A 54,950-nucleotide genomic window follows, 5' to 3' on the forward strand; every position below is an offset into this window, starting at 1 on the left:
TCCTACCCGGAAGCAACCGCGACCCGCTCGTCTCCCGGCACTAGACGACCGGTCTAATTGAGGCTATCGTGTCGCCCATGAACGCTAGCTCCGCCGCCATCGACGTCCGCCGGCACATCCTCGAGGTGGCCCACCCGCTGTTCCTGCGCAAGGGCTTCACCGCGGTCGGGCTGTCGGAGGTGTTGGCCGCGGCGCAGGTGCCGAAGGGCTCGTTCTATCACTACTTCGGCTCCAAGGAAGCCTTCGGCGAAGCGGTGCTCGAGGTCTATTTCGCCGAGTACCTGGGGCGGATGGACGCGTTGTTGTCGCAGCCCGGCACCGGGGCGCAGCGGACGATGGCCTTCTTCGAGGACTGGCTCGATTCGCAGACCGGCGAGGAAAACCAAAGCCGCTGCCCGGTGGTCAAGCTCGGCGCCGAGGTCTGCGATTTGTCGGAAAGCATGCGCGCGGCGCTGGCGCGCGGCACGCGCGGGGTCGTCGATCGTCTGGCCCAGTGCATCGAAGCAGGGCGCGTGGACGGCTCGCTCGCCGGTCTCGCCGATGCATCGGATTCGCAGGCGACCGCGGTCGCGCTCTACCAGAGCTGGCTCGGCGCCAGTCTGCTGGCCAAGATCGCCCGCGACCGCAGCGGCCTGGACATGGTCATGGCCGGCACGCGCGAGCGGCTGGGCCTGGCCCAAGACGCCTGAGCCGAGGCGGGAGCGTGCCTGCGTTCCCGCCTTTGTTTTGCCTGTTCTATAGACGACCGGTCTATTTGTTGAGCGGCCTGTCGTCAGCACCTCGCTTACGAACGATCCAACCCCCACCCCAGCGCTAAAGGAATGCACTCATGTCGCAACGCGATACCGTCAACCGCCGCATCGTCCTGGCCAACCGCCCGCGCGGCTTGCCGACGGCCCAGGATGTCCGCTTCGAAGAAACCGCCGTACCGACGCCCGACGAAGGCCAGGTGCTGCTGCGCACCCTGTACCTGTCGCTCGATCCCTACATGCGCAATCTGATGGACGAAGCCGGGACCAGTTACGCGCCGCCGGTGGCGCTGGGCGCGCCGATGGTCGGCGGCACGGTCAGCCGCGTCGCCGCCTCGCGGCACCCGCAGTTCCGCGTCGGCGAGGTGGTGCTCGGCAATGCCGGCTGGCAGGACTACGCCCTGTCCGATGGCAAGGATCTGCAGGCGCTCGGCGACATGCCGCAGCCCTCGTTCGCCCTCGGCGGCCTCGGCATGCCGGCGTTCACCGCTTACGTCGGCCTGCTCGACATCGGCCAGCCGCAAGCCGGCGAAACCGTGGTCGTGGCCGCGGCGACCGGTGCGGTCGGCTCGGTGGTCGGGCAGATCGCCAAGCTCAAGGGCGCGCGCGTGGTCGGCATCGCCGGCGGCGCCGACAAATGCCGCCATGCGGTCGAGGAACTCGGCTTCGACGTGTGCCTGGACCGCCACGACCCCCGACTGGCCGAACACCTTGCCGCGGCCTGCCCGGACGGCATCGACGTCTATTTCGAGAACGTCGGCGGCGCCGTGTTCGACGCGGTGTTGCCGCTGCTCAACATCGGCGCACGCGTGCCGGTCTGCGGCGTGATCGCGCATTACAACGGCGCTGAGCACACCTCGGGCCCGGACCGTTTGGCGCAGACGATGACTGCGCTGCTGCAGAAGCGCATCCGCATGCAGGGCTTCATCATCCTCGACCATTACGGCGATCGCTTCGAAACGTTCAGCCGCGACATGAGCCAGTGGGTCGCCGAAGGCCGGGTCAAGTTGCTCGAGGATGTCGTCGACGGCCTGGAGAATGCGCCGACGGCTTTCATCGGCCTGCTCGAAGGGCAGAACCTCGGCAAGCGCGTGGTGCGAGTCGCCGCGGCCTGAGGCAAGGCTCGGCCCGGCCTGCACGAGTAGGTTCGGCCCGAACGCCCGGCGCGCATGCGAGCGGCGTCCTCGCGGCTTGCATGCGTGCGACGGATTCAATCCGCGTCGGCGCCGGGCCGTTGCGCGATCGCATACACCGCCTGCACCACCTTGGCCATGCGTGCGTAGTCGAGCTTGTCGTAGGTGTCGCTGGCTTGATGGTAGGTCGTGCTGCGAAGGAAGGCGGTGTCGCTGACCATGAAGGCCGGATAGCCTTCATGCCAGTAGCTCAGGTGGTCGGAGAAATCGATGCCCTGCAATAGCGGCGGGGCATTGATCGAGTGCACCGGCAGGTCGGTCGCCCCGGCCATGATCGCCTTGAGCCGGCGCAGGCGGCCGAAGTCGCCCAGCCTGCCGACCAGGATCACGAAGTCGCCGCGGTCCGGGTACAAACGGTCCATGCCGCGCAGCGGATAACGCTGGCTACCGGGGCGGTCGCTGAAGCGGCCGATCATCTCCAGCGACAGCATGAACTCTACTTCGCGCCCGCTCGCCTTGAGCGAACGCGCATGCCAGGCGCTGCCCATGTGCTCGCTGCGGAAATGCGGCGGCTCTTCCAAGGTGTAGGCGACCAGTTCGACCGCATGCGCGGGCGGGTTGCGGCCGAGCAGACGCGCCAGCTCCAGCAAGCCGGCGACGCCGCTGGCGTTGTCGTCGGCGCCCGGCGTATGCGTGCGCGGCGAATAGCCGCGCGGATCGTCGGTGTCGAAGCCGACATCGGCGAAGGAATCGTAGTGCGCGCCGATCACCCGCACAGGCCCGCTGTCGGGGCCGAAGCGCACGATGAGGTTGCGGTAGGTGCGTTCTTCGACTTTCACGTCCTGGTGGGACACGCGGCCGCCGCTGTTGGCGAATTCGTCGCGGATGAAGTTCGCGGAGCGCTCCAGGCTGTCGGGCTGGTCGTAGCTGCGCGGATACAGATCGGCCGACAGGTGCCTGACGTCGGCCTTCAAGCGCGCGCTATCGACGGCCACAGGTTGCGAGGGCAAGGGGCTGACGAACGGTTGCACCACGGCGACCACGACGGCGGCGGCGATCGCTGCGAGGGCCGCAAGCAGCAGGAGAAAACGGCGAAACAGCATGGGAGCGACGGCCTTGTCTGCGGATCGGCCAGGACGAGGCCGGATGGGCAGATATACCAGCGAACGCGGTCGCCTTGCGACTGCGTCCGATGTGCCGCGGACTCCGTGGGCCGGTTCCCGGTGCCGGTCGACGTTTCCAACGGCAGGCATGGTCGCGATTCTCGGCCTTGCAGGTGGCGGCAACCGCGAATGCCGCGGTCGCGAGCCTTACAGTTTCTTCAGGCCTTGGTTGTCGAACCCGTCCGGGCTCTCTTTCATCGTCGACTCGGTGATGCTGGAAGCGCCGCGTCCGGCCAGCGTGTTCGCCACACCCAGGGCCAGATCGATCGCGACGGCGGTCTGGCCCAGCAACTTACGCGCGCCCGTGGTGGGTTCGAGGAAGTCGTAGCCGGCCATGACCGCTCTGATCGCCACTTCCTGGTTGGCCATGAAGGCCGCGATCGGAACCGCATTCGTCGCCGGCGCTGCGCCCGTGGTATTGGCGAGGGTGCGGTTGTACGCGCGGGCAAGCTCTTCTGCGGCCGCTGCCCTCTCGCTCTCGGGCAGTGTCCAATAGTTGATCACGACACGTGGAGTCGGGGCCGAGGTCGAGCCGGCACTGGAACCGGTACTGGAGATGGAAGCGGTAGTCGGCACGAAGTTGGTGAGGCTGACCGGCGCCGGAGGCGTGTAGTTGGTGGACTGATCGATGAAGTCCCGGTCGGCTTTCACCGCGGCCATCAACGAGCCGGTGTCGAAGCGGATCAGCCGCTCCCTGGTCCAGCCGGCGAGCACAAGATAACTGTGGGTGTTGCCGAGCGATTCGTCGAGCTGCCGCAGCAAGAGCGCCGGATGGGCCGGAACATCGCTGCCGCCGATACTGCCGCTGGTGCTGTCGCTGTCGCTGTCGCTGCCGCTATCGCTGCTGTCGTCATTTCTCAGCGATGCCCGGTCTGTGCTCATGTCTTCGTTGTAGTTCAAGACTCTGCGAAACTGCTCCAGGATCTGCGATTGGCGCTCCGTACCCATGCCGATCTGCTTCACCAAATCCCGCACCATCTCGTACCAATGCACGCGATGCAGCATGTCCATCGCCGCCCAATCGTCGGATCGCATCGGGGCTTTGAGGAGATGGCGGATGATGCCGTCCAGGGTCACCGCATCGATGCCGTCCTGGGGATCGACTTTCGAAAGCGCGAACAGATCGCTGATGGTTTTGGCTTTGGCTTTGGCTTTGGCGTCGGCCTGTTCGGCCTCTTTGGGCGGCTTGTTTCCCATGAGGGGCTCCCGTGGGCGCAATGGCGGAATGCACAAAGAAACGCCGTCGGCAGGCAGCCGTGAAACCCGAACGGCGAAGGGCGCTCGCGCCGCCGTGCGCGTTGACATGAGCCCCTGCGGGTGGAGGGCGGCCCCGGCCTGGCATTCGGGGCCGCCGCGCCGGCTCAGCCCGGGAACTCCGCGAGCGGCTGCCACACATCCGGCTTCACCCCGATGCGCAGATCGATCAGGTTCACGCCGACCGGCGACATCACCAGCAACTCCTTGGGCCGCGCGAACCAGATCACCGCGATCTTGGTCGCCATGTCGAGGTCGTTGCTGTTGAGGTACAGCTTCATCTTCGGCACGTTGTCCTTGCCGAGCACCGTCCACGGCTGCTGGACCAGGCCATCGGTATTGATGCGATAGAAGAACTGGTAGGTGTCGTAGGCGGTTTCTTCGTCCAGCCCCGTGCTGAAGAACCAACCGTTCTCGCGGTTCTTGTCGATGCACCAGCGCTCGGCTTCGATGGCCAGGGTGCCGGTGTTCACCAACTGCCTGAGGTTGGCGCGGCTGGTCTGGATGTTGTCCGATCTCCATGGCCTGAAGCCGCCGGATCGTTTGACATCGCCCGGGGTGCGCCCGGGTTTGCCCCCGATGGGGCCGTCTTCGCCGCGATAGGCATAAGTCATTGCATGTCTCCGTTTCGATGGGGTGAGGGCGAACGCGCGCTGTGTACGCAGCCGCTGTCGACCGCGGGCGCGGCGCCGGCCGTACCCGCATCGGAAACGAACGTTGTCGGAGGAGCCAGTGTGAAAGGCCGCTAGGCAGGCGCATATGCCGCGGCCGCGGGCGCGTGTCCGCTCATGCGCCGTGACAGAAGCCGCCGTACGCACTCGCATACGCCCGCCTGTCGCACCTCGATGGCCCCGGCCTTGCGCCGGGGCCATCGCGCAGACTCAATTTCCGTTGTAGTCCTCGAGGGGCAGCCACGCGTCCGGATTCCTGCCGATGCGCAGATCGATCCGGTTCACGCCGACCGGCGACATGACCAGCAACTGCATGGGGCTGGCCATCCAGATCACTGCGATCTTGGTCGCCGTGTCGAGGTCGTCGCTGTCGAGGTACAGGTGCATCTCCGGTGCGCCGATATCGCCCAGCACCGTCCATGCCTTCTGGGTCAGGCCGCTGATGTCGAAGCGGTAGAAATAGGGAGAGGCACGGTAGTCGGTCGGTTCATCCAGCTGCGAGCTGAAGAACCAGCCGTCCTTGCGGTCTTTTTCGCCGCACCAGCGCGCTGCTTCCAGAGCCAGGGTGCCGTTGTTCACCAACCTGCGCAGGTTGGCGCGGCTGATGGCGAGGCTATCCGAGTTCCACGGCTTGAAACCGCTGGCCAGCTTGATCTCGGATGGGATCACGCCGGTGGCGCTCTCACTGGGGTTTTCCGGGCAGAAATAGGCGTGGGTCATTGCGGTCTCCGTTTCGGTGGGGGGCGATCGAGCGGTTCCTTGCGCAGCGGCGACCGTGCCCGCATCGGAACCAAGGTTCTGCACAGGAGCTCGCGCTAAGTCGTCGCCGGCAGCGCTACCCGCGTGTTCGACTTGGCGCCGAGCCGGCTTGCGATGCGCTTGCCGAGGCGAATGCCGGGCTCTTCGACGTAGCGATAGGTGAGCAGGGCGCTCGCACACAGCAGCAGGGCACAGCCGAGGTAGACGATGCAGAACGCCGGACCGCCGCTGGCGGCATAAGTGCCGACGCCCGGGATCGCGAACACCGCGACCAGGATCAGCCCCTGCGAGAGGTAGATGCCGTAGCTGAGGTTGCTCAGCCGGCGCGAGGCCGGCCACGCCAACAGGCCGAACAAACGGTTGCCCGAGCAGACGATGAAGAAGAACGTGCCGGCGAGCGGGCACAGCAGGAACAACTGCGCCAACCCGATGCGCGGCGCGCCCGCGATCATGATGGCGAACAGCGCCGCCAGGCAAAGCAACGCGACCACGCCCCACAGCGGCCGCCGCCATTGCACGCGCGTGCCGATGCCGGCATGCAGCAGCGAGGCGACGAACATGCCGGCGCCGAGCATCAACACCAGCTCGGCCAACACCGCCAGAAAAAGTATCGGCCGCGGCTTGATGCCGGGCTCGAAGCCGCCGTGCCAGCTCGACGCGGCGATGGTCAGCAGGCACAAGGCGACCAGGCCGGCGCTGAAGGCCAGATGCCGGCCGCGGCGCACGAACCAGGCCGAGACCGGCAGGGAGAAATAGAACAGCCACTCGAAGAACAAGGTCCAGGTGACGCCGGCCAGGATGGTGCCGGTGTCGGCATACCCGTTGAGGGTCGGCGGTGGCGGCACGATGCCGAGCGCCAGCCAGCCCAGGGCCGAGGCGATCGCCTGCGACGGCGGCACCCTTAGCTCAAAGCCGGTGCGGTAGGCGACGATGGCGATCATCGTCAGCACCGCGACGAGATACATCGGCCCCAGACGGAACACACGGCCGATATACAGGGCTTTCCAGCCGGGGCGGCCGCCGGCCGTGAGCAGTTTGTTCCAGAACAGGAAGCCGGTGATCATGAAGAACAGGCAGATCCCGAGCAGGCCGGCGCTGTTGTAGAACGCCGACGGCGACGGTTTCCACACGCCGGTGCGCAGGTATTCGTGGTGCACGATGATGTGGCTGGCGAACACGCTGAGGGCGAGGAATCCGCGCAGGCCGTCGAGGGTGTCGCTGCGTTGGTCCGCTTGCGGCGGGGCGCGGTCGGCGGCGCGGAACCAGGGCAGGGCGGCGAAGGCCAAGGCCAGCGCCAGCATCGCGAAGTACGGCCATACCTGATGGATATCGACCATGCGGCTTCCGATGCGGGGCGGGGTGGATTGGCCGAGACTAGCGGCGCCGCCGGCGCGCTTCCGTTGGTTGGATCACGCTTCCTCATGCGCTGCGCGGCGGATGTCGAGACTCGGAACGGGGTTGCCGTTCGAGCGGACCTAGGTCGCATGCGCCGTGCTCGTGCGCAGGCATCGGCCCAGCGCGTACTCTCTCGTCGGCACCCTGGCATTCAAGCCGGGCCGCGATGCGCCGGCGCTGCCGTCGCCGGCGGCCCGCTGCAGACCCTTTTCGCATGACGGACGATTCGATGACCGCTTTGGACACACGTGGGGCGCCTTGGCTGCGCTGGCTGTTGCTGGCGCCGGCGATCGCCTTGTCCGCCGCGTGGGGCGGGCTGGCCTTGTGGTATCGATTGCCGCTGGCGGTGGCGTTCAAGAGCGCGATGGTGGCGGCCTTCGTGGTCAGCGCGCTCGCGGCGTTGTTCGCCTTGCGCCGCCTGCGCAAACCGGCGTTATGGGTCTATTTGTTGGCCTTCGCCGGCGTGCTGCTGTGGTGGAGCACGCTGCGCCCGTCGCAGAACCGGGCGTGGGCCGACGACGTGGCCCGCCACCTGCACGCGCAGGTCGACGGCGACCGGGTCCGGTTCGACAACGTGCGCAATTTCGATTGGCGCAGCGACGACGACTACACGCCGCGCTGGGAACGCCGCGAATACGACCTTGGTCGTCTGCAGTCGGCGGATCTGGTGTTGTCGTACTGGATGGGGCCGGCGATCGCCCACACCCTGGTGTCGTTCGGGTTCGACGACGGCCGCAAGTTGGTGTTCTCGGTCGAGATCCGCAAGGAGCGCGGCGAGCAGTTCTCGACCCTCGGCGGTTTCTTCCGCGAGTTCGAGACCACCCTGGTCGCGGCCGACGAGCGCGACATCCTGCGGGTGCGCAGCAACGTGCGCAACGAAGACGTCTATCTGTACCGGCTGCGCCTGCCGAAGGAGGCGCTGCGTTCGTTGTTTCTCAGCTATGTCGCCGAAGCCGGCGAGCTCGAACGGCAGCCGAGTTTCTACAACACCCTCACCAGCAACTGCACCACCATCGTGTTCGACCTGATGCGCCAGATTGCGCCGGGCCTGCCGCTCGATTACCGATTGCTGCTGTCGGGCTATCTGGCCGAGTACGCTTACGACCAAGACGGGTTGGTGCCGGGTTACGACTACCGCACCCTGCACGATCGCGGGCGCGTGACCGACCGCGCGCGCGCAGCGGGCGACTCGTCGGCGTTCTCGGAACTCATTCGCGAAGGCGTGCCCGGCGTGGCGGCCGATCAGGTCCGCGCTCGCTGAGGCCTCCGCGCGCGGATCGAGGCGTTGCGGCCAAGGCTTACTCGACGCGCGACAAGCCGAAACCCTGCAGGTACTCGTCGGTGACCTTGGGCATGCCGGGGCCGCTCCACACGAACGAGAAGATCGCATCCTCGTGGATGGTGTCGGTGATCTTCGGTGCGGTGACGCCGGGCACGCCGTCCAAGGCGGCCACGCCCAGGTCGGACATGGGCACAGGCGACAGCTTCGGATTGCCGTTACGCCTCAATCGGATCGACAGGCGCATGGCCTTCCCCTTGGTGGTGGACGTTGCGTGCGATACAGCTTAGGCGGTGGGCCGTGACTGCCCCGTCAGGTCCCGGGGGCTGCGGGCATAGCTCGCATGCAGCGGGATGCGGCAATGCAGGTCGACCCATGAGCGCATGAGTCCGAAGTCGGCCAGATAACGGTCGTTGAGATCCGGCTCGGCGCGCAGGCGCCATGCGAAAGACACGCACACGCAGGTCGAGGTTTGCCAACCGATTTCGGGTGCCGCCGAGCCGGGCAATGCATTGACGGCTTGCAGGGCGAGTTCGTGCAGCGGCGTGGCGAGGAATCGCGGATCCAGCGTCCGCCTCAGTGCCGCGACCCAGCGCGATCCCATTGGCCGATCGGTCGCCGCGCGATAGGCGCCGAAGCCATGCGCATGCTTGTCGTCGGGCTGGATGCGGCCGTCGGGCTCGTTCGTGCTGCTCATGGCGCGCATGACCGGCGGATACTGCGTGAGATTGCCGTTGCCTGGCCGTCCGATCGGTAGCTGCATGGTCGTCCCCTGGGCGGAAGTGTGCTTTCCAAGGCCAGCATGGGCGCGCCGGGTGACTGCCACCTAACCCCTGCGACGGCGGTTCAGTTTGAGCGCTCGCACCTGCGCCGCATCGCGGTCGGTTCGGGCCGATCACCGCCGTTCGAGCCATGCCGCGCGCCGCTCATTCGGCGGTGGACTCCAGCATCGTCAACAGTTCCGACAAGGCATCGTCGAGTGAGCGCAGGCTGGCCGGCGCTAGGCTCGCCATGATGCGGCGCTCGTTCTCGATGTGCGCCTCGACGGCCCGGTCGATCAGCGCCAGGCCAGCCGGCGTCAGTTGCACCAACAGGCTGCGCGCATCGCTCGGGTTGGCCCGGCGTTCGATCCAACCGGCCGCTTCCAGCCTTTGCAGGCGGTGGGTCATGGTGCCGGAGGTGATCATCAGCGCCGAGAACAGCGCGGTGGGCGCCAGGCAGTGGGGCGCGCCGGAACGCCGCAGCGTGGCCAGCACGTCGAACTCCCAACTGGTCATGTCGAAGGTCGAGAAGGTCTTGTCCAGCCGGCGCTGCAACAGGGCCGCGCAGCGCTTGACCCGGCCGATGGCGCCCATCGGGCTGGCGTCGAGATCGGGACGCTCGCGGCGCCATTGGTCGAGGATCGCGTCGACCGAGTCGGGCTGTCGTTTGCTCGTGACCACGAGGGCTCCCTGATTTGTCTTGACTTCAAGATAAACTGCCTTCAGGCTAGGATCTTATCTTGAATTGAAGATAATTTCATGAGCGCAGCCTCGCACCGCCCGGTCTGGATCGACATGCTCCTGACCGCCCTGGCCCCCGCCATCTGGGGTTCGACTTACATCGTCGCGTCCGAGCTGTTGCCGCCGGACCGGCCTTTCACCGCCGCCCTCATCCGCACCTTGCCGGCCGGCCTGTTGCTGGTCGCCTTCATGCGGCATTGGCCGGCGCGCGGCGAATGGCTCCGTCTGCTGGTCTTGTCGGGCTTGAACATCGCCGTCTTCCAGGCGCTGCTGTTCGTCGCCGCCTACCGCCTGCCCGGCGGTCTCGCCGCGGTGGTCGGCGCGATCCAGCCCTTGCTGGTGATCGCGCTGACCTGGGCGGTCGACCAGCGCCGGCCGCTGCAGTTCACCGTCTGGGCCTGCGTGCTCGGCGTGGTCGGCATGGGCGTGCTGCTGCTGTCGCCGGACACGGTCTGGGAGCCGGTCGGCATCGCCGCGGCCCTGGCCGGTGCCGCCTGCATGGCGACCGGCAACTACCTGACCCGGCGCTGGCGCAGCGACCTGCCGGTGTTCGCCCTGACCGGTTGGCAGTTGCTGCTCGGCGGCCTGATGTTGGCGCCGGTCGCCCTCGCCATCGATGCGCCGCTGCCGCGCCTGAGTCTGTTGCAGGTATCGGCCTATGCCTATTTGTCGATCGCCGGTGCGTTGCTGTCGTACGCCCTGTGGTTCCGCGGCCTGGCGCGTTTGCCGCAGGTAGCGGTGTCCTCGCTCGGCCTGTTGAGCCCACTGACCGCGGTGATCCTCGGCTGGGCCCTGCTGGGGCAAGCCCTTACCGGCGTCTCTCTGCTCGGCCTGCTGGTCGTGCTCGGCAGCGTCCTGGCCGTGCAATGGCGCAGCAGCCGGCCGGCCTGAACCAGCGGCCTGCGTTCTCGCTGCGCCCCTCCAAGCCTCTCATCAAGAAGTGCCATGAACCATCCGATCAGACAACTCATCGAATCGCGCGTGTCGGCCAACCGTTACGACCCCGACCGACGGATTTCCGACGAAGACATCGCCGCCCTGGTCGATCAGGCCACGCGCGCGCCGTCGGCGTACCACTTCCAGAATTGGAAATTCATCGCCGTGCGCACGCCCGAGGCGAAAGCGCGCCTGAAAGCGCTGTCCTACGGCCAGCAGAAGATCGCCGACGCCTCGGTCGCCTTCATCGTCTGCGGCACGCTCGCGGCGCACGAACACCTGCAGCGGGCGCTACAGCCCTCGGTCGAGGCCGGGATCATGGCGCAGTCGATGGCCGACGGTTGGGTGGCCCAGGCGGCGCGTGCGCACGCCGACGATCCGTCCTTGCAACGCGACGAAGCGATTCGTTCGGCGTCGCTGGCGGCGATGACCTTGATCCTCGCCGCCGAAGGCATGGGCTGGGCCACCGGCGCGATGGGCGGGATCGATTTCGCGGGCGTCGCGCGCGAGTTCGCGCTCGACGCCGACGAAGTGCCGGTGCTGGTCGTCACCGTCGGCCATCCGCTGCCGGGCAACTGGCCGCAAAAACCGCGCAAGCCGGTGCACGAAGTCATCGCCTACGTTTGAACGTGCCGGTGCCGGCTCGGGCCGGCGCCGGCATCAGCCCGGGCGGACCCGGGTCGAGAGGAATTCGGTGAGCGCGCGGCCGATCGCGTGCGGTGCGTCTTCCTGCAGGTAGTGAATGCCCGGCACGGTCACTTCGGTCTGGTTCTTCCAACTGCGGCAGAACTCGCGCGCGCGTCCGGTCAACAAGGCCCCGGGCTCGGCGTTGACGAACAACTTCGGCAGCGTGCTCGACGCCAGCCAATCGGCGTACGCGTCCACCGCCTGGGCGACGTCGGCCGGCTCGCCGTCGATCGGCAGCTCGCGTGCGAACGCCAAAGTCGGCAGGCGCGATTCGCGGGTCGCGAACGGCGCGCGATAGGCCTGCAATTCCTCTTCGCTGAGTTGGCGCAGGATGCTCTTGGGCAGTACGGTCTCGACGAAGAAGTTCTCGTCGAGCACGAGTCGTTCGCCCTGTTGCGAACGCATCGCCCGGAACAAGGTGTCGCGGCCGGGCGGGAAATCCGCCCAGGTCCGCGACTGCACCAGCGATTCCATATAGGCGATCGCGGCGACGCGCTGCGGGAACCGGCGCGCGTAATGGAAGCCGAGCGCCGAGCCCCAGTCGTGCAGGACCAGGGTGATGCCGTCGGGCAGGTCCTTGGCTTCGAACCAGGCGTCGAGATAGCGCACGTGGTCGGCGAAACGATAACCGCCGCCGGGTATCGGGCCGGACTGGCCCATGCCGGCCAAGTCCGGTGCGAGACAGCGGCCGAGGTGGCGTACCTGCGGAATGATGTTGCGCCACAGATAGGACGAGGTCGGATTGCCGTGCAGGAACACGATCGGCGCGCCCTCGCCGACATCGACATAGCTGATCTCGGTATCGAGCACGTGGATGCGCCGGCGCGGCAGGGTGTCGATGGGCAGGACGGGGTATTCGCTGGCGTTCATCGCAGACCTTTCGATTGGACTGGGCAGATTTTTTCCGCGCCGCCCGCGTGCCGGTAGGGCCAGATCCAGGCAAAACCGAGGGGCCAGCGGGGCGGCGGCGAGGGCTTGCGCACGCAGGCTGCCCTGATTCGCGCGCAGAAGCGTGGACTGTCGCCGATCGGGCACCGCCGACGCATTCCCGGTACGCGCCGGGCGGGTACTATCCGAGGCGCAGGGGGCGATATCTGAGGATGACCGCGATGACATCATCGGGGCAGAGCTTGCCGCGCGTGGCCTTGGTGGAAGACGACGCGCTGCTGCGCGAGCGGGTGTTGGTGCCGGGCCTGGCGAACTTCGGTTTCGCGGTGACCGGCATGGACACGGCAGCCGCGCTGCACCTGCATCTGGCCGCGGCGACGTTCGACATCGTCGTGCTGGATGTGGGCCTGCCCGATGCAGACGGCTTTGCAGTCGCGCGCGAGGTGCGCGAGGCTTTTCCCGGCATCGGCATCGTCATGCTGACCGGACGCGGCGACACCTTGGATCGTGTGCGCGGATTGAGCCAGGGCGCCGACGCTTATCTGACCAAGCCGGCCGAGGTCGAAGTGCTGGCGGCGACTTTGCACAGTCTGGCGCGTCGCTTGCGCGGTGCAGCACCGGTGCGCCGCCGCTGGCAGCTCGACGCCGATGGCTGGTGCCTGCTGTCGCCGTCCGGTGGCGCGGTGGCACTGACCCGTACCGAGCGCCGCGTCGTCGAGCGACTCACCGCTGCATCCGGACAGTTGGTGACGCGCGAGCAACTGGTCGCGGCGCTGAGCGACAATGTCTACGACTTCGACATGCACCGCCTCGATTCGCTGGTCTATCGCTTGCGCCGCAAGGTCGCCGACGCCTGCGGCGAACCTTTGCCGCTCAACGCCGTGCACGGCGAAGGCTACGTACTCGGCGGCGCGCACTGAACGATCGGTCCGACCTAGTCGTCAGGCCATGGCCTCGGCGTTATCGACCGCCTCGTGGGCCAACGGCAGGCGAATGGTGAACGCGGTGCCTGCGCCGGGCGCGCTGTCGACGCGGATATCGCCCCCCAGGGCCTTGACCAGGTCGTGCACCACCGACAGGCCCAGGCCGGTGCCATGGGCAGCCAGCTTGGTGCTGAAGAACGGTTCGAACACGCGTTCGCGCACGTGCTCGTCCATGCCCAGGCCGTTGTCGGCCAGGCGGATTTCGATCTCGCCGCCTTGCGCCGTTGCGGCGATCGCGAAGCGGCCGCCGTCGGGCATCGCATCGCGCGCGTTCGCGGCGATATTGAGCACCATCAGCTCGAACTCGCTGCGATCCAGACGCACCGGCAATGCGGCGGCGACGGCCGGCAGTTCCAGGCGGACCGCGGCAGGCAGCAGCTGCCGCAGCATCGGCTGCAGGTCGCGCAGCGCGCGCGCCGCATCGAAGGTCTCGATCCGCAGCACGTCGTTGCGGCTGAAGATGAGCAGCTTGCGGGTCACCGCGCAGCCGCGCTCGGCCGCTTCCTCGACGCCCTCGAGGGCGGCGGCCAAGGCCGCGCTGCGTTCGCGCGGGTCCGACAGGTCGAGCGCGGCATCGCGCTGCGCGGCGAAGCCCTGGATCAGCCCGAGGATGTTGTTGAAATCATGGGCGATGCCGCTGGCCAGGCGTCCGCTGGCCTCCATCTTCTGGGCATGGATGAGCTGGGTCTGGGCGCGTTCGCGCCGGGCCATCTCCAATTGCAGTTCGCGGCCGCGCGCGTTCGATTCGTCCAGGCTTTCGCGCAATGCAGTGACGGCGCGGTCGAGGATCGCGGTGATGATCAGGTAGCTCGCCACCAGCGAGGGCGCGTTGCGCAGGGCATTGCCGATCCATTGCGGGCCCTTGGCGGTGTTGTGGGCATCGGTGGCGAAACCGATGGCGAAGATCGCCAGCAACAACGCGAACACCGTCCACAGCGCGCGCCGGCCCAGCACTACGCCGGCGATGACCAGGGTCAGGATCATCGCGGTCTGGTCGATCAATTGCGCCTGCGTGCCGAGCTTGTGGAAGGCCAGCGCCAGCGAGGTCAACAGCGCGCCGAGGAACAGCATCATCGCCGTGCGGTAACGATCGCGGCGGATCAGCCGCACGCACAACAACGCCAGCGCGGCGGTGGTCAGGTCGAGCAGCAGGACGATGGCCCAGCCCGCGGGAATCGGCCGCGACGACAGATGCCAGGCCCAGTTGGCCGGCAGGGCGATGCCGTAGAACAACAGCAGCAACTGCATCGCCGGCGCGTTGCGGCGATCGACGGCATCGGCGATGGGGGCGCTGCGCAACCAGTGCGCGAAGGGTTTCCACATGGGCAGGCGGCTCGTCGTGTCGGACGCAGAGGGATGACGCAGCGGCACGGTCGCACGTCGTCCATGGCGCTGGCGATCCGAACGGCCGCGGCCGTCGGTGAGAACTCGGTGATTATTCGGTGAGATCGCGAGCGTGACAACGCGGAAGCCGGCGTCTTAGGTTCGCACTCAGCCGATGTCGTCATCCACGTACGCGGCGAATCATCCAGGCGACCGGCCAGGGCGGGGCCGGCCATTCATCCAACGGCATTCGATGCGACGGCATCGACCGGTCTTCCGGTCGTTCTGGGCCGACGGGCGTCGCATGCCTCCGAAACGACACAGTGGGCGGGAGAGCGTATCGATGAACAAGATTTTCAGCCGCGTATGGAGTCACGCCAAGCAGGCGATGGTGGTGACCTCGGAATTGGCCTCGAGCGGCGGCAAGCGCGATGGCCGTCGCCGCCTGGCCGATGCCAGCGCCGGCGTGGCGGCGATGAGCCTGTTGCTGGCACTGGGCGCTCCACCTGCGTGGGCCGACGACGNGTCGGCAAGACGACGAGCGCCGCGCCGACGGCCGAATCGATCGCCGCCGACGAGACTTGCGCACGCGCGCAGGCCGACGATGCGGCGGATATCGATTGCGCCGCGGCCGCACAGGCCGTCGCCGCGGCGACGCCGATCGTCGATACGCCCTACTTCAAGATCAACGGCCCCGAAGACCTGCCGTGGACGCCGGAAGTCGAAGGTCCGGTCGATGCCATCGCCGACGGCTACAGCGCGATCGCGATGGGCTCCGGCGCCAAGGCCGAAGGCGACTACGCCAGCGCCATCGGCGACAGCAGTTGGGCGGCGAACAATGCCGCCACCGCGGTCGGCGCGCAGAGCGCGGGTGTAGGCATCGGCGCCAGCGCTTTCGGCCAGGGCGCGATGGGCTTCGGCGATGCCAGCACCGCGATCGGCCAGAGTGCGTTCGCCGGCGGTTTCGGCAACACCGCGCTCGGCGCCGGCGCCGAGGCCACCGCCGAACAAGCCGCCACCGCGCTGGGCGCCTTGAGCACCGCGGCAGGAATGGGTTCGGTTGCGATCGGCGGTTATGCCCAGGCCTATGGCAGCGGCAGCCTGGTCGGCGGCTTCAATGCCGGCGCCAACGGCGAAGCCGGCGTGGCCCTGGGCGCGAATTCGCGTGCGGTGGCCGGCGACTTCGGCGTGGCCATCGGCGGCTATGCCAACGCGGTCGGCGGCGGCAGCGTCGGCATCGGCGGCAACAGCCTGGCTTATGGCGCGCGCGCGGTCGCGCTCGGCCACAACGCCGCGGCGAGCGGCGAAGGCGCCATCGCCATCGGCGGCAGCGAATGGGTCGATCTCGATGGCGACGGCGCGCCCGATGTCGGCGAGGCGACCTATGCCGAAGGCCAGAACGCGGTCGCGATCGGCAACGTCGCCGGCGCCAGCGGCATCGGCGCGCAGGCGATCGGCGATCACGCCAGCGCCTTGAACCACAACGCCACCGCCAGCGGCGCGCAGAGCCTGGCTGCGGGCGAGGCGAGCACCGCGACCGGCGCTTACAGCGTCGCCAGCGGCGTCGAGAGCAGTGCCTACGGCTATCAGAGCCAGGCCGCGGGCGATCATGCCACCGCGGCCGGCGGTTCCAGCCTGGCCTTGGGTCAGGGCGCTTCCGCGTTCGGTACCGCCGCCAACGCGATCGGCGACTACAGCATCGCCAGCGGGTATGGCAGCGTCGCCGACGGCGCGAATTCGGTCGCCCACGGCAACGGCGCGCAAGCCCAGGGCGGCGGTGCCATTGCTCTGGGCAGCGCCAGCGTCGCGATGCACGGCAACGGCATCGCCATCGGCAACCAGAGCCTCGCCCAGGGCTTGGGCGCGACCGCGATCGGCGGTCTGGCCGAGGCCAGCGGTTTGTTCGCCACCGCTCACGGCATGTTCGCCTGGGCCAACGGACGCGAGAGTTCGGCCTTCGGCGCGGCGGCGACCGCCAACGGTTGGAAGGCGAGCGCGCTCGGCGTGGGGGCGTGGGCCGAGGGGCTGTTCGCCACCGCGCTCGGCGCCGATGCGCAGGCCAAGGACGTATCGGTCGCGGTCGGCCAGGGCACGCTCGCCGACATCGCCTCCACCGCCGTCGGCGTGCAGGCGCGCGCCGGCGAAGGCGGCGTTTCGGTCGGCAACAACACCTTGACCTCGCTCAACAGCGTCGCCCTCGGCCGCGAAAGCTGGGCCACCGGCACCGAAGCCACTTCGGTTGGCTACAACAGCTACGGCAATGGCGACGGCGCCGCGGCCCTGGGCTCGAACGCGTGGGCGATGGCGGGCAACAGCACCGCGGTCGGCTCCTACACGTCGGCAACGGCCGACAACAGCGTCGCTCTCGGCCACGGCTCCAGTACCGGCGAACGTGCCAACACGGTGTCGGTCGGCGCCGCGCAAGCCTGGACCGATCAATACGGCAACACCTTCGCCGCGATCGACCGGCAGATCGCCAACGTCGCCGCCGGCACCGAGGCGACCGACGCGGTCAACAAGGCCCAGCTCGATGCCGTCGCCGACACCGTCGGCGATGCCAACGATTACCTCGCTGCCGATGGCGCCGGCGACGGCAGCGATGCCGCCATCGCCGATGCCGAACATGCCAGCGCGGTCGGCGCCAACGCCGTCGCCGGTGGCGTCGAGAGCACCGCGGTGGGTTATCAAAGCAATGCGGTCGGCGATCATTCGACCGCGGTCGGCGGTTCCAGCCTGGCCCTGGGGCAGGGCGCATCGGCGTTCGGCACCGGCGCCAACGCAATCGGCGAACAGAGCACCGCCAACGGCTACGGCGCGGTCGCCAACGGCGCGAACAGCGCCGCGGTCGGCAGCGATGCCCTCGCCGACGGCGACGACAGCTTCGCCGGCGGCAACGGCGCGCAAGCCAACGGTGGCGGCGCGGTCGCGCTCGGCGCCGGTTCGGTGTCGAACGGCGCCTTGGGTGTGTCGATCGGTTCGGGCGCGCAGAACAACGGCTTCCTCGCGACCGCGGTCGGCGGCCTGGCGCTCGCCGATGCGCCGTTCTCGACCGCGCTCGGCAGCTTCGCGACCGCGTCGGCCTGGCAATCGACCGCGGTCGGTTCCGGCGCGTATGCGCAGGGTTGGAACTCGACTTCGGTCGGCGCCAACTCCAGCGCAGGCGGCGGTGGCGTCGCCGTCGGTGTCGGCGCCAAATCCGGCTACTGGCAGTTCGACGAGAGCACCGGCGAGAACGTCTACATCGCCACCAGCGGCACTGCGATCGGTGAGAACGCCGCCGCGACCGGGCAGTACAGCACCGCCCTGGGCGGTTTCTCGGCGGGCTCCTTCAGCTCCGCCGGCGCGAGCGGTCTGTACAGCACCGCGCTCGGCGCCGGTGCGTATGCCGGTTCGTACTGGGACAGCAGCCTGGTCGGCGACTACACCACGGCGGTGGGCGCCGAGAGCTGGGCGATAGGCGGCTCCTCGACCTCACTGGGCTTCAACAGTTTCGCCCAGGCCGAGCACGCGACCGTGCTCGGCGCCAATGCCTGGACCACGCCGGATGCCGCCAATGCGGTGGCCTTGGGCGAGGGTTCGCTGGCCGACCGCGCCGACAGCGTATCGGTGGGCGCGGCCCGCGCCTGGACCGATGCCGGCGGCACCGTGCACGCCGCCATCGATCGCCAGATCGCCAACGTCGCGGCCGGCACCGAAGCCACCGATGCGGTCAACAAGGCGCAGCTCGATGCGGTGGCCGGCGGCGTCAGTCAGGCCAATCACTACTTCAAGTCCAGCGGCAAGCAGGACGGCAGCGACGATGCCAGCATCAACGGCCAAGGCGCATTGGCCGCGGGAGCGAGTGCGGTCGCCAACGCTAACGGCAGCACCGCGGTCGGCGCCAACGCTCGCGCCGACAAGGTCAGTGGGTCGGCGTTCGGCAGCAACGCCCGGGCCGCCGAAACCAACGCTACCGCCCTGGGTGCGAACAGCCAGGCGATCGCCGCGACGGCGACGGCGGCCGGTTCCAATGCACAGGCGCGAGCCCAAGCGTCCACCGCGATCGGTTACGACGCGCGCGTTGCCGACGCCGCGCAGGACGGCACCGCGCTCGGTGCGCGTGCCCGGGTCACGGCGGCCAATGCGGTGGCGGTGGGTGCGGGCTCGGTCGCCGACCGCGCCGGCACGGTCGCGGTGGGCGCTGCCGGCAAGGAACGCCAGATCGCTCATCTCAAGGCCGGCAGCGCGAACACCGATGCGGTCAACGTCGGTCAGTTGAACGCGGCGGTCGGCGAGATCGACGAAGCACTCGCCACCACGGTCAAGTACGACGATGACGGCAAGAGCGCACTGACTCTGGAAGGCGCGAACGGCACGGTGATCGGCAACGTCGCCGACGGCCGGCTCGCCGGCGGCAGCCGCGAAGCGGTCAACGGCGGCCAGTTGTTCCAGCTCGGCGACAGCACCGCGCAGATGCTCGGCGGCGGCGCATCGATGGGGCCGAGCGGCATGATCGGGCCGACCTACGCCATCCAGGGCGGCAGTTACTACAACGTCGGCGATGCGCTCGGCGCGCTCGATGGAGCCATCGACGGACTCGATGCGCGCGTCGATCAGCTCGAGCACAAGCCGGGCAACGGCAATGGCAACGGCCATGGCAAGGACAAGGCGGCGGTCGCTGGCGAAGGCGCGGTGGCTTCGACCGGATCGGCGGGCAGTGCGCCAGTCGCGCTCGAAGCCAATGCGGCCTCGCTCGCCAGTGCCGGCAACGAAGGCATTCCGCCCCCGGTCGCCGCCGGCGTCGGCGCCACCGATGCGGCCAACGTGCAACAGGTGCAGGCCGCCAACGCGCAAGCGGTCGGCAGCGCCAATGCCTATACCGACAGCGCCGCGACGCGCACCTTGTCGTCGGCCAACGCCTACACCGACAGCCGCTACCAGGCGTTGAGCGATGAGTTCACCGGTCTGCGCGACGAACTGGGCCTGCGTCTCAACAAGCAGGACCAGCGTATCGACCGCCAGGGTGCGATGAGCGCGGCGATGATGAACATGTCCATCAACGCCGCCAACAGCCGCAGCCCGCGCGGACGCATCGCCGTGGGCGCCGGCTGGCAGAACGGCGAAAGCGCCTTGTCGGTCGGTTATTCCAAGGCGATCGGCGAACGCGCCTCGATGAGCATCGGCGGCGCTTTCAGCAGCGACGACTCGTCGGCCGGTATCGGCTTCGGCTTCGATCTGTGAGCCGGTTGCCGTTGTCGTAACGCCTCGCTCTTTCCTGCGCCGGCTCGCCTGCGCAGGAAAGACACAGGTCAGCGCAGCGTCAGTCCGCTTCGCGCCTATCCACCCACAAAACAGCGAGCGCCGCGACCGGATCCCCCGCAACGGTCGCCTTGCCCGCATCCGAATCGCACTTCCCTGGGAGAGAGATATGAAGAAGAGCACGCGCATCCTCTGCAACGGCGCGCTGGCCACCGCCGTCATCGCCGGCCTGTCGGCCTTCGCTTCGGGCTACCTGACCGGTGCCGCGCCGTGGCCGGCGTCGGGCCTGACCGCACTGGCGACGGCGAACGGCCCGGTCGCCGGCGCGCCATCCGTGCGCAAGACCTTGCTCGGCAGCGCGCCGGCGCAAGCGCGCTTCGATCGCATCATCGTCCGCTACCAGGACGCCGCACAGACGCGCAGCCGTCCTGCCTCCGTGCTCGGCGCGGTGAATGCCGCGGCGACGCGTGCCGGCCTGGCCGGATCGCGTGCCCTCGCCGGCCACGGCGCGTCCGTACTCGACGTGCAGCACGTGCGCCGATTGGCGACGGGCGCCGACGTGCTGCGTTTGTCGCGCGGCCTCGACCGCGGCGAAACCGACCGGCTGCTGGCGGAACTGCGCGCCGATCCGGCAGTGAAGTACGCCCAGCCCGATTACCTCAAGCAACGCCTGGACTTCGTCCCCGACGACCCGCGTTTCGACCTGCAGTGGCACTACACCCACCCGAGCGCGGGCATCGACGCACCGGCCGCCTGGGACACCAGCCACGGCGACGGTGTCGTGGTGGCGGTGCTCGACACCGGCTACCTCGATCATGCCGATCTCAACGCCAACATCGTGGCCGGTTACGACTTCATCCACGACCCGGACGTCGGCGGCGACGGCGACGGACGCGATGCCGACGCGCACGATCCGGGCGACTGGGTCGGCGGCAATCCGAGCTCGTTCCACGGCACCCATGTCGCCGGCACGGTCGCCGCGCTGACCAACAACGGCGTCGGCGTGGCCGGCGTGGCGTTCGCTGCGAAAGTGCAACCGGTGCGCGTGCTCGGTCACGGCGGCGGCTACACCTCGGATATCGCCGATGCCATCGTCTGGGCTTCCGGCGGCCACGTCGACGGTGTGCCGGACAATGCCGATCCCGCTGAAGTGATCAACCTGAGTCTCGGCGGCAGCGGTTCCTGCAGCCAGGACCCGGTAACGCAGGAGGCCATCGACGGCGCGGTCGCGCGCGGCGTCACCGTGGTCGTCGCCGCCGGCAACGACAATGCCGACGCCGGCTTCTTCTCGCCGGCCAGTTGCAAGGGCGTGATCACCGTCGGCGCGAGCGGCATCGACGGCGCTCGCTCGTGGTTCTCCAACTACGGCGCCACCGTCGCCGTCACCGCGCCGGGCGGCAACGCCACCAGCGGTTCCGATCCCGACGATCGCTGGATCTGGTCGCTCGGCAACGCCGGCACCCAGGCGCCGCTGCCGAGCCCGGAGGGCGATCGCCTGATGGGCATGATCGGCACCTCGATGGCGAGCCCGCACGTTGCCGGCGTGGTTGCGTTGATGCAAGCCGCGGCCACCGAGGCAGGGCGTCCGCCGCTGACGCCGGCGCAGGTGAAGGCATTGCTGCGCGGCACGGTCAAGCCGTTCACCGTCGTGCCGCCGGCGAGCAAGCCGCAAGGCCCCGGCATCGTCGACGCGGCCGCTGCGGTGCATGCGGCCACCCAGGAAATCCCGGTCGACCAGGGCGAACTGCTGAGCAACCGTGTCGCCATCGCCGGCCAGACCGGTGCGGCCGGCGATGCGCGGTTGTTCAAGATCGTGGTCCCGGCCGGAATGCGCAGCCTCAATCTGCGCAGCTACGGCGGCAGCGGCGACGTGTCGATCTACGTCGCCTACGAGCGCGTGGCGACACCGACGCTGTTCGATCGCAAGTCGGCCAAGCCCGGCACCGGCGAAGCGGTAGTGATCACCCAGCCGGCGGCGGGTACGTATTACCTGAGCGTGGTCGGCGAGAGCGCCTTCAGCGGCGTCTCGGTGCTGGGGGTGTATCAGTAAGCAGCCTGCCGCGGAAACGCAGGGAGGCGGGTATGTTCCGCCTCCCTGATCCTGCGGCTGCAGATTCGATCCTGACCGGGTCGGATCGAACTCAACGTCGCTCGATATCGAAACGCACCACCTGATCGAGGTCGTTGTACTCGATCGCATAGCGCTCCAAATGCACGCCGTAAGGCGAAGCGCCGAGTTCGTAGTAATCGTTACGCAAGGTACTTCGATCGGGCGGGCCGAGCAGCTCGGTCACCTCGGTGCGGCGCATGCCTTCGCGGATATGGCCGCCCTCTTCGAGGGGGACGACCTGTTCGACCCGCGGATTGTCCAAAACGGTGGAACCGCGCTGTTCGCGCCACAGTTCGGCATCGAAGTCGCTGGACATTTTGCAACCTGCCATCGTTAGGCCCAGGAGGGCAAGTAAGAGGCGTTTCGGGCAGTGCGACAAGGAGTGCACTCCTGACGTCGGTCCGGCCGTGGCTCAGGTGCTTCAGGAAGGATAGGTCTCGCCGTCGGGCCTGGGCTTGCCTTCTTCCATGAACTGGCCATCGGCCTTTCCATGATCTCCCACCGGCACCTGATCGCTCCACGCCAGATTGCCCTGCCGATCGATCACGATCATCTCGCCGTTGCCGACCGCCGCCTGGACCAGGTCGGCGAGCTCCTTATTGCTGGCATGAGGGTTCTCGGTGGCGATGCGGCGACCGACCTCGTTGTTGTAGAGGTCCATCGCCTCGCGATCGCTCTTATTGCTCGTTCCCTCATGCGCGGTGGCGAAGTCCTTGGCGAATTTCTCGCCGTACTCCTTGGTCATGCGTGCGTTCCAATAGGCATGGCGGAACGCATCCTGGTGACCGTCCTCGGCGCTTTCGGTGTCGAATCGCTTCTCGGACGTGCTGAAGGCCTCCTTCCCGATCTTCTTGAACTCGTCGACGCCGATCAAACCCTCCTTGGACTGGAGGTTGTCGAGCATCTCGCCTTCGGTCTTGGTCATCTTCGTCGACTTGACGAACCAGCCGACGTAGTTCGGCTCCCATTTGATCATCTTGTCGGTTTCGACTTGATAATCGCGCTCGATCTGGCCCAGGTCCGGGCGCGAGTTCAAGGGTTGATTGGGTTGAATCGCACTGCCACCGCCGATGGGATCCAACAACATGACACGCTCCTGTGCAGTTGTGACTGGAGGCCAGTAGACGATGACCGAGCGTGGCCGGCAACCTAGGTCGATCCCTAGTGCAAGTATCTGAAATTAAAGAAATTATTCGGGAAATTTATTGGTGCGGAAGAAATCTTGTGCGGGTTGGATAAGGCTATCGTCGGAGATCACGTTCCCGATCACGACACGCGTCGCAGTTCCGTCGTCGCCCGCTTCCTGGCGTTGGAAGCGTGCGTAGATTTCCGCTGATGTCGCACGGGCGGTCGTTCCGCCAAGTGAACGACAAGTCGCGGAGTGCAGGAGTCCAGGCAATCGCATGCCACGAAATCCGCAGCGCGCCGGGCGCAGTCCAGTCGCCGAGACTCAGGGCTTGGGATGGGCGAGAAAGAAATCCCAGCTGAGGTTGCTGGCATCGGGGCCGGAGGGATCGCCGTAGAGGCTGCAAGGGCAGCCGCCCGGGTAGGCATGGCCGGCGCCGTCGATCAGATAGGACTCGATCAAGGACGGGCCGGTCGCGGCCGCGCGATACGCCTTGTGGGTGTAGGTGCGGCCGCCCGGCACCTGGCCATGCACCACCTCGTCGGCGACGCTGTCGATGCCCGCGACGGTCGCCCACTGACCGACGAGGCGTTCGGCCGTCGACGGCGCCACGACCAGATCGGCGCTGCCCTGGAAGATCAATGCCGGCACGGCGCGGCGGCGGCTGCCCATCTCGGCGATGGCCTTGTTCCCAGAGGTTTCGGGCGACTGCAGCTGCAGGATGTCGCAGTCGTATTCGCAGCCGGCGAGGATGCTGGCGGCGGCGTAGAGGTCCGGATAGGTTACGGCCATGATGTTGGCCATGACCCCGCCGGCGGACACGCCGGTGACGTAGATCCGCCGCGGATCGACGCTGTAGCGCGAGCGCAGCTTGTTGGTGATGCCGGCGATGATCGACGGCTCGCCGAGGCCGCGATGCTGGTTGCTCTCCAGGTACCAGTTCCAGCAGCCGAGCGGATTGGCGAGGTTGTTCTGGTCGGGAAAGACGACGATGAAGCCGCGTTGCTCGGCGAGCTGGGTCCAGCCGGAAAGCAATTCGAAACCGACGTCGTTTTCGGTGCAGCCGTGCAGGGCCACCAGCATCGGCATCGGCACACCGGGGCGGTAACTGGTCGGTACGTAGCCGTGGTAATCGCGGGCGCCGGCCAGGCTGACGTAGAGGTCGCGGAAATAGCCGGCTGCGTAAGCGGGCGCCGGGATCGACGACACCAACAACAGGGCGGCGAGCGCGCACAGGAAGCGGCGGCGCAGGGCGATGGACGGTAGCGACATGACGGTCTCTCCTGGCGGTCGGACGACCGCGCGGTCTTCGCGTTGTAGCCGCTCGCGTCGGGCCAAGTTTCACCGCGGGAGCACCAAGTCTTGACCACAGCCGATCGCTTGCGCGAAGTGCGGGCCGCGGTCGCGAATCCGGTCGGACCTCGCCGCCGGGCGCGATCGTCGCGCTAAGCTGGCGTGCACTTCACCGCATCGGCCAGGGAGTCTCGATGAGCCAGCGTTATACCTTCGACAATCTCGGCGAGCACGTGGCGAAGGAGCTCGGCGTGTCCGCCTGGCAGACGGTCGACCAGACGATGATCGACCGATTCGCCGAGACCACCGGCGACCGCCAGTGGATCCATGTCGATGTCGAACGCTGCCGCAAGGAGAGTCCGTTCGGCGGCACCATCGCCCACGGTTTCCTGTTGTTGTCGCTGCTCGCGCCGCTGCAGATGCAGCTCGGCATCTTGCCCGAAGACATTTCGCAGGCCCTCAACGCCGGTCTCGGCGAGGTCAGGTTCCAGGCGCCGGTGCTGGCCGGCGAGCGTGTGCGGGTGCGGGTCGCGTTGGCCGCGGTCGAAGCGAAGGGCGAGGGCCGCCTGCTGATGATCACCCGCAACGTCATGGAAATAGAAGGCAAGGACAAGCCAGCGCTGGTCGCCGACATGGCGGCGATGCTGTATCGCTGATCCAGCAGGGACGTGCTGGCCGGCGTGGCGCGCTCAGTGGCGGCGCAGTTCGCTCGGCGAAACCCCGAACTGCTGGCGGAACACTCGGCAGAAGTTCGACTGCGAACGAAAGCCGTTGCGGTAGGCGATCTCGGAGATCGGCAGCTTGGCCAGGGCCGCGTTGGTCAGCATATCGCGGGCCTTGCCCAGGCGCAGGGCCCGCAGCCGCTCCATCACCGACTGCCCGCTGTCGCGGAACAAGCGGTGCAGATAGCCTTCGGAGATGCTGCAACGCTGGGCGATCATTTCCGCCGACAGGTCCTCGTTCGAGTAATGCGCCTCGATGAAATCCAGCGCGCGCTGCTTGTGCGCGGCGGCCAGCGAGCGGTCGTCGCAGAAGGTGCGCGAATCGCCGCGCAGCATCAGGGCGACCAGGTCGCACAACTGCGTGGTCAGGACCTGCGCTTCGCCTTCGCCGAGCTGCTTGGCCAGGCGGTCGATCTGCCGCGCATAGGCGCCGAGCAATTCGGCGCGCGGGTCGGTGCCATCCAGCGGCGCCGAGAACACGGTCGGCAGATGCGACACGCGTTGCTGCAGCAGATGCGCCGGTATCAGGGTGTTGAAGCTTTTGTAGCAGCCTTCCGGTTGTACCTCGCCGACCACCGCGGCCGAGATCAGGTAGATGCGGTCGGGCACCAGGATCACGTCGTGGCCGCCGACGAGGTTGCGCGAGCTGCCGGCGGCGGGCAGGGCGAGCACGTAGTTCTGCGCCAGTCCCGACAGATGCTGCGGGGTGCGGCGCATGTGCAGCCCGCTCAGGGCGATGTGGTTGAGTTGCAGCGCGCCGACCGATTGGCTCGCCAGCCAGCCCATGCGTCCTTCCGGGCGGGTCAGTTGAACGTCGGCGCTGCCGAAGCCGGGCGAATGCACGGTCGACCAGCCGCCCATCGCGATCCGTGGAGTCGCCGCGGCCTTGGCGGGGAATGCAGTCGGCGCTGCAACCTCGGTTGCGAACATGGCGATCCCTCGGTGAACTGTCGATCGGCATCTTAGGAGCCTTGCGGCTCGCGCTGCATGTTGCGACGCAGCACGTCTGTGCACTCAGGGTCAATGCGGTGTGCTCCCGCGGTGGAACCGCGGCGAGGCGACGCCGCTATGTTGCAGCCATGCCGTCATTGCGACGACGGCGATGCGCGCAGGGGAACGGACCAGGATGAGACACAGGCTTTTGAGCGTGGCGATCGGTGTGGCGATGTCGACGCAGTGGTCGGCGGTGCGGGCGCAGGAGGTGCAGGGGGCATCGACCGAGACCCGAACCGAGGCCGAAGCAGTGCAGGGCGAATCGGAAAAGAAACCGACCCAGTTGGAATCGATCACGGTGACCGCGCGCAAACGCGAGGAAACCCTGCAGGACGTGCCGGTCGCGGTCAGCGCCTTCACCGCCTCTGCGCTGTTCAAGCAGAACGTGCAGACCCTGGCCGACCTGCAGGGCAAGGTGCCGTCGCTGCAGGTGTATGCGGCGCGCGGTTCCAACACCACCCTGACCGCCTACATCCGCGGCATCGGCCAGTCCGACCCGACCTGGGGCTTCGACCCGGCCGTGGGCGTGTACCTCGACGACGTCTATCTGGCGCGGCCGCAAGGGGCCTTGCTCGACGTGTTCGACGTCAGCCGCATCGAAGTGCTGCGCGGCCCGCAAGGCAGCCTGTACGGCAAGAACACCATCGGCGGCGCGATCAAGTACGTATCGAGCCCCTTGCCCAAGAGCACTCAAGGTTCCGTCGAAGCCACGGTCGGCACCCATGGCGAACGCGGTGCCAAGGCCAGCCTGGGCGGCGCCAGCGACGATGGCGTCTGGCGCGCCCGCGTCGCCGTCGCCAGCATGCACAACGACGGCTACGGCAAGAACCTGGTCCAGGACAGCCGCAACGGCAACAAGAACACCAACGCCGCACGCGCCACCTTCGGTTACTTCCCGTCGGATACGTTCAACGTCGAACTCGCGCTCGACGGCATGCACGACAACTCCAACCCGCGCGGCGCCAAGATGTTGAAGGCGAACAAGTACTATCCGGCGTACAAGCCGCTAGACAGCGACTTCGACACCCGCAGCGCGATGCCCCAGGTCAACCACAGCGAGCTGGAAGGGGCGGCGCTGACCGTCAAGTGGATCGCCAGCGCCGACTGGGCGTTCAAGTCGATCACCGCCTACCGCAGCTCGTCGACCCAGAGCAATATCGATTTCGACACCTTGCCGGAACGGATCGGCGAAGCTTCCGGCGGCTACAGCGACCATCAGTTCAGCCAGGAACTGCAGGCCAATTACGATGCCGGCGGCAAGCTCCACGGCGTGTTCGGCCTGTTCTACTTCAAGGGTGCGGCCGGCGGCATCAACCGCAGCACCTTCCTGGGCTCGCCGCCATACACCGCGCTGCGGCTGTCGCAGTACGCGGTCAGCAGCGGCCGCATCGGCACCCGCAGCATCGCCGCCTATGGCGATTTCACCTGGGACCTCGACCCGCAGTGGAGCCTCGATCTGGGGCTGCGCCTGACCGAGGAGACCAAGGACGCGCTGATCCAGAACTACGCCTTCGCCGACGGCGCCTTCCAGGTGCCGATCGCCGAGCTGGCCGACTTCACCGGCTCGAACACCTCGCGCAACGTCTCGCCGAAACTGACCCTGTCCTGGCGCGCCAACGATCACGTCAATCTGTATGCCAGCTATAACGCCGGCTTCCATTCCGGCGGCTACAACATCCGCGCCAATTGCGCGGTGATCCCGGCTTCGTGCCGGCCGATCGACGACGAGAAGGTCCAGTCCTTTGAGCTGGGCAGCAAGATGACCTTCTTCGACGATCGCCTGATGATGAACACCTCGTTGTTCCACAACGACTACAGCAACATCCAGTTGTCGGTGTTCACCTCCTACACCTTGCCGAACGGCAGTCCCGGCTTCTTCGGCGACTTCACCAACGCCGGCAAGGGCACCATCCAGGGGCTGGAACACGAGTTCGCCTGGAAGCCCTCCGAGCATTGGACGCTCAGCGGCAACGTCGCTTACCTGAGCAGTAAGTACGATGAGTACCGCAGCGGCGGCGTGGACATCGCCGACAGCCAGCGCTTCACCAACGCACCGAAATGGTCGGGCGGGCTGAGCCTGGACGCGCTGTATCCGCTCGCCAACGGCGGCAGCCTCGGCGGGCGCATCAATTACAGCTATCAGAGCAAGACCTATCCCGAGACGACCTTGTCGCCGCTGATCGCGCAGCCGGCTTACGGATTGTGGAACGCCGGGCTGATCTGGCAGATCAACCAGCCGTGGACCTTGAGCCTGCAGGGCAGCAACCTGGGCAATAAGTCCTATCGCAGCACCGGCTACCACATCGCCGCGCTCGATATCGTCACCGGTTTCTACGGCGCGCCGCGCACAGTGAGCCTGTCGGCGCGCTACGAGTTCTGAGTGCAAGTCCCTCCGACGCTGGCCGCGAACGGCGCAGCGGGCGTTTCGATCGGCCCTCGGTCGGCACATGCTCGGGGGCCGACCACACTTTCGTTGGCACAGGAATCCCCACCCACCATGTCGGCCGAACCTTACGACGCATTGCATTGGCATAGCCGCGACGGGCTGCGGCTGTACGCCCGCGATTATCCGGGGGCGGTCTACGCCGACGCGAGGCCGCGCTGCCCGGTGATCTGCATTCCGGGGTTGACCCGCAACTCGGCCGATTTCGACGAGATCGCCCGCGTGCTCGCCGCGGCCGGGCGGCGCGTACTGGCGGTGGACCTGCGCGGCCGCGGCCGTTCGCAGTACGCCGACGACCCGTCCAGCTACAGCGCCGACCGCTATGCGCTGGATATTCTCGATTTGATGGCCGCGCAATCGATCCCGCGCGCGGTCTTCATCGGCACCTCGCTCGGCGTGTGGGTGACCATGACCGTGGCGGTGAAGCAGCCGGCCGCGGTGGCGGCGGCGGTACTCAACGACGCCGGCCCGCAGGCGCCGAAGTCGGCGCTGGACCGGATCGCGCGCTACGCCGGCGTGCCGGTGCCGGCGATGACGCGCGAAGACGCGGCGGCTTATATCGAACGCATCGGCAGCGCCGCCTATCCGAAGTACACGCGCGCGGACTGGGCGCGGATGATCGAGCGCATGTTCCGGGTCCGCGACGACGGCCTGCTGGTGCTCGACTACGACCCGAAGATCATCCGCACGGTCAGCCCTACCAAGTTGTGGCTGCTGCGGCCGTTGATGTGGCATCTCTACCGCAAGCTCGCCGCCGGCCGGCCGATCCTGCTGCTGCGCGGCGCCTTGTCCGACATCCTCGAGGCCAAGACCGCCCGGCGCATGGCCGCGGTGTCGCCGCTGGTGCGCCTGGTCGAGGTGCCCGATGTCGGCCATGCGCCGTCCTTGTCCGAACTGGATGCCCGGATCGGCATAGAAACCCTGCTCGACGTTGCGGATTGAGACCGCGGCCCTGTCTGCGCGCGTCGATGCCCTCAATCTGGGCGGGCAGCGGCGCGTTCCGATCCCTTCGCCCTGACCGAGCCTTCCCGCGACACGGAGACCCTTCCATGTTGGATGCACCGCAACCGTTGCTGCCCGAAATCTTCGCCCTGCACGGCCGCTGGCGCGCGCGCTCGCCCGCGCTGGTCGCGCCGCAGCGGACCCTGGACTGGCAAAGCCTGGACCGCAGCACCAACCGCATCGCCAATGCCCTGATCGGCGCCGGCTCGCGCCACGGCGACCGCGTCGCGCTGCTGATGTCCAACTGCATCGAGATGGCCGAATTGATCGTCGGCATCATGAAGGCCGGTTGCGTCGCCGTGCCGCTCAACACCGCGATCAGCGCCGAGAGCGCGGCGAGCATGTTGGCCGATTCGGGAGCCGTGTTCGTATTCGCGACCGCCGATCACGCCGCTCGCATCGGTGCGATTCCCGGCATCGCCCGCATCGAGGTGGTCGGCGAGGGCGCCTCGGCCGCGGCCGGTTGGCGCGCGTATGCGGACTGGCTCGGCGGCGCCGACTCGCATCCGCCGACGGTGCCGGTGTCCGCGACCGACCTGTGCAACATCATCTACTCCTCGGGCACCACCGGCGAGCCGAAAGGCATCGTCCACAGTCACGGCACGCGCGTGGCCTGGGCCTACGACGCGGCCCTGGCGCTGCGTTATCACGCCGGCGCCCGCACTCTACTGGTCACCGGGTTGTACTCGAACATCAGCTGGGCCGCCTTGCTCGGCACTTGGCTCAGCGGCGGCACGGTGGTGCTGCGGCATGTCTTCGATGTCGCCGACACCCTGGCCACCATCGCCCGCGAGCGCATCACCCACACCGCGATGGTGCCGGTGCAATACCAGCGGCTGCTCGATCATCCGCAGTTCTGGACCACCGACCGTTCTTCGCTGCAGGCGATCATGAGCGTGGGTTCGTCCTTGCCGCTGGCGACCAAGGCCGGCCTGATCGAGACCTGCCGTTGCGACGTGATCGAGGTCTACGGCACCACCGAAGGCATCATCACCGCGCTCGACCCGGAGGATGCCGAGAGCCATCTCTCCTCGGTCGGTAAGCCCTTGCCCGGCGTCGACCTGTTGATCCTCGACGAGCACGACCGCCCGCTCGAAGCCGGCCAGGCCGGCGAAATCGTCGGCCGCAGCCGTTTCGCCATGGCGGGTTATTGGCGACGGCCCGAAGCCACCGCGCAGGCCACCTGGATCGACGAGGCCGGACGCAGCTGGCTGCGCACCGGCGACATCGGCCGCCTCGACGAGGAGGGTTATCTCTACATCCTCGACCGCAAGAAGGACCTGATCATCTCCGGCGGCCAGAACATCTATCCGGCCGACATCGAGGCCGTGTTGATGCAGCACGCCGCGATCGCCGAATGCGCGGTCATCGGCGTGCCGAGCCCGGTCTGGGGCGAATCGCCGTTGGCCCTGGTGATCGTCAAGGACGCCGAGGCCGGCGACGGCGAAGCGATCAAGCACTGGCTAAACGAGCGCGTCGGCAAACAGCAGCGGGTGGCCGCGGTCGAGATCCGCGATCACCTGCCACGCAACCCGACCGGCAAGCTGCTCAAGCGCGAGTTGCGCGCGCCGTATTGGCCGAGCGCCTGAGACGCGGCGACCGACCCGCCGGCTTACGCCGGTTGCGCGACCGGCGTCGGCCGAGGCTTGAACAGAAACCCGCCGATCGACTGCACGGGACGTTCGAGCCAGCGATACGAAGCGATGCCGACCGCCAGGCATAACAGGATCGCCACGACCACCGAGGCTGCGTGCAGGCCCTGCACCTGGCCGATGGCGGTGTTGCGCCACAGCCGGCCCGTCAACGAGATCACGAACGGGTGCGCGAGGTAGATCGAGTACGAGGCGTTGCCGAGGATCAGCAGCCAGCGCGGAATGCGCACCGGGCCGGCGCTCTCCCACGCCACCGCGCCGAGGACGATGACGGCGCTGGCCGAGCCGAACATCGCAGTCCGCAGCATCGGCGAGGGCTCGTGGGCACCGGCCTGGGCCAGGACGAACATGCTCGCAACGAAAGCGAACGCACCTAGCGACAGGCAGGGCAGGCCGTAGCGCGCCGGCAGCCGTCGCCAGTGCAGCCCGACCAGGGCGCCGGCGATGAATTCGAGCACCATAGGGCTGGACGCGACCGTCAGCCACGGCGGCGCATTGGCGCCGGCCGTGGCGTGGACCGCCATTGCCGTGATGCCCCAACCGGCCAGGAAGGTCCCGGCGTAACGCTCCGGCAGCAGTGCGATGGCGACCGCCATGGCCAGATAGAAATACGCTTCGTAGATCAGGGTCCAACCGACCATCAGGATCGGGAGCGAGGCCTGCGGCCACAACAGGTACGAGGTCGCGATTTTGCCGTAGTCGTGCGAGGCGTCGAGGACGCCGGGCATCAGCAGCATCGGCGCGACCAGCAGGCTGGTGTAGAACCAATAGGGCGGTACGATGCGCCAGGCCCGGCGCAACAGGAAGTGCCCGGCGCCGGCCGGCGAGCGGTAGCTGCCCGCGGCCACCGAGACCATGACGAAGCCCGAAATCACGAAGAACAGGTCGACGCCGCCGTAGGCGAATTCGAGCAGACTCGGCAAGATCTGCCGGCCTTGCCCGTGCAGGTCTTCCATCAGGCGCAGATGGAACAGGACGACCAATACCGCGGCGATGCCGCGCAAAGCCTGGATCGAAGAAAAGAATGCGGCGCGCGGCCGCATCGTAGTGCTGGGTTCTGTCACTGCGCCTTCTCTGAGCTGCCGATTCGCTTGCGTTCCGACGGGCCGGTCGCGCAACGCGCCGGGTCTCAGGGACGCAAGAGCTTTCGCGTCACGCGCGAGTGGGCAGTAGAGAGGGAGCCGTCGAAGATTTCTCCGCCGCTTGAAACGGTTGAGAACTTTGAAACATTTCTTGTCGAGCGGGTTCAGTGCGGGTTTACGCACCAGCCTGGTATCGGTCTGCGACGACTCGATGCCTTGGCATGAGGGTGACGCCTCTGTTCTGGTCGCGGTTTGCGGGCACGCGGCCGCGTCGAAGAGGGGACGCGCAGGGATTACGGAATGTCCGCAATCAGGCGCTCACCGAAAGGCCTCGACGATCAGGGCATGAGGCTGCTCGAGATAGTTGTGCCAGAACTCGTCGTCCCTGACGCTGCGGCCGTTTTCCGACAGGGTCGGCAGGTGCCATTGCACGTGGCCGAAGCCGGCCTCGCGGAAGGCGCGGTCGTGGGCGTCGCGCGACCAATAAAACGCATCCAGGTCGAGTGTGTGCTCGCCGAACCAGGCGTGCAGGTGCACCGGTGCGCCTTCCTTGCGGCCCTGTGCGGCGGTCAAGGTCATGCCGTAATGCCGGTACCACTGCTCGTCGCTGGAGAACTCGGGGTTCAGCACCGCTGCGACGAAACGATCGCCCGGGCCGGACAAGGCTTCGAAGGCGGTGCGGCAGATCGCGGTGAGGCCTTCGCGGGATTCGGCGTACGGCAACACGTACACCGCCGTGACCAGATCGAAACGTTCGCCGAGGTCGTCGGCGACGGTGCCCGGATCGCGCGCGGCGTCGCGCCAGTGGTAGTGGATGCCGAGCGGGGCCAGGCGCTCGTGGGCGCGGGCGTGGCTGATCATCCCGGCCGACACGTCCAAGCCGACCACGCGGCGTGCGCCGCGCTCGGCGATGGCGCGGGTGTAGAGCCCACTGCCGCAGCCCAGGTCGAGCACGCGCAAGTGGCGGGTGTCGCCGATCACCCGCAGCACGCTGTGCATTTCGATATGGCGGCGAAACGGCATCTCGTCGATGCTGCTCTCGTAGGCATCGGCGAGCGCATCGAACTGGCTGTCCATCGTTTGCATGGGAACCTCGATAAGGTCGGTGGGCGGGTCACCAGGCGACCGGCAGGCTGACCGGCCGAATGAAGAGAATGTTCTTTTCCCAGGGAATCTCGCCGGCGGGAACGGCGAGGGTGAGGCTCGGGAACCGGGCGAACAGCATGCGATAAGCGACTTCCAGGAACATCCGCACCAGCGCCGAGCCGAGGCAGAAGTGCGGGCCGGCGCCGAAGGTCGCGGTGCCGTCGGTCGAGCGGTGGATGTCGAATTTGGCCGGGTGCTTGTAGTACTTCGGGTCCCAGGTCACGCCGAGCATGGTGGCGCATACCGCTTCGCCGCGGCGGATCAGGGTGTCCTTGAGCGCCACGTCCTCGGTGGCCACGCGCGGCAGGCCCAGCACGCCGTTGTGGTGATAGCGCAACACTTCCTCGATCGCCTTGGGCCACAGGGTGGGATCGTCGATGCACTGCTGCAACTGGGGGCGATGCTCCAGCAAGGTCAGCACGCCGGTCGACAGCGGCGGGATCAGCGGCTCCGAGCCGGTGACGAACAGATAGCAGACCGTGCCGACGAGTTCGTCTTCGTCGATCAAGCCTTGCGTGCGGGCTTCGATCAAGGCGCCGATCGGATCGGCGTGGCCGGGGTGCTTGCGCTTGAGGGCGATGATGTCGCGCGAGAAATCCAGGATCTTGGCCGTCGCCTGCGCGACTTCCTCCGCCGTCGCCTGATAATTGGTCTGGGTGTGGAAATACGCCAGGTACTGCTCGCGAAAATCCACCGGCACCTGCAGCATGTCGCAGCTGCTGTGCAGCGGCAGTTGGGTGGAATAGGCCTGCATCAGATCGGCCGGGTTGTCGCCGCCGGCCATGGCGTCGAGCAACTGCGTGGCATGCCGTTCGACCAGCGGACGGAACCGCTCGACGCCGGTGCGCGTGTAGAAATGGCCGATGACCCGGCGCACCCGGGTGTGATCGGGCGGGTCGAGGTTGAACAGGCCGCCGGGCACCGCGGTGAAATCCTCGCCGACGAAACGCGGCGCGCCCGAGTAGGTCAGGTCGCGCGAGAAACGCTTGTCGGTGAGGACCAGGCCGATGTCGTCCTTGTTCGTCACCATCCAGGCGCGGGTACCGCTGGGCAGGCTGATCGGGCACACCGGCCGGTGTTTGCGCGCCCAGGCGATGGTCTCGGGCGGCGTGCCGAGCGGGCCGATGGCGAACGGATAGCTGAGAACGTCCTGGGCTTGATCGAGCGGGCTGGGCATGGCGGCTCTCCTGTCGCTATTCGAACGAGACGAATCCTTGACCATCGGCCCGGGCGAGCGCGGCGTCGCTGGGGATCGACAATGCGCGGACCAGGGAGATCGGCCGCGGGTAGGCGAAGACCGAGCTGCGCACGCCGTAGATCGCCGGGCTGTCGACGAAGAAGGGCAGCTCGGCGAGCGGGTAATGCACGGCCTGTGCGAGGCGCCTCTCGTCCGGCCGCTGGCCCATGGCGCCTTCGACCGCCGTGACTGCAGCGTTGCGACAGGCCTGGCGCACCGAGAAATCGTCGCGGTAGGTGCGCCGCACCTGCTGCCGCAAAGTCAGGTAAGCGCGGTTTTCGAGCAGCCGCGTCCAACTGTGGATGCGTTGCTGCGGATGCTCGACATCGTGGTCCTGCAAGCTGCGCAGACTGGTGTTGCGCAGGCGCAGCAATTCGCGCCTGAGCTTGCGCGTCGCCTCGATCGGAGCGAGGCCGGCGGCGGTGAGCGTATAAATCGCCTCATAGCCCGGCAGCAGCACATCGACCTTGCGGAAGTGCCGGCAACCCCAGGCGATCATGCGCTGGATCGCGATGGCGCTGAAATAGCCGTTGAACGGGCTCAATCCGATCACGACATGTTCGGCGCGTTCGAGGATATCGGCGCAGGCCTCCGTGTACGGCCGCGCGCGCAGACGGCCGGAGACGTCCTCCACGATAGGCAGGCGAGGGCGATCCGGCGTTTCGGCGACGATCGACAGCGACATGATCCTCACTCCTCCTTGAGCCGATCAGAACGATGCCATCGAAGCCGCAACCGGCGAAGGCGGCGCATCCGACATCGCGACCCATCCGCGATATCGGATGCGAACCTTGGCGGTACACCGCCGAGCCGGCATGCATCCGATACTCTGCGCGTCTACGGTGGCGAGTGGCGCTGCGGCAATGCAGGCCAACCCGGAAGCTCGGCCGGCACTCTACGCCGATAGGCGCTCGACGACGTTACCGCGGTCGCGTTTATGGGGATCGTCGGCACTGAAACAAAGGACTGCAAACGCCCGTCACTGTTCAGTGTGCTTTGTGTCGTCAGAGGACGCGGACGACTCGCAGTGAGCGTTCGTGAGTGTCGTACCGGACGCAGTGAAAGTCCGTGCGGCGTACTGTGGAAAACCGGTTCTCCGATGGGATCAGACAATCCATGAAACTCAGGCATCTGTATCTGTCGCTGTGCGTGCCCGGTCTGCTGCTGCCGTATGCGCAGTTGCTGCCGTGGTTGAACGAGCACGGTCCGGACCGGCCGCGCTTGGTTGCCGAACTGTTTTCCACGCGCATCGGCGCTTTCTTCGGTATCGACGTGCTGGTGTCGGCGCTGGTGCTGTTGGTGTTTATCGCAAGCGAAGGGCGTCGCTTGGCGGTGCGCCGTCCATGGGTGTCGGTCGTCGCGACCCTGCTCGTCGGCGTGTCGCTGGGGCTGCCGTTGTTTCTCTACCAGCGTCAGGCGAAACTCGATGCCGGCAGGCCCTGATCGTTCGACCCGGCCCGGCGCAGGAGGCGCAATGAGCCCGTATCCATTCGATGAGATTTGCCCGCGGTGTGGTTTGGCCACCGCGTTGGCGCCGAAGCTGCTGTTGATCGACCAGGCCTGGGTGGCCGCGCCGGGCAAGGACCCGCGGATGGCGTACGCGGTCGATCTTCGCGTCGACGACGTCCTTCCCTCGCAGGTGCGCGAGGCGCCGTTACAACAATTCGTCGAGGGGTACTACTGCCGGAGCTGCGGCACGGGCTTCGTATCCGAGCAGGCGCTCAAGGCCGAGCGCCGCCGTTATAAGTGACGCGGCCTGTGGGCCGGTCCGGGCTCCGCTCCTGTCGCAGGAGCGGAGGGGCGCCGGGAGCGGCGCCGGTGCAGCGTGATGCAACCCGCCGAGACTCAGAGCTCGATGCAGTCGAACTTCACGTCGGGGTCGACCTCGGCGTCGTAGTCGACGTCGCTGCGCTCGAAGCCGAACAGCTTGAGGAACTCGTGCTTGTAAGCGGCGTAGTCGGTGAGCTCGAACAGATTCTCGGTGGTCACCTGCGGCCACAGCGCCTTGCAGGTGTCCTGGACGTCGTCGCGCAGTTCCCAATCGTCCAGGCGCAGGCGGTGCTCGTCGTCGGTCTGCGGTGCCTGGCCGTCTTCACGGTAGAGGCGCTCGCGGAACAAGCGGCTGAGCTGGTCGACGGTGCCTTCGTGCAGGCCCTTTTCCTTCATCACCTTGAACACCAGCGAGATGTACAGCGGCATCACCGGGATGGCCGCGCTGGCCTGGGTCACCACCGACTTCAGCACCGCCACGTTGGCGCCGCCGCCGATCTTGCGCAGGCGCGCGTCCAGGCGCTGCGCGGTCAGGTCGAGGTCGACCTTGGCCTTGCCGAGCGCGCCGTGCCAGTAGATCGGCCAGGTGATCTCGGTGCCGATGTAGCTGAAGGCGACAGTGCGCGCGCCCGGCGCCAGCACGCCGGCGCGTTCGAGCGCGTCGATCCACAGCTCCCAGTCCTGTCCGCCCATCACCGTGACGGTGTCTTCGATCTCCTGCTCGGTGGCGGGCTCGACCGTGGCCTGGATGATGGTGTCCTTGTTGGTGTCGATCGCGGTCGAGACGTAAGGCTCGCCGATGGTCTTCAGCGCCGAGCGCTTGAGCTCGCCGGTGTCGGGCAGCTTGCGTACCGGCGAGGCCAGCGAATACACGATCAGGTCGATCTGCCCGCCCATCTCGTTCTTGATCAGCTCGATGGCGGTGTCGCGCGCTTCATTGGAGAAGGCGTCGCCGTTGATCGACTTGCTGTACAGGCCCTCGGCCTTGGCGAACTTGTCGAACGCGGCCGAGTTGTACCAGCCGGCGGTGCCGGCCTTCTTGTCGCTGCCGGGCTTCTCGAAAAACACGCCGAGGGTGTCGGCGCCGAAGCCGAACGCGGCGGTGATGCGCGCGGCCAGGCCGTAGCCGCTGGACGCGCCGATCACCAGCACCTTCTTCGGTCCGTCCTTGCGGACGCCGCGCGCGCGCGTGGCTTCGATCTGCTCGCGTACGTTGAGCTCGCAGCCGAGCGGGTGCGTGGTGGTGCAGATGAAACCGCGAACCTTGGGGTGGATGATCAACTGGTCTACCTCGTCATCGATGGGGCGTCCGCGGCAGCGCGATGCGCGCCGCGGGCTTGAGAGTCCTGCTGTCGCGGTCGAAGGCGAGCCGTGGCGCATCCGTCGCGAGCGGCCGTCCGGCCGCGGCCGGGCCTCGCAGCGGGGCACGGACGGGAACCGGGATGGCGCGATGCCGTCGACCGGCCATGGCGAAAAGTATGCCTCGAACGGGTGCGCTCGCCCAGCCGAGGCCGGCCCGGGGGTGTGGCCGCTGTTTCCGAACGGTGGCGTATTGCGCATCATGGGCGCCGCTGCGCACGACGTGCCTGCGGCGGTCCGGGCTCCGACATCTATCGGACATCGGGAATGTCAGCATTCGCCGATTGCGTCCCTTGCCGATGCAGGTGGGCCCATGCGAGCCGAGGTCTGCGCGCGGTCGTGTGCGAGCCGTCATGCCGAGGCTGCGATCGGCCTCGATACAATGCCGGCGCTTCGCCCTGCGGGCGTTCGCAGCACGCCGATCCGGCACCACCGTTCCTGCTGCCCTGCTTCAAGACCACGCCACTACCGATCACGCGATGACCACGATCCTGCACAGCGCCGCGCTACATCGAGTCGCCAGACGCAACCAGACCGTCCTGTTCTGGGTGCTGGCGGTGCTGGTGCTCGGCGTCGGCTTGGGCCTGCGCGATCCCTGGCCGGCCGACGAGCCGCGTTTCGCCCTGGTCGCCAAGCAGATGATCGAGAGCGGCGATTGGCTGTTCCCGCATCGCGGCCACGAGCTGTATTCCGACAAGCCGCCGTTGTTCATGTGGCTGCAGGCCGCCGCTTATCAGGTGTTCGGTGAGTGGCGCATCGCCTTCCTGTTGCCGTCGCTGCTGGCCTCGCTGGGCACGCTGTGGTGCGTGGTCGATCTCGGCCGCCGCCTGTGGACGCGTCGTGTCGGCCTGTACGCCGGCTATGCGTTGCTGTTCGCCCTGCAGTTCACCTGGCAGGCGAAGAAGGCCCAGATCGACCCGTTGGTGGTGTTCTGGATCACCCTGGCCAATTACGGTCTGCTGCGCCACGTCTTGCTGAGCGCGCGCAAGCGCGGCCCGGACTGGCCGATGTGGATGCTCGGCTGGGCCGCGGCGGGGCTGGGCACGATCAGCAAGGGCGTCGGTGCGATCGCCTTGCTGATGCTGATCCCGGCCGCCATCGCCTCGCTGCGCGGCTGGAACGTGAAGCTGCATGCCAAGAGCGCGAAGTTCTGGCTCGGGCCGCTCGCCTTCGTCGCCGCCACCGGCATCTGGCTGGTGCCGCTGGCGATCGCCGCGCTAGGGCCGGACGGCGGCCAGTACTCGGCCTATCTCAACGACATTCTGGTGCGCCAGACCGCCAAGCGTTACGGCGCGTCCTGGGATCACGGCCAACCGACCTGGTACTTCCTGGAAGTGATGGCGACCATGTGGTTGCCGACCATGCTCGCCTTGCCGTGGGCGCTGCCGGCCTGGCGCCGGCGTCTGCGCCGTCGCGATGCGCGCTATCTGTTGCCGCTGGCGTGGTGGTTGCTGGTCCTGCTGTTCTTCAGCATTCCCGGCGGTAAGCGCGATATGTACATCTTGCCGGCGCTGCCGATGGTCGCGTTGGCGCTGGCGCCGTTGCTGCCGGGCTTGCTGCGCAAGGCGTCGGCGCAGCGCGTCGCGCTCGGTTTCACCGCGGTATTGTCCATCGCACTGCTGCTCGGCGGCTTGGCGATGTGGTTCGGCGATCCCGGGTTCGAACGGCGCTTCGTCGCCGAGCGCTCGCTCGAGGACGTGTCCTCGGCGCTGGCCGCCAGCGTCGCCGCGGTCGGCGGTTGGGGCCTGGCCTGTCTGTTGTGGACCGGGCGACGCCGCGCCTTCGCCGGCATGGCGGCGATGCTGGCCGGCTTGTGGGTCGCGTTCGGCCTGGTCATGGCGCCGTTGCTCAACGATTCGTCGTCCGCGCGCGGCCTGATGGCCGAAGTGGGCAAGCGCATTGGCCCGAAGGCCGAACTGGGCCTGGTGGCCTGGCGCGAGCAGAACCTGTTGATGGCCGACCGGCCGGTCGCCGAGTTCGGCTTCAAGGCGATCTTCCCGGTGCAGATGCGGCGCGGACTGGAGTGGCAGCGGCAGTCGCCGCAGACGCGCTGGTTGTTGGTGCAGGACATCGCCCTGGCGGCCTGCATCGATACCACCCGCAGCCAACACTTGGGCCACGCGAACCGGCGCGGTTGGACTTTGGTGCCGGGCAGCGCGACGCACGGCTGCACCTGGTCGAGCGCCGAGCATGCGCTGAGCATGGATTGGGACGTCTGTCTGGCGCCTGTGGTCGCCGACGCCTGCAGCCTGCGTGGGCTCGTCGGGGCGTCGGGCACGAACTCCGGCCTCGGTCGCGAGCTCGGCCGCTGCGCGCGCGCCGCCGCCGTCGAAACGCTGTAGCGGCGCGCGGTCCGCAATAGCCGCAACGCGGCAAGCGTGCGCTGGGTGGCGGAACGAGCGCGAGGCGGCGGTTTTGCCAAGACGGATCCACGAAAGTGTGAGGCGTTTCGGAGCGCGCGGCGGGCTTCGAAGTCACCTTCTGTGCAGTTCCAGTCAGCACGCAGGAGGCTTCATGCATCGATATTCCATGGCCGGTGCGGCAGCGGTTCGTCCGCAGCGGCAGCGCCGTTTCATCGCGGGCGTCATCGCCCTGTGTTTCGCCGCATCGGCGCCGACCGCGGCGCCGGCGGCCAATCAGAGCAGCGGCTTCTATGTCGACCCGTACTCGAATCCGGCGATATGGGTGCGCGACCATGCCGGCGATGCGCGCGCGACTCGGATCGGCAGCGCGATCGCGACGCGGCCGATGGCGCGCTGGTTCGGCAACTGGAGCGGCAACATCAATACCGCGGTGGCGAGCTTCGTCGGTGCGGCGCAGACCGCAGACAAATTGCCGATCCTGGTCGCCTACAACATTCCCGGCCGCGATTGCGGCAGTCACTCCGGCGGCGGCGCCGGCAGTCCCGAGGCTTATCGCGCCTGGATCTCCGGCTTCGCCGCGGGCATCGGCAGCCGCCGCGCGGTGGTGGTGATCGAGCCCGACGCACTGGCCCAACTGGATTGCCTGCCCGCCGATCAGCGCAGCGTCCGCACCGGTCTGCTGCAGTACGCCGCGAACGAATTCAAGCTGCGCGCGCCGAATGCCTTGGTCTATCACGACGGCGGCAACGCCCGTTGGATCGGCGCCGACGAAATGGCGCGGCGTCTGAACTCGGCCGGCGTCAAAGGCATTCGCGGCTTCGCCCTGAACGTGTCGAACTACTACACCACCGCCGATTCCAATGCTTACGGCGCCGCCGTCGCCGGCGCCTTGCAGCGGCAGTTCGGCTACCCCAAGCCGTTCATAGTCGACACCAGCCGCAACGGCAACGGCTCCAACGGCGAGTGGTGCAACCCGCCCGGCCGCAAGCTCGGCACGGTCTCGCAAAACAGCGGCAGCGGCGCGGAAATGCTGTTATGGATCAAAGTGCCGGGCGATTCCGACGGCAACTGCGGCATTGGGCCGGGGATCCCGGCCGGGCAGTTCTCGCCCGACATCGCGATACGGTTGATCGAGGGGCGCTGAGGGCGCTGCGCTTTAAGGGGTAGGAGCGGCGTCCTTCTGGATTTTCTTCGGTCACAAGCCGCGACCGCGAAGCACCGGTCTGCATCGCGACGATCCGGAGATTCGTCGCTCGCGAGGGCTGGTCGGCTTCGCGCAGGTTGCGCCGGGCTCCGGTACTTCGTAGTCGCGGCTCACGCCGCCCTTACAGTGGGAGCGGAGCGAGTCGAGCGACATCGGCAGCCGTTTTTGTAGGAGCGGCGTGAGCCGCGACTGGCGCCGCATGCAGAAGCTTCGCAGCCGCGGCTTGTGAGCGAAGGAAATCCAGGGCGCCGCTGCTACCCCAAGGGGTGGTGGCTCGGGCGGAACCGGCTCGGCGTGGCGCCGGTGGCCTTGCGCATCAGCCGCCGCAACGCCGTCGCATCCTCGTAGCCGACCTGCGCCGCGACCTGTTCGATGCTCATGCGGCTGGTCTCGATCAAGCGCCTCGCGCGGTTCAAGCGCACGCTTTGGATCAGGGCCAGCGCGGTCCGGCCGGTGGCGGCGCGCACGTGCCGGGCCAGGGTTCTCGGCGACATCGCGAACTCCGAGGCGAGTTCGCTCAGGCTTGGCGGATGCGGCAGCGAGGACTCGATGCGCCGGGTCAGCCGCGCCACCAGTTCGTTGCCGCCGGCGAGCATCGACGGGATCACGAACGGCGCCTGCGCCTGGCGGCCGTCGAGCAGCAGGATCTTGGCGACGACGTCGGCCAGCGCGCTGCCGAAACGCAGGCGCAGCAACTGCAGCATCAGGTCCGACTGGGCGAACGCCGCGCCGGCGGTGCTGACCGGGCCGTCGCTGCAGACCATGCGGTCGGCGTCGACCTTGCAGTCCGGGGCGATGCGTTGCAGGTCCGCGGCCAACCACCACGAAGTCGTAGCCCGGCGCCCCTGCAGCAGGCCGGCGGCCTGCAGCAGGAACACCGCCGAGCACGAGGCGGCGACACTGCCGCCGCGCGCGGCATGGCGGCGCAGCCCTGCGATTGCATATTGCGCATCGGCCTGGGCCAGGCGAGCGATGAGTTGCGCAGGCTGGTCCACGCCCAGGCCCGGTACCACCCAGGTCGAGGCGTCGTTGCGCGAGCGCCTGGGCAAGGCTCGAGTGTCGATGCGCAGGCCGTTGCCGAGCGTCACGCTGCCGCCGTCGGGCGATAGCACCCGCCAATTCGGTCGCGGCGTTTGCAGTCGCGGTGCGAGCACGGCCGCGGCGCCGAGCAGGTCGAGGGTGACGGCGACGCTGCTGGCGTAGGCGCCGGGTAGGATCAGGACGGTGAAATCGTGCATGGCCGGAAACGCCCGAAACATGTCCAAGCGGACACTCGAAGTCTAGCGCGTGGCGGGTTGCAATGCGGTCGAGCCGATGCCGCGCCGCGTAGGCAGCGCCCGACCAGAGGACACCCACGAATGCCGTCTGCCCCGATCAACCGCACCGATCTCGGCCAGTCCGATCCGCTCGACGACTTCGAGCCGCGCACGATTACCCTCGACGGCGTCGGCAAGCGCGTGCACGTCGCCGGCATCGGGCCGGCGGTCATCGTCATGACCGAGATGCCGGGCATCAGCCCGCAGGTGGCGCGCTTCGCCCGCTGGGTCCGGGACGCGGGGTTCACCGTCTACATGCCTTCGCTGTTCGGCCGAGATGGCGCCGTGCCCGGTGTCGAGGAGAGCAAGGCGATCTTCCAGCGCGCTTGCGTCAGCGCCGAGTTTCGCGCCTTCGCCGGCCAGGGTTCGAGCCCGGTCACGCAATGGCTGCGCGCGCTGGCGCGCTTCGCGCACGGCGAATGCGGCGGCCCCGGCGTCGGCGCGATCGGCATGTGCTTCACCGGCAACTTCGCCCTGACCATGATGCTCGAACCTTCGATGTTGGCGCCGGTGTTGGCGCAGCCTTCGCTGCCGCTGGACGACCCGGCCGGGCTGGAGATCGCGCCCGAGCAACTCGCCGCGGTGCGGCAACGCCTGGAACGCGAGAACCTGACGGTCATGGCCTATCGCTTCGACGGCGACCGTTTCTGCAAGGCGCAGCGCTTCGCTGCTTACGCCGAGGCGCTCGGCGAGCGTTTCGTCGCGCGGGTGCTGCCCGACAGTGCGGCCAATCGCGAGGGCCTGGCGCCGTTCTTCGAGCACGTGGTCGCCAGCCCGCACAGCGTGGTGACGGCGCATCTGATCGACGAAGCCGGTCAGCCGACCATCGCCGCGCGCGACGAGATCCTGGCGTTCTTCGCCCGGCGTCTTGCCAGGACAGAGTCGCGCGATTGAATCGATGCCGGTAACCGCCGCCTGCCGGAACCCCGATGCAGGCGGCCGCCGAATCGCGCGGCGTGCGCGATGGCTCAGCGAACGAGCGGCCTCAGCGCCAGCACACCAGCGGATAGCGCTGGCCGTTCCAGGTCGTCCAACCCTTGGACCGATTGTCCGTCGGCGTGGGCAGGTACCAGCGGTTGCCGTCGGCATGGTTGAAGTACAGGCCGCCGTTTTTGCCGCGGCGCGCATTGTTCAGCGCCACCCAGGCCGAGCCGTTGTCGGAGAACCTACCCTTCCAGCGGGCGCCGAAGGTGTGAGTGCAGACCTCGTCGTCGTCGCAGGTCGTTTGACTGTCATTGACGGCGCTCCATTTCATCTTGGCAGGGCGGCCATCGATGGTGCAGTTCCAGTTGCCGTCCCACCAGCCGGAGACTTGGCTGGCGGCGACCGGGCTGCAGCCCTCGGCCGCAGCGGCGATGGCGAGGGCGATCCAAAGTGCGGTGTTCAACGCGGTGTTCATGGTCGGCTACTCCTGTGGCCTTGAGTCCAGTTACGACCAAGCCAACGACAGGTGTCGGCCGGACAGGCCAACAGGGAGCGCGTCAGAAATGCAACGCAGACATGAATCGGCGGGCGCTGCAGTGGCTTGGCGCAGGCGTATGGACGTATCGACGCGCGGCTTGCGTTATACGGCCGCGGCGGCAGCGGGTCGCGTCATCCGCGCTTGTTCGGTGAGCTGGCAGGCTTCGCCTTTGTCCTCGCCGTGGGCATGGCCGCTTGGATGGAGTCGCGGAATCGCGGTGCCTGTTCGCCAAGATAGCTCCACAATCGGTTCGCGACCGGGCCGTGCGCGCGGTCGCTGCGCCGCGCCGCCACCAGGTCCTCGACGCTGCCGGGCAGGTAGCGGCCAGCGATCGAATGCAGCCGCCCCTCGCGCAATTCCTGTTCGATCAGGAACCGCGGCATGTGGCCCCAGCCCATGCCCTGCAGGATGATGTCCTTCTTCATGAGCTGATCGGCGACGGTGCATTGATGCGCGCCTTCGATCATGAAGTAGTCGCGTGGCGGCGAGTGACGCGCGCTGTCGCGCATGACGCATTGGGTAAAGTCGCGCATCCGTTCGGGCTTGATCGCGCGCGAGATCGGGAACGGCAGGAAACCCGCGGCGACCACCGGCACGAACGGCACCGGGCACAGATCCATCCACTCGATGCGCGGATCGCGCTTGTCGACGCGATGCAGGATCAAGTCGGCGTCGCCGTCGAACAAACGCTCGGTAGGCCCGCTGACCGCCTCGAAATGCAGATGCAGGCGGGTGCCCGGGCGGGCGGCGAAGAAGCGGCTCAACAGGGCCAGCATCTGCGGCCGCGGGCAGAGGTCGCCGATCACCACGCGCAGTTCGCTTTCCTCGCCCATGGCCAGTTGCGCGGCATGAGTACGCAATTCCTCCATCTCGCGCAGCAAGGCCTGGGCGCGGCGATGGAAGGACTGGCCGGCGTCGGTCGGGCGCACCCGGTAGCCGCTGCGGTCGAGCAGGTCGAAACCGAGCTGGCGCTCCAGCTTGGCGACCGCGGCGAACACCGCCGGATGCGAGCGATGCAAGGTCGCGGCCGCGGCCTGGAAGCCGCCGGCGCGGACTACGGCGTCGAAGCATTGCAGGTCGTGCAGGGTGAAGGCGCTCATGTCGGATATGACTACAAAGAATGTACGAGCTTTGTAATATCCGCCGGGATCGGCCGCAACTAGGATTTGCTCCGCGGCGTCTGCCGTTGCAGGAGCGACACCGGGCTGAACGACTGCCCGCGAAGCTCACAAGCGGCCTATCCGAACGGAGCATCGCCATGAACGACCTGTCTTACCTCAACGCCAGCGACGGCGTGCGCATCGCCTACCGCCTCGACGGCGCGGCCGAGCGCCCGGTGCTCGTGCTGTCCAACTCGATCGGCACCGATCTGCATATGTGGGATGCGCAAGTGCCGGAACTCGCGCGGCATTTCCGCGTGCTGCGTTATGACACACGCGGCCACGGCGCGTCCGGCGTGCCCGCGGGCGAGTACTCGCTCGAACGCCTGGGCCGCGACGTGATCGACCTGCTCGACGCCCTGCGCATAGAACGCGCGCATTTTCTCGGCCTGTCGCTCGGCGGCATGATCGGGCAGTGGCTCGGCGTGCATGCCGGCGAGCGCATCGACCGTTTGATTCTGAGCAATACCTCGGCCTATCTGGGGCCGGCCGGGCAATGGGCGGAGCGGATCGCCGCAGTGCTGGGCGTCGAGGACATGGCCGACACCGCCGAGATGTTTCTCGGCAACTGGTTCCCGGCGGCGCTGCGCGAGGCGAACGGGCCGGCGATCCAGGCCTTCCGCGGCATGTTGCTCGCCACCGATCCGCGCGGCCTGGCCGGCAATTACGCGGCGGTGCGCGATCTGGATATGCGCCCGACGCTCGAGCGGGTGGCGCGCCCGACCCTGGTGATCGCCGGCCGCTACGACACGGTGACCCTGGCCAGCCACGGCGAGGCCATCGCCGCGAGCGTGCCCGGCGCGAGCCTGCTGGTGCTGCCGGCGGTGCATCTGTCGAACGTCGAATGCCCGGCCGAGTTCATGAGCGCGGTGCTCGGTTTCCTGCTCCAGCGCTGACTAGTCGGTGCGCTCCAGCGCCGGCACCTGCAGCTTGCCGGCCAGCAGATCCATGCCGCGTTTGCCGGGGGCCATGGCGATGCCCGAGGCGACCAGCAGGAAGCGTTCGAGCTCGAAGGACACCCAACTGACCACGCAGAAGTCATCGCCCTGGCGATGGTTGATCGCGTGGTAGAGGTGGATACCCTTGTGCTGCAGCAGGGTCACCATCTCGCGCAGCAGCGCCTTGGGCGTCTGGACCTCGCGCGTCGGATGCGACCATTCGACCGTTTCGAGCCGCTCGGCCGATACCTGGAAGTAAGCGCAGTCCCTGAGCTTCGGGTACTCGGCCAGCGCCTCCAGGGCGAGGCGGCTGTACTCGTGCATGCTCGGCAACTGCTCGCGGATGCCGACGCATTGCACCAGTTCGGTCAATGCGCGGATGGCAGCATGGGCGGCGTACAAGGACGCACCGAAGCCGCTCGGGTACACCACTTCGTCGTCGAGAATCCGGTCGGTGGTGGCGATGAAGGCGGGGAAACCGAGGTCGCTGGTCACCTCGATCAGGACGATGCCGCGCCCGAGCTGAGCGCTGGCGGCCTGGTGGATCGCGGCGACCTGCGGCGGCAGCGACCGCGGATCGATCACGCTGCCGAGGCTGGCCGGCTCGCCGAGGTAGTGCGCGACCAGGAACAAGGACCAGGAATCGCGCTCGACCAATTCGCCGATCGCGTGCACCGCGGCTTCTTCGACGCTGGCGCCGATCGCGATGCCGCTGTTGGAGCCATAGCGGATGACGCTGGAGTAGTCGAAGTCGTCCTCGGCCGGAAGTTGGTCCAGGTAGTTCGGAAACGTCAGAAACAAGGGAACCGGCACGTCGGCGGCGTCGCCGAAGAAGGGGCGATAGGTTCGGCACGCCAGACGCTGCTGCGGGTTCTGCGCGAACGCCGACAGGAACGGCAGCCCGGCATAGCGCGGGTCGCGGAACAGATCGATCGAGCGTACGAAATCGATGCGTTCTCCGGCAGGCGGTGCGTTGGTGTACAGATGCTCGACCGCTTCGTAGATGGCGCCGACCCGGGCCGCCTCGCCGTCGCCCTTGCCGAAGCCGCTGGCGATGACCTCGTCGTCGCCGTCGTGCAGGGTGCAGACGGTGGACTGCAAGCGCTCGCCGTGCGTCTGGGTGCGTATACGCCAGCCCTGCTCGCTTACGAATCTGCGGATGACGCGTTCGGCGTCGGCCAGCGATCGCTCTCGCTCCAGCGGAATCATGCAGTCGCTCCTTGCGGGGGGCCGGAACGAAGCGGCACGAACCTGGGTTCGTGCCGCCCGTTCGCTCGGGATGGAAGCCGGGCTTACTTCGCCAGCTTGTCCAGGATGGCTTTCTCTTCCGGCGTCGGCGCCGGTTTGACGTCCTGGTTCTGCTCGATCTTGTTGGCGAGGAGCAGGTGCGGGACGGACTTGACGATGGTCGTGCCGATGAGCTTCTTCATACGGTCCCTTTGAGGTGGTGTCGTTGCAGGTTGGTGCGACGCGCCGAGTCGTTCGACGATGGCGGTCCCCGCGAATCCGCCCGCTTGCGGGCCGGCGATACGCAAGGTCCTAGGCAAGGTCCAGGGTCGGCGCCGAATCGCTTATGGCGGTTGATGGCTCGTCGCGGCTCGCGGCAGGCCGCCGGCGCACCGGAGTCGGCCGCGCGATGCGGCCCGGTTACTTCGCCAGCTTCTCCAGGAGTTCTTTCTCCTGCGGCGTCAGCACCGGCGTGATGCCCTGGGCCGTGATCGCCTTGGTGGCATCGATCAAGACCGGACGCGACTTGATGATGAATATCTCGATCGTCTTCTTCATAACAATCCCTCGTTGTGATGTGACTTGCGGAAGTTCCATGCAGCAAGCCGGGGCGCTCGACGCTAGCGACCGAGCCCGGCGGCCCGCGCGCCAGCTATACGGGGCGGCTGGGAGCACGGTCAATCTCGGTTCGGGCGCCGATCTCATCGGTTGTGAAACTTCGGACCCAGTTTCGGAAACGCCTGGGCCAAGGCCGGCGCTGTACCGGCCGAGGGCCGGATGTCGGGATGGCTGAATGGGCGGGCCGGAGACGAAGGCGGCCGGCCCGGATCGGCGACTCCGGGCATTGCTTGCCCGTTCGCGATCGGGCGCGAATTCGCCGCGCATCTTGCGCTTGCGTCGATGAGTCTTCTATCCGCACGCATCGCGGGGCCGATGCCATGGCTTAGCAGGTCGATGCGTGACGCTGTCGCTCCGGCTGCATTGCGCAGCCGTTGGCGGACCCGAGTGGGTTGGAGTCGCCTCGCGTGCCGGCGACACGCGAGGCGAGTCGGGCGTGCTCAGAACGCCGGCAACACCGCGCCACGGTACTTCTTCTCGATGAAGCTCTTGACCTCGGGGCCGGTCAGCGCCGCAGCGAGCTTCTTGACCCGCGGGTCGTCGCGATTGTCCGGACGGCCGACCAGGAAGTTGACGTAGGGCGAGTCGCGGCCTTCGATGGCCAGCGCGTCCTTGGTCGGGTCGAGGCCGGCGTCGAGCGCGTAGTTGGTGTTGATCAACGCCAGGTCGACCTGGTCGAGGATGCGCGGCAGCATCGCCGCATCGAGTTCGCGGAACTTGAGCTGCTTGGGGTTGGCGGTGATGTCGCGCAGGGTCGCCAGCGCATCGTTCGGGTCGCGCAGCTGGATTACCCCGGACTTGTGCAGCAGGATCAGGGCGCGGCTGTTGTTGCTCGGGTCGTTGGGGATGACCACGTCGGCGCCCTGCGGCAGCGCGTCGAGCGACTTGAACTTGCGCGAGTAGGCGCCGAAGGGCTCGATGTGCACGCCGACGATGGTGGTCAGCTTCGTGCCGCGGCTGCGGTTGTAGGAATCGAGATAGGGCTCGGTCTCGAAATAGCTGACGTCGAGCAGCTTCTGCGCCACCTGGTCGTTGGGCTGCACGTAGTCGTTGAACACGCGCACCTCGAGTTCGACGCCCTGCTTGGCCAACAGTGGCTTCACCACTTCGAGGATTTCCGCGTGCGGCACCGCGGTGGCGGCGACGGTGAGCTTTTGCGACGCCGGGTCGTTGCCGCCGCCGCAACCGCTCAGGCCTGCGGCGGTCAGGGCCAGGATGGCCATCAGCTTTTTCATCTTGCGTCCTCGATCGATTCGATAGCTTGGAGCGGCCGCTCAGCGTCGGCTGAAGCGCGCCACGAGTTTGTCGCCGAGCGTCTGCAGCGCCTGCACCAGCAGCAGCAACAGCAGCACCGTCACCACCGCCACGTCGGTATGCGAGCGCAGATAGCCGTCGCGGTAGGCGAGGTCGCCGAGGCCGCCGGAACCGATCGCGCCGCCCATGGCGGTATAGCCGATCAGGGCGACGGTGGTCACCGTGGCGCCGGCGATGAGCCCGGGCAGCGCTTCGGGCAGCAGCGCGCGCAACACGATCTGCCGCGTCGTTGCGCCCATCGCCTGGCAGGCCTCGATGATGCCGCGGTCGACTTCGCGCAGCGAGGTTTCCACCAATCGCGCGTAGAACGGCGCCGCGCCGACCACCAGCGGCAGGATCGCGCCGCGCACGCCGAGCGAGGTGCCCATCGCCGCGAGGGTCAGCGGAATCATCACGATCATCAGGATGATGAAAGGCACCGAGCGCAGGATGTTGATGACCAGCGACAGCACGCCGTACAGGCGCGGCTGCGCGCGCAGCTGGCGCGGGCCGGTCAGGAACAGGGCGATGCCGAGCGGCAGGCCGATCAGCAGGGTCAGCGGCAGGGCGCCGGCGAGCATCAGCAAGGTGTCGAGCGTGGCCTGGCCGATCTCGGCCCACTTGCCGGCGTCGAGGTGTTGCAACCAACCGGGGTTCGGGCTCATCGCGCGATCTCCTCGACGTGCACACCGGCCGCGCCGAGCGCGGCGATGGCGGCATGGCTGTCGCCGCCGACCAGGGCGATGGTGAGCTGGCCGTACGGCGTGTCCTTGATGCGGTCGATGCGGCCGGCGAGGATGTTGTAGTCGACCCCGGTCTCGCGCGCGACCCGGCCGAGCAGGGGTTCGTAGGTGTGCTCGCCGATGAAGGTCAGGCGCAGCAAACGCCCGGACACGGCGGCGAAATCGCGATGCAGGCCGCCTTCGTCGACATGCTCGGCCTCGGAGACGAAGCGGCGCGTGGTCGGATGGCGCGGGTGCAGGAATACGTCGGCGACCGGGCCGCTTTCGACCAGACGGCCGGCGTCGAGCACGGCGACGCGGTCGCAGACGCGGCGGATCACTTCCATCTCGTGGGTGATCAGGACGATGGTCAGGCCGAGTTCGCGGTTGATCTCGGCCAGCAACGCCAGCACCGAGGCGGTGGTTTGCGGGTCGAGCGCGCTGGTGGCTTCGTCGCAGAGCAGGATGCGCGGGCGGCAGGCGAGGGCGCGGGCGATGCCGACGCGCTGTTTCTGCCCGCCCGACAGCTGCGCCGGGTACTTGTCGGCGTGCGCGCTCAGGCCGACGCGGGCGAGCAACTCGGCGACGCGGGCGGCGATCTCGGCGCGCGGGGTGCCGGCCAGTTCCAACGGAAAGGCGACGTTGGCCGCTACCGTGCGCGAGGACAGCAGGTTGAAGTGCTGGAAGATCATGCCGATGCGTTGGCGCAGGGCACGCAGGCCGGCGCCGTCGAGCGCGCTGGCGTCTTCGCCGTCGACCAGCACGCGGCCGCCGCTGGGGCGCTCGAGGCCGTTGATCAGCCGGATCAGGGTCGATTTGCCGGCGCCGGAGTGGCCGATGATGCCGAACACCTCGCCTTCGACGATGTCGAGATCGAGCGGCAGCAAGGCCGGCACCTCGTGACCGCCGACGCGGAACGATTTATGGACCTGCTGGAATTGGATCATGGACCGTCGTGGGCGTGGCTGTGCGGGAGAGGCGAGGCCGTGCGGCGCGGCACGGCGCCACTCCGAAGCCGGGCGTCGGACCGCCACACTATCACCCGGCAAACCGTGAGGCGGTCGGCATTGTAAGGCGGCCGCGAGGGCGCGACCCGCCGTTGCGGTTATGTGCTTATGCCACCGAGTCGAGAACCGACGGCGAATCCGGCTGTGACAGCGTCTGTGATTGCGGACGGCGCAGGTCAAAATGTGACGTGATAAGCGGTTTTGACGCCTCCGCCGACTAGTGTGCTTTGTGTCGCTGAGCACGCCGTTGGTGGCTCTCGCGCGTCTGCGCCGTTGGCACGATTCGTGTGCATTCCCTCATGCAGGTATCGGCATGGCAGGAGCCAACGGCATGAGTGGCAAATCGGACAAGCAAACTCCGCAAGACGATCACGGGCGTGCGCCGTCGGCCTCGCTGGTGGCCGCCTTGACGGTTGCGTCGATCTTGGCCGTGATCGCCGCCCTCATCGCCAGCCTCGCCCGGGCCTAGCGCAAGCCAGCCCAAAGCCAGCGAGAACCAGCGCAAAACTGGCGCGCACCTGCATCCGTCTTCCGTCATTGAGGTTCCCTATGCGTCTGACCCCGCCCAGCTTTCCCATCTTCTTCATTGCCCTGCTGGCCGGCGGCGCCGGCATCGCCGCGCGTCTGGGCTATCTGCCGTTCCTCGCGGGCTTCGCGTTCTGGCTGGCGGCGTTGGGCTTCGTCCTGCTGCTGATCGGGTCTTTGTTCCGCAGTCTTTGATCGACTCGAGGACAGGGGCGGCAAGCCGCTCCTGTCCTTGAATGCCTTCGCTGGCATCGCGCCACTGGCTCCAGCGAAATCGCGGGAACTGGCGCCGTCGTCATCGGCGCGCATGCGTACCGTATCCGGCACCGGCCAATCGGCCTCCAGTGCTGCGATGGGAATTCGTCATGTCTTTGTCCACGGCTTTCATGCGGCGGTCGATCGCCGCGAGCTTGCTCTTCGCCGCTGCGTTCCTGCCGGCCCATGCCGACATCCGCACCCCGCTGACCCCGGAAAACAGCGTCGTGCTGATGGTCGACTACCAGCCGCAGTTCGTGTTCTCGGTGCAGTCGATCGAGGTCGGCAAGCTGATCAACAACGCCGAGGGCTTGAGCAAGGCGGCCAAGGCCTTCGAAGTGCCGACCCTGTACGCGACGATCAGCGCCGAGAAATTCGGCGGCCCGTTCTTCAAGCAACTGACCCAGGCGCGTCCGGAGCTGGTGCCCTACGACCGCACCGCGATCGACCCCTGGCAGGACCCGCGCATCCGCGAGGCCGTGCGCAAGACCGGCCGCAAGAAGCTGCTGGTCAGCGGTTTGTGGACCGACAGCTGCGTGACCTTGCCGGTGTTGTCGGCGCTGCGCGACGGCTACGAGGTCTACGTGGTCGTCGACGCCAGCGGCGATGTCTCGCACGAATCGCACGACATGGCGGTGCAGCGCATGATCCAGGCCGGCGCGGTGCCGGTGACCTGGCTGGCGGTGATGCTGGAATGGCAGGGCGACTGGAGCAAGGGCGCCACCGGCGCGCAGGTGCAGAAGATCGCCCAGCAACACGGCGGCGCCTGGGGTCAGGGGATCGATTATTTCCAGAGCATGATCGCGCCGAAGCCCTGAGCGGGTGATGCGGGCCTGGCGTCGCGCGACGGCGCCTAGGCCTTGGACGGTACCGCCGAACTGCTCTTGCTGAAACGGGGCAGTGAGTCGGCGGTATCGAACCAAGGCAACTGCGAACGGGTCCAGACGTGGTCGTCGACGCCTACCCGTTCCGGCTCGTCGAGGCTGCCGATGCAGACTTGCACGCGATCGGCCAACACGCTTTCGCGCATGCCGAGGGTGCTGCCGCAGTTCGCGCAGAAGCCGCGTTCGGCGTATTCGGAAGAGCGATACCAGGTTGGCGGCGAAGCGAGCCAGGCGAAGGCCTCGGCCGGAAAATGCACGAAAGCGAGCGCCGGCGCGCCGGAATGGCGGCGGCACAGGCCGCAGTGGCAGATCACCCCGCGCAACGGCGCGGCGGTCGCGCGATAGCGGATCGCGCCGCACAGGCAGCCGCCTTCGAAGTGGGTGTCGTTCATCGTTTGTCGTCTCCTCGCGGGGCGGGCCGACGCAGGCCGGGTCGATCCGCGTCGTCACCGTACGCCAGAATGCGCCGTCGGCATCGACTGCGCTAGGCTGGCGGTCCCGTTGCCGCGCGTTGGATGCTCATGCCGAAACGCTCGTCCCCGGCCGACACAGGCAACGGCCCTGGTGCGGACCTGCGCGGTATCGGCCGCCTGACCATCGACGCAATCACCGGGGTGGTCGACCTGGTCGAATCCGTCCACGCCACCATCGTCGCTTTGCCGGGCCCGTTCGGCGCGCCGGTGCGCGATCCGACCCGTGGCATCAGCGGATTGGTTTATCGCAGCGTGCGGGGCATCGCCCGTTTCGTCGGCGACGGCCTCGATCTGGCGCTCGCGCAGTTCGCGCCGCTGCTGGACCGGATCGACTCGCTACCGCAGCGCGACGGCGTGATCTCCGCGCTCAACGGCGTGCTCGGCGATCATCTGGCCGCGACCGCCAACCCGCTGGCGATCCGCATGCGTGTGCGCTGCGACGGCACGCCCTTGCGGCTGGGGCGCAAGGCCTTGGCCGCAGCCTGTCCGCAGGCCACCGGAAAACTGTTGGTGATGGTGCACGGCCTGTGCATGAACGACCTGCAATGGCGTTGGAACGGCCACGACCATGCCGCGGCATTGGCGCGCGATGCCGGTTGGACGCCGGTCTATCTGCATTACAACAGCGGCCGCCACATCTCCAGCAACGGCCGCGAGTTCGCTGCGCGCCTGGAGCGCCTGTTGCGCGAGTGGCCGGTGCCGGTGGAGCGCTTGTCCATCGTCGGCCACAGCATGGGCGGCCTGGTCGCGCGCAGCGCCTGCCATGCCGCCGCCGGCGCCGGGCTGCGCTGGCCGGAGCGGCTCGACAGCCTGATTTTTCTCGGCACGCCGCATCACGGTGCGCCGCTCGAACGCGCCGGCAGTTGGTTCGACATGCTGATCGGACGCAGCCCCTACACCGCGCCGTTCGCACGGCTCGGCAAGATCCGCAGCGCCGGCATCCAGGACCTGCGCCACGGCAACCTGCTCGACGCGGATTGGGGCAAGCCCAGGCACGAGGGCGACGGACGCCGCGATGCGCGCACGCCGGTGCCGCTACCCGCGCACGTGCGCAGTTACGCGGTGGCGGTTTCGACCGACAAGAACGCTGCGGCGAAGGACGCGGGCATCGACAGGCTCAGCGGCGACGGCCTGGTGCCGGTCGCCAGCGCGCTGGGGCATCATCCCGACCCGGCCTTCGACCTGCGCATTCCCAAGTCGCGGCAATGGGTCGGCCATGGCCTGCATCATCTCGACCTGCTCGGCGACCCGCAGGTCTACGAGCGCATCCGGCGCTGGCTGGAGTGAGGCGGTCGAGGCCGGAGCGGGGCAGACGAATCCATCATCGGGCCGGCAGCGGCCGCCGGAGGTTGCAGTGGTAGACATATCGCGGGAAACGATCGAACAGACCAACACGCGCTTGCTGGTCGTGACCAAGCAGGCGCGTCTGCAGGTCTACCCGGGCACCTACGCTTTTTTAGAGTTCCCATTGGCCGACTTCCCGGGCGCGGTGCGTGCCGATGCCTTGGCCCTGGTGCGCGACGATGAAGTCTGGAGTCAGCTGGTGCCCTGCACAGACCCCGCCGAGGATCTGTTCGCCTTGTTCCGCTTTCATTTTCCGAGCCGCGT

51 protein-coding genes and 2 pseudogenes (1 of these 53 cut by a window edge) are annotated in these 54,950 nt (G+C 67.7%); 24 read left to right on the top strand and 29 right to left on the bottom strand.

Annotated features, from left to right (window positions below):
* Positions 1-77: 77 nt before the first annotated feature.
* Both ACTJJK_RS03490 and ACTJJK_RS03495 read left to right on the top strand, forming a co-directional pair.
* Positions 78-689, top strand: a complete 612-nt coding sequence (locus tag ACTJJK_RS03490; protein WP_440729482.1) for a TetR/AcrR family transcriptional regulator — start codon at positions 78-80, stop codon at positions 687-689.
* A gap of 140 nt (positions 690-829) precedes the next feature.
* On the top strand, positions 830-1,864 hold the full coding sequence (locus ACTJJK_RS03495) for an NADP-dependent oxidoreductase (RefSeq protein ID WP_031370124.1): 1,035 nt from the start codon (positions 830-832) through the stop codon (positions 1,862-1,864).
* 95 nt (positions 1,865-1,959) lie between these two features.
* On the opposite strand, the gene ACTJJK_RS03500 is transcribed toward ACTJJK_RS03495, so the two are convergent.
* The 5 genes from ACTJJK_RS03500 to ACTJJK_RS03520 form a co-directional block, all read right to left on the bottom strand.
* Positions 1,960-2,985: a M28 family peptidase gene (locus ACTJJK_RS03500; protein WP_440729483.1), complete on the bottom strand. Its 1,026-nt coding sequence runs from the start codon at positions 2,983-2,985 to the stop codon at positions 1,960-1,962.
* 207 nt (positions 2,986-3,192) lie between these two features.
* The gene (locus ACTJJK_RS03505; protein ID WP_440729484.1) at positions 3,193-4,242 is read right to left on the bottom strand and encodes a hypothetical protein; all 1,050 of its coding nucleotides are present in this window, start codon (positions 4,240-4,242) and stop codon (positions 3,193-3,195) included.
* A gap of 164 nt (positions 4,243-4,406) precedes the next feature.
* Positions 4,407-4,913, bottom strand: a complete 507-nt coding sequence (locus ACTJJK_RS03510; RefSeq protein WP_031370121.1) for a hypothetical protein — start codon at positions 4,911-4,913, stop codon at positions 4,407-4,409.
* A gap of 267 nt (positions 4,914-5,180) precedes the next feature.
* Positions 5,181-5,690, bottom strand: a complete 510-nt coding sequence (locus tag ACTJJK_RS03515) for a hypothetical protein (RefSeq protein WP_031370120.1) — start codon at positions 5,688-5,690, stop codon at positions 5,181-5,183.
* A gap of 95 nt (positions 5,691-5,785) precedes the next feature.
* Positions 5,786-7,066, bottom strand: coding sequence for an acyltransferase family protein (locus ACTJJK_RS03520; protein WP_440729485.1), 1,281 nt, complete (start codon positions 7,064-7,066; stop codon positions 5,786-5,788).
* 287 nt (positions 7,067-7,353) lie between these two features.
* Here ACTJJK_RS03520 and ACTJJK_RS03525 point away from each other — a divergent pair, with 287 nt between their 5' ends.
* Positions 7,354-8,385, top strand: a complete 1,032-nt coding sequence (locus ACTJJK_RS03525) for an Lnb N-terminal periplasmic domain-containing protein (RefSeq protein WP_440729486.1) — start codon at positions 7,354-7,356, stop codon at positions 8,383-8,385.
* A 37-nt stretch (positions 8,386-8,422) separates the two neighbouring features.
* Here ACTJJK_RS03525 and ACTJJK_RS03530 read toward each other — a convergent pair whose 3' ends face one another.
* The 3 genes from ACTJJK_RS03530 to ACTJJK_RS03540 form a co-directional block, all read right to left on the bottom strand.
* The gene (locus ACTJJK_RS03530) at positions 8,423-8,650 is read right to left on the bottom strand and encodes a hypothetical protein (protein ID WP_031370117.1); all 228 of its coding nucleotides are present in this window, start codon (positions 8,648-8,650) and stop codon (positions 8,423-8,425) included.
* Between the two features lie 39 nt (positions 8,651-8,689).
* The gene (locus tag ACTJJK_RS03535) at positions 8,690-9,166 is read right to left on the bottom strand and encodes a hypothetical protein (protein ID WP_031370116.1); all 477 of its coding nucleotides are present in this window, start codon (positions 9,164-9,166) and stop codon (positions 8,690-8,692) included.
* 163 nt (positions 9,167-9,329) lie between these two features.
* A complete protein-coding gene (locus tag ACTJJK_RS03540) occupies positions 9,330-9,845 on the bottom strand; it encodes a MarR family winged helix-turn-helix transcriptional regulator (RefSeq protein ID WP_440729487.1) in 516 nt (171 codons plus the stop codon).
* Between the two features lie 78 nt (positions 9,846-9,923).
* Here ACTJJK_RS03540 and ACTJJK_RS03545 point away from each other — a divergent pair, with 78 nt between their 5' ends.
* Both ACTJJK_RS03545 and ACTJJK_RS03550 read left to right on the top strand, forming a co-directional pair.
* On the top strand, positions 9,924-10,796 hold the full coding sequence (locus ACTJJK_RS03545) for an EamA family transporter (protein WP_223620801.1): 873 nt from the start codon (positions 9,924-9,926) through the stop codon (positions 10,794-10,796).
* A gap of 54 nt (positions 10,797-10,850) precedes the next feature.
* On the top strand, positions 10,851-11,468 hold the full coding sequence (locus ACTJJK_RS03550; protein WP_031370113.1) for a nitroreductase family protein: 618 nt from the start codon (positions 10,851-10,853) through the stop codon (positions 11,466-11,468).
* 33 nt (positions 11,469-11,501) lie between these two features.
* Here the strand turns inward: ACTJJK_RS03550 and ACTJJK_RS03555 are convergent, their stop codons facing one another.
* Positions 11,502-12,398 carry a haloalkane dehalogenase gene (locus ACTJJK_RS03555; RefSeq protein ID WP_440729488.1) on the bottom strand — a complete coding sequence of 299 codons (897 nt, stop codon included), beginning with the start codon at positions 12,396-12,398 and terminating at the stop codon, positions 11,502-11,504.
* A gap of 239 nt (positions 12,399-12,637) precedes the next feature.
* On the opposite strand from ACTJJK_RS03555, the gene ACTJJK_RS03560 reads away from it, so the two are divergent.
* Positions 12,638-13,336: a response regulator transcription factor gene (locus tag ACTJJK_RS03560; protein WP_440729489.1), complete on the top strand. Its 699-nt coding sequence runs from the start codon at positions 12,638-12,640 to the stop codon at positions 13,334-13,336.
* 21 nt (positions 13,337-13,357) lie between these two features.
* On the opposite strand, the gene ACTJJK_RS03565 is transcribed toward ACTJJK_RS03560, so the two are convergent.
* On the bottom strand, positions 13,358-14,722 hold the full coding sequence (locus tag ACTJJK_RS03565) for a sensor histidine kinase (RefSeq protein ID WP_440729490.1): 1,365 nt from the start codon (positions 14,720-14,722) through the stop codon (positions 13,358-13,360).
* 175 nt (positions 14,723-14,897) lie between these two features.
* Here ACTJJK_RS03565 and ACTJJK_RS03570 point away from each other — a divergent pair.
* From ACTJJK_RS03570 to ACTJJK_RS03580, 3 genes and pseudogenes are all read left to right on the top strand, one after another.
* A pseudogene (locus ACTJJK_RS03570) lies at positions 14,898-15,200 on the top strand (ESPR domain-containing protein); the annotation flags it as partial.
* Positions 15,089-19,942, top strand: coding sequence for a hypothetical protein (locus tag ACTJJK_RS03575; protein WP_440729491.1), 4,854 nt, complete (start codon positions 15,089-15,091; stop codon positions 19,940-19,942). The pseudogene ACTJJK_RS03570 and the gene ACTJJK_RS03575, both read left to right, overlap by 112 nt.
* 187 nt (positions 19,943-20,129) lie before the next feature.
* On the top strand, positions 20,130-22,010 hold the full coding sequence (locus ACTJJK_RS03580) for a S8 family peptidase (RefSeq protein ID WP_051884269.1): 1,881 nt from the start codon (positions 20,130-20,132) through the stop codon (positions 22,008-22,010).
* Between the two features lie 91 nt (positions 22,011-22,101).
* Here the strand turns inward: ACTJJK_RS03580 and ACTJJK_RS03585 are convergent, their stop codons facing one another.
* From ACTJJK_RS03585 to ACTJJK_RS03595, 3 genes are all read right to left on the bottom strand, one after another.
* Positions 22,102-22,386 carry a hypothetical protein gene (locus ACTJJK_RS03585; RefSeq protein ID WP_031370108.1) on the bottom strand — a complete coding sequence of 95 codons (285 nt, stop codon included), beginning with the start codon at positions 22,384-22,386 and terminating at the stop codon, positions 22,102-22,104.
* Positions 22,387-22,491: 105 nt separating this feature from the next.
* Positions 22,492-23,157: a DUF6973 domain-containing protein gene (locus tag ACTJJK_RS03590; RefSeq protein ID WP_152566004.1), complete on the bottom strand. Its 666-nt coding sequence runs from the start codon at positions 23,155-23,157 to the stop codon at positions 22,492-22,494.
* A gap of 363 nt (positions 23,158-23,520) precedes the next feature.
* On the bottom strand, positions 23,521-24,468 hold the full coding sequence (locus tag ACTJJK_RS03595; RefSeq protein ID WP_223620793.1) for an extracellular catalytic domain type 1 short-chain-length polyhydroxyalkanoate depolymerase: 948 nt from the start codon (positions 24,466-24,468) through the stop codon (positions 23,521-23,523).
* A 215-nt stretch (positions 24,469-24,683) separates the two neighbouring features.
* On the opposite strand from ACTJJK_RS03595, the gene ACTJJK_RS03600 reads away from it, so the two are divergent.
* A complete protein-coding gene (locus ACTJJK_RS03600) occupies positions 24,684-25,145 on the top strand; it encodes a MaoC family dehydratase (RefSeq protein ID WP_440729492.1) in 462 nt (153 codons plus the stop codon).
* 33 nt (positions 25,146-25,178) lie between these two features.
* On the opposite strand, the gene ACTJJK_RS03605 is transcribed toward ACTJJK_RS03600, so the two are convergent.
* On the bottom strand, positions 25,179-26,141 hold the full coding sequence (locus ACTJJK_RS03605; protein WP_081930508.1) for a helix-turn-helix domain-containing protein: 963 nt from the start codon (positions 26,139-26,141) through the stop codon (positions 25,179-25,181).
* A 196-nt stretch (positions 26,142-26,337) separates the two neighbouring features.
* Between ACTJJK_RS03605 and ACTJJK_RS03610 the strand changes: the two genes are divergently transcribed.
* The 3 genes from ACTJJK_RS03610 (at position 26,338) to ACTJJK_RS03620 (ending at position 31,238) form a co-directional block, all read left to right on the top strand.
* Positions 26,338-28,584, top strand: a complete 2,247-nt coding sequence (locus ACTJJK_RS03610) for a TonB-dependent receptor (RefSeq protein WP_440729493.1) — start codon at positions 26,338-26,340, stop codon at positions 28,582-28,584.
* Between the two features lie 117 nt (positions 28,585-28,701).
* Positions 28,702-29,589, top strand: a complete 888-nt coding sequence (locus ACTJJK_RS03615) for an alpha/beta fold hydrolase (RefSeq protein ID WP_440729494.1) — start codon at positions 28,702-28,704, stop codon at positions 29,587-29,589.
* 107 nt (positions 29,590-29,696) lie between these two features.
* Entirely contained in the window at positions 29,697-31,238 is a 1,542-nt protein-coding gene (locus tag ACTJJK_RS03620) for a class I adenylate-forming enzyme family protein (protein ID WP_440729495.1), read from the top strand.
* Between the two features lie 23 nt (positions 31,239-31,261).
* Here ACTJJK_RS03620 and ACTJJK_RS03625 read toward each other — a convergent pair whose 3' ends face one another.
* From ACTJJK_RS03625 to ACTJJK_RS03640, 4 genes are all read right to left on the bottom strand, one after another.
* Positions 31,262-32,365, bottom strand: coding sequence for an acyltransferase family protein (locus ACTJJK_RS03625; RefSeq protein WP_440729496.1), 1,104 nt, complete (start codon positions 32,363-32,365; stop codon positions 31,262-31,264).
* A gap of 336 nt (positions 32,366-32,701) precedes the next feature.
* A complete protein-coding gene (locus ACTJJK_RS03630) occupies positions 32,702-33,469 on the bottom strand; it encodes a class I SAM-dependent DNA methyltransferase (protein ID WP_440729497.1) in 768 nt (255 codons plus the stop codon).
* Between the two features lie 28 nt (positions 33,470-33,497).
* Positions 33,498-34,706 carry a cytochrome P450 gene (locus ACTJJK_RS03635; RefSeq protein ID WP_440729498.1) on the bottom strand — a complete coding sequence of 403 codons (1,209 nt, stop codon included), beginning with the start codon at positions 34,704-34,706 and terminating at the stop codon, positions 33,498-33,500.
* A 16-nt stretch (positions 34,707-34,722) separates the two neighbouring features.
* The gene (locus tag ACTJJK_RS03640; RefSeq protein WP_223620785.1) at positions 34,723-35,451 is read right to left on the bottom strand and encodes a tRNA-dependent cyclodipeptide synthase; all 729 of its coding nucleotides are present in this window, start codon (positions 35,449-35,451) and stop codon (positions 34,723-34,725) included.
* 431 nt (positions 35,452-35,882) lie between these two features.
* Between ACTJJK_RS03640 and ACTJJK_RS03645 the strand changes: the two genes are divergently transcribed.
* Together ACTJJK_RS03645 and ACTJJK_RS03650 are read left to right on the top strand one after the other, a co-directional pair.
* A complete protein-coding gene (locus tag ACTJJK_RS03645; RefSeq protein WP_440729499.1) occupies positions 35,883-36,209 on the top strand; it encodes a DUF2834 domain-containing protein in 327 nt (108 codons plus the stop codon).
* A 73-nt stretch (positions 36,210-36,282) separates the two neighbouring features.
* Positions 36,283-36,516, top strand: a complete 234-nt coding sequence (locus tag ACTJJK_RS03650; protein ID WP_440729500.1) for a hypothetical protein — start codon at positions 36,283-36,285, stop codon at positions 36,514-36,516.
* A gap of 95 nt (positions 36,517-36,611) precedes the next feature.
* On the opposite strand, the gene fabV is transcribed toward ACTJJK_RS03650, so the two are convergent.
* Positions 36,612-37,817, bottom strand: coding sequence for an enoyl-ACP reductase FabV (gene fabV / locus ACTJJK_RS03655; protein ID WP_223620782.1), 1,206 nt, complete (start codon positions 37,815-37,817; stop codon positions 36,612-36,614).
* A gap of 557 nt (positions 37,818-38,374) precedes the next feature.
* Between fabV and ACTJJK_RS03660 the strand changes: the two are divergent.
* Together ACTJJK_RS03660 and ACTJJK_RS03665 are read left to right on the top strand one after the other, a co-directional pair.
* Positions 38,375-40,093 (top strand): annotated as a pseudogene (locus ACTJJK_RS03660) (ArnT family glycosyltransferase); the annotation flags it as partial.
* A 316-nt stretch (positions 40,094-40,409) separates the two neighbouring features.
* Entirely contained in the window at positions 40,410-41,402 is a 993-nt protein-coding gene (locus ACTJJK_RS03665; protein ID WP_440729501.1) for a glycoside hydrolase family 6 protein, read from the top strand.
* A 314-nt stretch (positions 41,403-41,716) separates the two neighbouring features.
* On the opposite strand, the gene ACTJJK_RS03670 is transcribed toward ACTJJK_RS03665, so the two are convergent.
* Complete coding sequence (locus ACTJJK_RS03670) at positions 41,717-42,700, bottom strand: GlxA family transcriptional regulator (protein WP_031370091.1); 984 nt, start codon at positions 42,698-42,700, stop codon at positions 41,717-41,719.
* A gap of 120 nt (positions 42,701-42,820) precedes the next feature.
* Here ACTJJK_RS03670 and ACTJJK_RS03675 point away from each other — a divergent pair, with 120 nt between their 5' ends.
* Entirely contained in the window at positions 42,821-43,672 is an 852-nt protein-coding gene (locus ACTJJK_RS03675; protein ID WP_031370090.1) for a dienelactone hydrolase family protein, read from the top strand.
* Between the two features lie 91 nt (positions 43,673-43,763).
* On the opposite strand, the gene ACTJJK_RS03680 is transcribed toward ACTJJK_RS03675, so the two are convergent.
* The gene (locus ACTJJK_RS03680; RefSeq protein ID WP_031370089.1) at positions 43,764-44,177 is read right to left on the bottom strand and encodes a DUF6006 family protein; all 414 of its coding nucleotides are present in this window, start codon (positions 44,175-44,177) and stop codon (positions 43,764-43,766) included.
* Between the two features lie 194 nt (positions 44,178-44,371).
* Positions 44,372-45,340 (bottom strand): LysR family transcriptional regulator, encoded by a 969-nt coding sequence (locus ACTJJK_RS03685; RefSeq protein ID WP_051884264.1) that lies wholly within the window; start codon positions 45,338-45,340, stop codon positions 44,372-44,374.
* Positions 45,341-45,498: 158 nt separating this feature from the next.
* Here ACTJJK_RS03685 and pcaD point away from each other — a divergent pair, with 158 nt between their 5' ends.
* Positions 45,499-46,296, top strand: a complete 798-nt coding sequence (gene pcaD, locus ACTJJK_RS03690) for a 3-oxoadipate enol-lactonase (RefSeq protein ID WP_440729502.1) — start codon at positions 45,499-45,501, stop codon at positions 46,294-46,296.
* Here the strand turns inward: pcaD and ACTJJK_RS03695 are convergent, their stop codons facing one another.
* From ACTJJK_RS03695 to ACTJJK_RS03720, 6 genes are all read right to left on the bottom strand, one after another.
* Complete coding sequence (locus ACTJJK_RS03695; RefSeq protein WP_440729503.1) at positions 46,297-47,547, bottom strand: YcaO-like family protein; 1,251 nt, start codon at positions 47,545-47,547, stop codon at positions 46,297-46,299.
* An 83-nt stretch (positions 47,548-47,630) separates the two neighbouring features.
* Positions 47,631-47,768 (bottom strand): hypothetical protein, encoded by a 138-nt coding sequence (locus ACTJJK_RS03700; protein ID WP_161786053.1) that lies wholly within the window; start codon positions 47,766-47,768, stop codon positions 47,631-47,633.
* Between the two features lie 217 nt (positions 47,769-47,985).
* Entirely contained in the window at positions 47,986-48,123 is a 138-nt protein-coding gene (locus ACTJJK_RS03705) for a hypothetical protein (protein ID WP_161786052.1), read from the bottom strand.
* 500 nt (positions 48,124-48,623) lie between these two features.
* Complete coding sequence (locus tag ACTJJK_RS03710) at positions 48,624-49,418, bottom strand: MetQ/NlpA family ABC transporter substrate-binding protein (protein ID WP_031370085.1); 795 nt, start codon at positions 49,416-49,418, stop codon at positions 48,624-48,626.
* A gap of 39 nt (positions 49,419-49,457) precedes the next feature.
* Positions 49,458-50,141: a methionine ABC transporter permease gene (locus tag ACTJJK_RS03715; RefSeq protein WP_031370084.1), complete on the bottom strand. Its 684-nt coding sequence runs from the start codon at positions 50,139-50,141 to the stop codon at positions 49,458-49,460.
* Positions 50,138-51,145 (bottom strand): methionine ABC transporter ATP-binding protein, encoded by a 1,008-nt coding sequence (locus ACTJJK_RS03720; RefSeq protein ID WP_031370083.1) that lies wholly within the window; start codon positions 51,143-51,145, stop codon positions 50,138-50,140. The genes ACTJJK_RS03715 and ACTJJK_RS03720 overlap by 4 nt, the downstream gene beginning before the upstream one ends.
* Positions 51,146-51,518: 373 nt before the next feature.
* Between ACTJJK_RS03720 and ACTJJK_RS03725 the strand changes: the two genes are divergently transcribed.
* The 3 genes from ACTJJK_RS03725 (at position 51,519) to ACTJJK_RS03735 (ending at position 52,803) form a co-directional block, all read left to right on the top strand.
* Positions 51,519-51,674, top strand: a complete 156-nt coding sequence (locus ACTJJK_RS03725; RefSeq protein ID WP_440729504.1) for a hypothetical protein — start codon at positions 51,519-51,521, stop codon at positions 51,672-51,674.
* Positions 51,675-51,754: 80 nt separating this feature from the next.
* Positions 51,755-51,925: a hypothetical protein gene (locus ACTJJK_RS03730; RefSeq protein WP_161786050.1), complete on the top strand. Its 171-nt coding sequence runs from the start codon at positions 51,755-51,757 to the stop codon at positions 51,923-51,925.
* 170 nt (positions 51,926-52,095) lie between these two features.
* Complete coding sequence (locus tag ACTJJK_RS03735) at positions 52,096-52,803, top strand: hydrolase (protein ID WP_051884263.1); 708 nt, start codon at positions 52,096-52,098, stop codon at positions 52,801-52,803.
* A gap of 35 nt (positions 52,804-52,838) precedes the next feature.
* Here the strand turns inward: ACTJJK_RS03735 and ACTJJK_RS03740 are convergent, their stop codons facing one another.
* Positions 52,839-53,261 (bottom strand): GFA family protein, encoded by a 423-nt coding sequence (locus ACTJJK_RS03740; RefSeq protein WP_036147740.1) that lies wholly within the window; start codon positions 53,259-53,261, stop codon positions 52,839-52,841.
* 129 nt (positions 53,262-53,390) lie between these two features.
* Here ACTJJK_RS03740 and ACTJJK_RS03745 point away from each other — a divergent pair, with 129 nt between their 5' ends.
* Both ACTJJK_RS03745 and ACTJJK_RS03750 read left to right on the top strand, forming a co-directional pair.
* Positions 53,391-54,629, top strand: a complete 1,239-nt coding sequence (locus ACTJJK_RS03745) for an esterase/lipase family protein (RefSeq protein ID WP_223620772.1) — start codon at positions 53,391-53,393, stop codon at positions 54,627-54,629.
* A gap of 67 nt (positions 54,630-54,696) precedes the next feature.
* Positions 54,697-54,950, top strand: partial view of a DUF6196 family protein gene (locus ACTJJK_RS03750; RefSeq protein WP_031370079.1) — the 5' portion only. It continues 199 nt past the right edge of the window; only the first 254 of its 453 coding nucleotides appear in the window; its start codon is at positions 54,697-54,699; its stop codon lies beyond the right edge, outside the window.

Source organism: Lysobacter sp. 22409 (assembly GCF_052045105.1).
Classification (GTDB): domain Bacteria; phylum Pseudomonadota; class Gammaproteobacteria; order Xanthomonadales; family Xanthomonadaceae; genus Lysobacter; species Lysobacter antibioticus_B.

Excerpts from the sequence above, each read along its gene's own strand:
- ACTJJK_RS03490 (WP_440729482.1), top strand. The coding sequence starts at position 78 with ATGAACGCTAGCTCCGCCGCCATCGACGTCCGCCGGCACATCCTCGAG.
- ACTJJK_RS03495 (WP_031370124.1), top strand. The coding sequence starts at position 830 with ATGTCGCAACGCGATACCGTCAACCGCCGCATCGTCCTGGCCAACCGC.
- ACTJJK_RS03500 (WP_440729483.1), bottom strand. The coding sequence starts at position 2,985 with ATGCTGTTTCGCCGTTTTCTCCTGCTGCTTGCGGCCCTCGCAGCGATC.
- ACTJJK_RS03505 (WP_440729484.1), bottom strand. The coding sequence starts at position 4,242 with ATGGGAAACAAGCCGCCCAAAGAGGCCGAACAGGCCGACGCCAAAGCC.
- ACTJJK_RS03510 (WP_031370121.1), bottom strand. The coding sequence starts at position 4,913 with ATGACTTATGCCTATCGCGGCGAAGACGGCCCCATCGGGGGCAAACCC.
- ACTJJK_RS03515 (WP_031370120.1), bottom strand. The coding sequence starts at position 5,690 with ATGACCCACGCCTATTTCTGCCCGGAAAACCCCAGTGAGAGCGCCACC.
- ACTJJK_RS03520 (WP_440729485.1), bottom strand. The coding sequence starts at position 7,066 with ATGGTCGATATCCATCAGGTATGGCCGTACTTCGCGATGCTGGCGCTG.
- ACTJJK_RS03525 (WP_440729486.1), top strand. The coding sequence starts at position 7,354 with ATGACCGCTTTGGACACACGTGGGGCGCCTTGGCTGCGCTGGCTGTTG.
- ACTJJK_RS03530 (WP_031370117.1), bottom strand. The coding sequence starts at position 8,650 with ATGCGCCTGTCGATCCGATTGAGGCGTAACGGCAATCCGAAGCTGTCG.
- ACTJJK_RS03535 (WP_031370116.1), bottom strand. The coding sequence starts at position 9,166 with ATGCAGCTACCGATCGGACGGCCAGGCAACGGCAATCTCACGCAGTAT.
- ACTJJK_RS03545 (WP_223620801.1), top strand. The coding sequence starts at position 9,924 with ATGAGCGCAGCCTCGCACCGCCCGGTCTGGATCGACATGCTCCTGACC.
- ACTJJK_RS03550 (WP_031370113.1), top strand. The coding sequence starts at position 10,851 with ATGAACCATCCGATCAGACAACTCATCGAATCGCGCGTGTCGGCCAAC.
- ACTJJK_RS03555 (WP_440729488.1), bottom strand. The coding sequence starts at position 12,398 with ATGAACGCCAGCGAATACCCCGTCCTGCCCATCGACACCCTGCCGCGC.
- ACTJJK_RS03560 (WP_440729489.1), top strand. The coding sequence starts at position 12,638 with ATGACATCATCGGGGCAGAGCTTGCCGCGCGTGGCCTTGGTGGAAGAC.
- ACTJJK_RS03565 (WP_440729490.1), bottom strand. The coding sequence starts at position 14,722 with ATGTGGAAACCCTTCGCGCACTGGTTGCGCAGCGCCCCCATCGCCGAT.
- ACTJJK_RS03580 (WP_051884269.1), top strand. The coding sequence starts at position 20,130 with ATGAAGAAGAGCACGCGCATCCTCTGCAACGGCGCGCTGGCCACCGCC.
- ACTJJK_RS03585 (WP_031370108.1), bottom strand. The coding sequence starts at position 22,386 with ATGTCCAGCGACTTCGATGCCGAACTGTGGCGCGAACAGCGCGGTTCC.
- ACTJJK_RS03590 (WP_152566004.1), bottom strand. The coding sequence starts at position 23,157 with ATGTTGTTGGATCCCATCGGCGGTGGCAGTGCGATTCAACCCAATCAA.
- ACTJJK_RS03595 (WP_223620793.1), bottom strand. The coding sequence starts at position 24,468 with ATGTCGCTACCGTCCATCGCCCTGCGCCGCCGCTTCCTGTGCGCGCTC.
- ACTJJK_RS03600 (WP_440729492.1), top strand. The coding sequence starts at position 24,684 with ATGAGCCAGCGTTATACCTTCGACAATCTCGGCGAGCACGTGGCGAAG.
- ACTJJK_RS03605 (WP_081930508.1), bottom strand. The coding sequence starts at position 26,141 with ATGTTCGCAACCGAGGTTGCAGCGCCGACTGCATTCCCCGCCAAGGCC.
- ACTJJK_RS03610 (WP_440729493.1), top strand. The coding sequence starts at position 26,338 with ATGAGACACAGGCTTTTGAGCGTGGCGATCGGTGTGGCGATGTCGACG.
- ACTJJK_RS03615 (WP_440729494.1), top strand. The coding sequence starts at position 28,702 with ATGTCGGCCGAACCTTACGACGCATTGCATTGGCATAGCCGCGACGGG.
- ACTJJK_RS03620 (WP_440729495.1), top strand. The coding sequence starts at position 29,697 with ATGTTGGATGCACCGCAACCGTTGCTGCCCGAAATCTTCGCCCTGCAC.
- ACTJJK_RS03630 (WP_440729497.1), bottom strand. The coding sequence starts at position 33,469 with ATGCAAACGATGGACAGCCAGTTCGATGCGCTCGCCGATGCCTACGAG.
- ACTJJK_RS03635 (WP_440729498.1), bottom strand. The coding sequence starts at position 34,706 with ATGCCCAGCCCGCTCGATCAAGCCCAGGACGTTCTCAGCTATCCGTTC.
- ACTJJK_RS03640 (WP_223620785.1), bottom strand. The coding sequence starts at position 35,451 with ATGTCGCTGTCGATCGTCGCCGAAACGCCGGATCGCCCTCGCCTGCCT.
- ACTJJK_RS03645 (WP_440729499.1), top strand. The coding sequence starts at position 35,883 with ATGAAACTCAGGCATCTGTATCTGTCGCTGTGCGTGCCCGGTCTGCTG.
- ACTJJK_RS03665 (WP_440729501.1), top strand. The coding sequence starts at position 40,410 with ATGCATCGATATTCCATGGCCGGTGCGGCAGCGGTTCGTCCGCAGCGG.
- ACTJJK_RS03670 (WP_031370091.1), bottom strand. The coding sequence starts at position 42,700 with ATGCACGATTTCACCGTCCTGATCCTACCCGGCGCCTACGCCAGCAGC.
- ACTJJK_RS03675 (WP_031370090.1), top strand. The coding sequence starts at position 42,821 with ATGCCGTCTGCCCCGATCAACCGCACCGATCTCGGCCAGTCCGATCCG.
- ACTJJK_RS03680 (WP_031370089.1), bottom strand. The coding sequence starts at position 44,177 with ATGAACACCGCGTTGAACACCGCACTTTGGATCGCCCTCGCCATCGCC.
- ACTJJK_RS03685 (WP_051884264.1), bottom strand. The coding sequence starts at position 45,340 with ATGAGCGCCTTCACCCTGCACGACCTGCAATGCTTCGACGCCGTAGTC.
- pcaD (WP_440729502.1), top strand. The coding sequence starts at position 45,499 with ATGAACGACCTGTCTTACCTCAACGCCAGCGACGGCGTGCGCATCGCC.
- ACTJJK_RS03695 (WP_440729503.1), bottom strand. The coding sequence starts at position 47,547 with ATGATTCCGCTGGAGCGAGAGCGATCGCTGGCCGACGCCGAACGCGTC.
- ACTJJK_RS03700 (WP_161786053.1), bottom strand. The coding sequence starts at position 47,768 with ATGAAGAAGCTCATCGGCACGACCATCGTCAAGTCCGTCCCGCACCTG.
- ACTJJK_RS03705 (WP_161786052.1), bottom strand. The coding sequence starts at position 48,123 with ATGAAGAAGACGATCGAGATATTCATCATCAAGTCGCGTCCGGTCTTG.
- ACTJJK_RS03710 (WP_031370085.1), bottom strand. The coding sequence starts at position 49,418 with ATGAAAAAGCTGATGGCCATCCTGGCCCTGACCGCCGCAGGCCTGAGC.
- ACTJJK_RS03715 (WP_031370084.1), bottom strand. The coding sequence starts at position 50,141 with ATGAGCCCGAACCCCGGTTGGTTGCAACACCTCGACGCCGGCAAGTGG.
- ACTJJK_RS03720 (WP_031370083.1), bottom strand. The coding sequence starts at position 51,145 with ATGATCCAATTCCAGCAGGTCCATAAATCGTTCCGCGTCGGCGGTCAC.
- ACTJJK_RS03725 (WP_440729504.1), top strand. The coding sequence starts at position 51,519 with ATGGCAGGAGCCAACGGCATGAGTGGCAAATCGGACAAGCAAACTCCG.
- ACTJJK_RS03730 (WP_161786050.1), top strand. The coding sequence starts at position 51,755 with ATGCGTCTGACCCCGCCCAGCTTTCCCATCTTCTTCATTGCCCTGCTG.
- ACTJJK_RS03735 (WP_051884263.1), top strand. The coding sequence starts at position 52,096 with ATGTCTTTGTCCACGGCTTTCATGCGGCGGTCGATCGCCGCGAGCTTG.
- ACTJJK_RS03740 (WP_036147740.1), bottom strand. The coding sequence starts at position 53,261 with ATGAACGACACCCACTTCGAAGGCGGCTGCCTGTGCGGCGCGATCCGC.
- ACTJJK_RS03745 (WP_223620772.1), top strand. The coding sequence starts at position 53,391 with ATGCCGAAACGCTCGTCCCCGGCCGACACAGGCAACGGCCCTGGTGCG.